Origin of the sequence: Streptosporangium pseudovulgare, from assembly GCF_014648055.1 — a bacterium.
GTDB lineage: Bacteria > Actinomycetota > Actinomycetes > Streptosporangiales > Streptosporangiaceae > Streptosporangium > Streptosporangium pseudovulgare.
Map to the genome: position 1 here is coordinate 213715 of NZ_BMQJ01000011.1, position 56201 is coordinate 269915.

A 56201-nucleotide genomic window follows, 5' to 3' on the forward strand; every position below is an offset into this window, starting at 1 on the left:
GTACTGGAGGAACGGACCAGGATCGCCCGGGAACTGCACGACGTCGTCGCCCACCACATGTCGGTGATCGCCATCCAGGCCGAAGCCGTGCCGCTGAAGGCCGCCGGGGACTCCCGGGTGCTGGAGGAGGGACTCGCGGAGATCCGCGCGCTGTCACTGGCGACCATGACCGAGATGCGCCGCGTGCTGGGGGTGCTGCGCGACGGCGGCGAACGCGCCGACACCGCGCCGCAGCCGGGCCTCGGCCGGCTGGAGGAGCTGGTCGCCACCGCGCGGTCCGCCGGGCTCACCGTGACGCTCCGGCTGGGCGGCGACCTGCTGGGACTGCCCGAGGCGGTGAGCCTCTCGGCATACCGGATCGTCCAGGAGGCGCTGAGCAACGCCATGCGCCACGCGCCCGGCTCGGCCGTCTCGGTGCGGATCACCCGCTCCGGCGACGAGCTGCGCGTCCACGTGGCGAACGGCCCCGGCGTCGGCGGCCGCGAGCGCCCGCCGGGCAACGCCGGGCACGGCCTGCTCGGCATGCGGGAACGGGTCTCCATGCTCGGCGGGAAGCTGTGGGCGGGGCCGGTCGGGAAGGGCTTCGCGGTCACCGCCATACTTCCGATCGTGGAAGACGCGGAGGGCGGCGCATGACGATCCGGGTGCTCATCGCCGACGACCAGGGCATGGTGCGGACCGGCTTCACCGTGTTCCTCAGCTCCCAGCCGGACATCGAGGTCGTCGGCGAGGCCGCCGACGGGCGCGAGGCCATGGTCCGGACGGCCGAGCTGCGGCCGGACGTCGTGCTGATGGACGTGCGGATGCCGGTCATGGACGGCCTGGCCGCCACCCGGGCCATCCTGGACGCGGACGGCCCGAAGCCGAAGGTGCTGATCCTGACCACCTTCGACCTCGACGACTACGTGTACGAGGCGCTGCGGGCCGGGGCGAGCGGGTTCCTGCTCAAGGACGCCTCCGCCCAGCAGCTCGCCGAGGCGGTCCGGGTCGTCGCCTCCGGTGACGCGCTGCTCGCGCCGTCGGTGACCCGGCGGCTGATCTCGGAGTTCGCCCGCGTCGGGCCGCGTCGCCCGCGCGCCCGGCCGGCCGACATCACCGAGCGCGAGACAGAGGTCCTCACCCTGATCGCCCAGGGCCGCTCCAACCAGGAGATCGCCGAACAGCTCGTGGTGTCGGAGCAGACCGTCAAGACCCACGTGGGCCGCATCCTGGCCAAACTGGACCTGCGCGACCGCGCCCAGGCGATCGTCTACGCCTACGAGACGGGCCTGGTCCGCCCCGGCGGCTGATCCGTGGCTCCACCGCGCGACCGGATGCGGTCTACCCCACCGGGGCCTCGTACGGCGAGCGGCGCCCGAGGCGCCGCCGCGCGGCCGGGCCCGGTACGACCCCCTCCCCCCACGGGGTGACCCGGCGGGTGAGCACGCCGGGGTGACGCGGGCGACAGGCCCCGGTTCATAGCGTCCTGTCCGATCCCCCCGATCGGACCGGAGGTCCCATGCTCTACCGCGCGTTCACCGTCGTCACCGTCGCCGCCCTGGCCTACGCGGCCGTTCCAGCCGCCCACGGCGACCGGATCATCCGCGTCTATGGCGATCTGCGCGCGGCCGAGCGCGTCGTGGTCGTCGTGCCCGGCTCCGACACCACGGCCGCCAACTTCGACGGCGGCCGGGCCGACCCGTACAGCACGCCGGCGTTCGGAGCCCGGACCGTGCTGGCCGAGGCGCGGGCGCTGGACCCCGGGGCACGGCTGGCGGCGGTCGCCTGGCTCGGGTACGACAGCCCGGCCACCACCAGTGTCGGCGCGCTGACCGACCGGGCCGCCCGGCGAGGTGCGGTGGAGCTGCGGCGCTACCTCGATGCGACGCTCCGCGGCAAGCGGGTCAGCCTGCTGTGCCACAGCTACGGCTCGGTGGTGTGCGCCGGAGCGGTCCCGGGGTCGGGGGTGGAGAGCCTCGCCGTCTTCGGCAGCCCGGGGCTCGGCGTCTCGTCCGCGGCGGAGCTGGGCGTCCCGCTGTGGGCGGGCAGCGGGCGGAGCGACTGGGTGCGGAAGGTGCCGAAGGTACGGCTGGGCCCGCTGGGCTTCGGGCCGGACCCGGCGGCGCCGGGCTTCGGGGGCAACGTGTTCGCCACCGGCGACGTGGGACACAGCGGTTACCTGCACCCGGGCACCGAGTCGCTGCGCAACCTCACCCTGATCGCCCTCGGCCGGACCGGCGAGGTGTCCCGTGGCTGACCGCACCGTACCGGCACGGCGGCCCGCGCCCGCCCCCGGCGCCCTCGCCGCCTTCACAGGCTTCACAGGCTTCACAGGCTTCACAGCCCGCATCGAGGCCGCCACCCCGGCCGGCCGGGACCGCGGGGTGGACGCGCTGCGGGCGCTGGCCGTCGCCGGAGTGGTCACCGGCCACTGGCTGATCACGGCGTGGGCGCCCCGCCCCGGCGGGACCGTGCGCGTCTCCAGCCCGCTCACCTACATGCCCTGGCTGACGCCCGCCTCCTGGGTGCTGCAGACGCTGGCGGTGTTCTTCTTCGTGGGCGGGTACGCGGCGGCGCGGAGCCTGCGGTCGGCCGCCGGATACCGGGTGTGGGTGCGGGCCAGGATGCGACGGCTGCTGCGTCCGGTGGGCCTGCCCGCCCTGGTGTGGGCGGGCGTCGCCGCCGGACTGGCGGTGGGCGGCATGCCGGTCGGGCCGATCCGGTCGCTGGTGCAGCCCGCGGCCGGGCCGGTGTGGTTCCTGGCGGTCTTCGCCGCCCTCACCGCGGCCACTCCCCTGCTGCGGGCCGCGCCGCTCGCCGTGGCCGGCTCGGCCGCCGCGGTCGTGCTCGCGGCGGACGCGGTCCGGTTCGGGCTCGGCGGGCCGTCCTGGCCGGGGTGGGTGAACGTGGTGGCCGGATGGCTGGTGCCGTACGCGCTGGGCGTCGCCTGGGCGGGCGGGGCGCTCACCTCGCGCCGGGTGGCGGCGGGCATGCTGGCGGCGGGCGCGGCCGGGACCGCGGCGCTGGTCACCTGGTTCGGGTATCCGGCGAGCATGGTCGGCGTCACCGGGGCGAAGGTGTCCAACCTCAGCCCGCCCACGCTCGCCGTGGTCTGCTTCGGGGTCGCGCAGGTGGGGCTGGCGCTGCTGGTGCGTGAGCCGCTGGCCCGGCTGATGCGGCGGCCCCGGCTGTGGGCGGCGGTCGCGCTGGTGAACCTGTCGGCGATGACCGTCTTCCTGTGGCACCAGACCGTTCTCGCCGCGGCGGCGCTGGCCGCGCTGCGCCTCGGCGGGCTTCCCGGTCTGGTGGAGGCGCCCACCGGCCCGGCCTGGCTGGCGCACCGGCTGGCCTGGCTGCCGGTGCTCGCCGCGCTGCTGACCCTCGTCGTGCCGGCCGTCCGCGCGGCCGGACGGCTCCGCGGCGGGCGCACCGCCGGGGGTGACGGGCGTATCGCCGTGGAGGACGGCGGGGAGGCGGACACCCGCGATGGGCGACCCGCGGAGGACGGCGGGGAGGCGGGCACCCGCGGCGGGCGACCCGTGGAGGACGGCCGGGCGCCGGGCGGCTCCGCGGTGGACCTCCCGGGCCCGGGGGAACCGGCGAGCGGAAGGTCGCTGCGAGTTTGACGGGTTTGGTGGGTTTTGTGAGGCTGGGGAACGATGTCAGCGTAAACCCCCTTCCCCGCGGAGTGATATTGAGCGAGGCACCGTTCTCCGAAGTGCTCAGGAACGCCACCCGGGACGACCACACCGCGGCCGAGAACCAGGACTACCTCGTCGCGCTGCTGGCCGGCCGGCTCAGCCCGGAGGGCTACGGCGCGATGGTCGCCCAGAACCACTTCGTCTACACCGCGCTCGACCGCGTCTCCCGGACCCTGGCGGACGACCCGGTGGCCGCGCCGTTCGTCCTGCCCGAGTTGTACCGGGGGGAGGCGCTGGAGCGCGACCTGGAGACGGTCTACGGCCCCGGCTGGCGGTCCGCGATCGAGCCGTCGGCGCCGACCCTGGCCCTGGTGGCCCGCATCGAACACGTCGCCGCCTGGCCGGGCGGCTACGTCGCCCACCACTACACCCGCTACCTGGGCGACCTGTCGGGCGGGCAGTTCATCCGGCGGGAGCTGCGGCGGATCTACGGCTACGGGCCGGACGGCGGCGCCGACTCCTACCGTTTCGACGCGGTCGGCAGCGTCCCCCGCTTCAGGCGGGAGTACCGCGCCCGGCTGGACGCCCTGCCCGCGGATGAGGACGAGCGGCGGCGGATCGTCCAGGAGGCCAGGCTCGCCTTCCGGCTCACCACCGAGGTGCTGGCCGACCTCGGCCGCACCGTCCGCGCCGAACCGGCCGCCTGATCCGCGAGCGCAGGTCACCACAGGCCGGCCCGAGCAGCGCCACGACGACCACCAGCGCCGCGAGCCAGCCGTGGTGCACCTCCTCCCAGTCGTCCTCCCGGGGGTACGGCCACGGCCAGTACGGGCCCCGGGCGACCAGGCTCACCGAGACGACCGCGAGCAGACCGCCCATCCCGGCGAGACCGGCCACCCTCCCCGGGTGCAGCCGGGCGGCCACCGACGCCGACAGCAGACCGACCGCGACGCACACCGCCGCCTCCACCGCCATCCCTGGCACTCGCAGCTCATCCCCCGCGCGCAGCCTGGCCACGGCGATCGCGCAGGCGGCCGCCCAGGTCAGCCCGGCGCCCAGGGCGCCCAGGGCGCAGCGCAGCCCCTGACGCACCCGGCGGGGCACCGGGGTGGCGCCGGTGTCGGCGTCCATCGCGTCGGACACGGTGAACGCGGCCGCCGCGCCCAGCAGCACCGCCGTCATCCGCAGCAGGGTGAGCGCCGTCCCCCACCCCAGGGCCGCGCCGGCGTCGACCGCGGAGATCATCAGCAGGGCCAGTGCGGCGGCGACCGCGAGGGGGGTCCAGTGGGTCGCCCTGAGCACCGGCCGCAACAGGCGGATCACGAGCACGGCGTCCCCCTGACCGGCTCGGGGGCGAAGTGCGGGCGCAGTCCCAGCAGCGGCAGCGCCCGCTCGATCGTGGTGCCCGATTTGAGCAATGTGTCTCAATGTGCCCAGATCCGTTCCCTGGCTCCGGGGGTGGCCAGCAGTTCGCGGGCGTAGCCCAGCTCGGCCGCGCCGGCCCGGCTCCACACCATGAACGTCCCGATGAACCGCTCGTCGTGGTCGTCGGCCATCCACCAGCTGTCGGAGTACTGCCGGACGACCGGCAGCCGGCCGCGCGCCGCCGGGGGCAGCGCCTCGACGACGGGCTCCACGGCCGAGGCCCACAGCGGGACCCAGGAGACGTACCGCGGGAACGCGCAGTACGTGACGGCGCCCCGCTTCTCGCACCTGCGGGAGTCCGGCCCGAGGTAGCGGTCGCGGACCCGCGCCGGGACGAGCCGCGCGGTGAACTCCATGCCCCTCGTCAGGGGCGGGTTCATCTCCTCCCCTCCCGGGGCGGCGGCGGTCGCGGCGGCCCCCGTGGGCACCGCCACCGCCACCGCGGTCACCGCCGCCGCCAGGCGCGCCGGTCTGATCCCGTGCCGCAGCAGGGCCGCGGCGGCGAAGAGGGCGACCGCCGCGACCAGGTACAGCACGTGCGGGCCGGACGGCCGGGCCGGCCAGTCGGGGCCGTGGAACAGCACCACCGGCAGGAACCAGCCGCCGTAGCCGCTCTGGTTGCCGTTCAGCCAGGTGAACACTCCCAGCAGGAAGGCCGCCGCGGGCACCGCGACCGGCCAGGGCGCCCACCTGCCGAGCGCCGCGCCCAGCCCCGCGGCGAACGGCACCGCCAGCACCCCCGCCAGCGCCTCGTACGGGTCGAACGTCCCGGCCACCGGCCCCATGGCCAGCCGCGCCACCAGATAGAGGGCCATCGTCAGCGCGGCGATCCCGGTGCCCGCCGCCACGGCCGCGACCACCGCGGCCACGGTCCGCTCCGGCGCCCGGCCCGGCAGCGGGCCGAGCGTCTCCGGCATGCCCTCGCGGGTGTCCCGGGAGGCGGCGAGGTGGGCGGCCAACATGGCGGCGGCGGCGAGCAGCAGCATGGCGCCCGACATGCTCACCGGGTCGACGGTCAGGTCCGGCAGCCACTCCCGGACCGCGTACAGCCGCAGGACCAGGCACAGGGCCGCCGCGCCCCACAGCAGCGGGCCGCGCAGCAGCCGGCGCGTCTCGAAGGCCACCAGCGCCCGCAGGCGGGCGGAGGACGTCACGCCGCCACCCCCGCCGCGTCGCCGAGGAGGAGCAGGTAGCCGTCCTCGATGGCCGGCACGGCGGGGACGGCGCCGGCCGGCCGCTCCCCCAGCGTCCGGTAGCGGCCGTCGGCGGTCCGCCAGAACAGCCGCGACGCCGCCGGGGGGTGATCCGACAGCCACACCTGCCCCGACGCGGCCGTGGCGAGACCCGCCGGGGTCCCCTCGAACACGACGCGTCCCCCGCGCATCACGACGACCCGCTCGCACAGGGCGGCGACGGCCGCCATGAGTTCGGCGTCGTCGCTGTCCGGGCCGACCGGGGGCGGTTCGCGGCGCCCGAACCTGAAGAGATCCACATTCCGGTCTATCGCGGGATCCGCCGGCTCCGGTTCCGTCTCGGGGGAAATACCGGGCCGGCTTCCGTGCGGGCGGGAAATGTCGGTGACGGCGGCTAATTTCCGATCATCCCGATCCCGAGGAGACCGCCGATGTATCGCCAGGGTGACATCCTGATCGTTCCCGTCGCCGAGGAGGCCGTGCCGCCTTCGGCCAGGACCGCGCCGTCCGCGCCGCGCGACGCCCGGGGCCGCCTGGTCCTGGCCCTGGGCGAGGCCACCGGCCACGCCCACGCGGTGGTGGGCCCGGGCACGCTCGTCCGCGGTCTGCACCCGATGGACCCCGACCACCTGCACCTGCCCGACGGCGGGCGCGTCGTCCACGAGGAGCATGCCGCGATCCCCCTGCCCAGGGGGTGGTACCGCGTGCAGCGCCAGCGCGAGTACATCCCCGGCGCCTTCCGCGTCGTCGCCGACTGAGGAGTCCCCGAGCATGACCGTCACCACCGAACTCGCCGACGTCCTGGCCGCCGCCGCGCAGCGCTGGGAGGAGGTCGCCTTCCGCGCCGGGCCCGCCGACCGCCCCGAGGCGGAGGCCGGCGTACGGCTGGCCTACCGGGCCGCCGGGCTGGCCGAACCCGGGGAGATCGTCTGGGCCGACTCCCCCCTCGCCGGCGCCCGGGCCGCCGCCCTGCTCGACACCGGCCGGTCCGTGCGCGACGCGGTGCGGACCGGCCCGTGGCAGCGCGCCAGGGCGGAGGCGTACGCCGCCCTGGGCCCGGCGGGCTGGGCGCTGGCCTGGGCCCTCACCGGGGGGCGGCTCTGGGACCCGGTGAACGGGATCGTGACCCGGATCCGCCAGGGCGTCGCCGCCGCGGAGGAGTCGCAGACCGCCGCCGCCGCGCTGCGCGCCTCGACCCTGGACGCCGTGCTGGGCCAGCACGACGCGCCGTGGCTGGCGCTGTTCGACGCCCTGGACCGGCCGGAGACGGAGGGGCTCGCCCGGGTCGCGCGGTCGGCGGGCTGGTGGTGGCCGTTCGAGCGGGTGGCCGTCGTGTGCGAGCGCCCCGCCGAGCTGCACCGCGACGGGATGTCGCGCCTGCACCGCGCCGGCGGTCCGGCGCTGTCGTTCCCCGACGGTTTCGCCGTGCACGCCTGGGGCGGCATGCCGGTCCCCGCAGGCTTCTCCGCCACCATGGCGGCGCTGACCGTGCAGCGGATCGACGCCGAGGAGAACGCCGAGCTGCGCCGGGTCATGCTGGAGCACTTCGGCTACGACCGCTACCTCGCCGAGTCCGGCGCCGTCCCCGTGCACCGCGACGAGGCGGGCGTGCTGTGGCGGATCACCCTACCGGACGACGAGCCGGTGACGATGGTCGAGGTGGTCAACTCCACCGCCGAACCCGACGGGACCTTCCGTAAATACTGGCTGCGGGTCCCGCCGTCCACCCGCACCGCCCGCGAGGGTGTGGCCTGGACCTTCGGCATGACCGAGACCGACTACCGGCCGGTCAGGGAGACCTGAGCCCGGCGGCGCCGACCCCGCCGGGCGGGCGCGCGGCGCGGAGGCCCGGTCACGCGCGCCCGGTCACGCGCGCCCGTCCGGGCCGGTGCGCCGGCGGGGCCCCGATCCGGCCTCCGGTCTCAGCGGGCCCGGCCGTGGAAGGCGGGGACACGCTCCAGGATCCCCCCGGCGAAGACGTCGTAGAGGCCGGTGGGCTCCAGGTGCACGTAGCCGATGTGGCAGTCGCACAGGGCGGCCGGGCACGGCCGGGCGCGCGGCCGGAACGTCCCGTCGTAGAGGTTGCCGAGGACCTCCGGGACGAAGTGGCAGCGCCGTACGGTGCCCTCGCCGTCCACCGAGATCACGGTGTCCCCCGTACGGCACGGCCGCCCGGCGCTGCGGTGCGGCGTGCGGCTGTAGGAGAAGAGCGGGTCGAGCCGCGTCCACTCGGCCGCCTCGGCGTCGGTGTAGGAGTGACCCTCGGCGGCGTTGACCCACAGGTAGACCTCGGCGGGCAGGTCGTCACGGAGCCGGCGGGCGTGGTCCAGGTGCTCGGGCAGCCCCACGACGCCGACGCTGAAACGGACGCCCATCCCGGTCAGGTCGCGGCACCGGCCGAGGAACCGCTCGTAGTCGACCTGCCCGGGGTGGTAGGTGACCCACAGGGCGAGGGTGCCGAGATCGGCCTCGCCCAGCCAGCCGGTGCGGCAGCTGAGGTTGGTCTGGATGGCGACCCGCCGGACGTGCGGCAGATGGCTGAGCCCGACCATCGCCCGCCGGTACCACGACCGGACGAGCCCCTCGCCCCAGGGAGTGAACAGCACCGAGACGGGGTGGTCGCGCTCCGCCGCCCACCGGGTGAACCGCTCCAGCGCCGCCCGGTCGCGGCGCAGCCGGGCGGGGTCGTCGCGGCGCTTGGCGAACGGGCAGTAGGGGCAGTCGTAGTCGCAGCTGGACAGGGGCCCCCGGTAGAGGACGGTCAGGTGGCCGGCGTCGCGGCCGGGCGCGGCGTCGTCCTGCGCCGCGGCGCCGCGGTCACACGTGCCGTGCGCGGCCTGGTCGTGCGCGGCACGGTCGCGCACCGTGAGGACGGGCAGCTCGCGGGGTCGTTCTCGCTCGTTCACCGCGCCTCGTATCCCGCCATCAGCTCCCGGACCGCGCCGGAGAACAGCGCCGGGCCGATCGCGTCGGAGTGCGCCAGCCCTTCCGCGGTGAGCCGCGGCCACCCGGCGTCCGTCTCCAGCCACCCCCGGGCGGCGAGGCGGTCGAACTCGGCGCCGAAGTCGGCCGTCGCCTCGGTGCCGAAACGCTCCCGGTAGGCGGCCGGGTCGAGCCCCTCGGCCTGGAGCAGCGACTGGATGAGATGGCGGCGGCGGCGCTCGTCGTCCCCCAGGCGGAACCCCACGTTGGCGGCGGTGAAGTCGCCGGGCGCCAGCCGTACGTAGTCGTCGATGATGGCGCGCACCTGGCGGGTGCCGACCGCGTACTCGTGGGAGTAATGCAGGGCGGAGGTGTAGGAGCGGGCGCCGCAGCCGAGCCCGACCATGCCGTCGCTCTGGCAGCAGTAGCCGGTCGTGTGGGCGGGGGCCGCCGTGCGGGCGGGGTCCGGCAACCGGAACATCCGCATGGACACCTGCTCGTACCCCGCGGCGAGCAGGTGGTCGCGTCCCCGCCGGTAGAGGCCCAGCCGGTGGTCGTCCCAGTCGCGCGCGCGGCGGCCGAGGCCGGTGAGCGGCCGGACGTACAGCGGGTAGAGGTAGATCTCCTCGGGTTTCCAGGCGAGCGCCGCGTCCAGCGAGTGACGCCACGACCGGGCGTCCTGCCCGTCGATGCCGTAGATGAGGTCGAGGTTGAGCGTCTCGAACCCGGCCTCCCTGATCCGGCCGAGCGCCGCCTCGACCTCCGCGCGCCGCTGCGGCCGGACCGCCGCGCGGGCCTCGGCGTCGACGAAGCTCTGCACGCCGATCGAGATCCGGGTGGTGCCCCGCTCGGCCAGGACCGCCAGGCGGTCGGCGGTCGCGGTCGCCGGTGAGGTCTCCACCGACAGCGGCACGGTCCGCAGGTCGACGCCCATGGTCCGCTCGGTCAGGTCGAACAGCCGGGTGAGTTCGGCCGCGCTCAGGTAGGTGGGGGTGCCGCCGCCGACGGCCGCGACCGCGAACACCGGCCCGCCCGGGGCGCCGCCGGAGGCACCGGGGGTGCCGGGGACGCCGGAGACGCCGGAGACGCCGGGGGCGCTGCCGGAAGCGCCGTCCAGGGCGGCGTCCAGGGCATCCCGTACGGCGCCGGCCTGGCGCTCCAGGGCGTCCAGGTAGGCGGCGACGAGCTCGTCCGGCGCGCCGGTCCGGGTGAACAGGTTGCAGAACCCGCAGCGCATCTCGCAGAACGGGATGTGCAGGTAGAGGGAGAGGCTGTCCATCGGCTCGCCCTCCCACACCCGCCGCAGCGGCGGGCGCGGGTCCAGCGGCCGGTAGGCCGTCTTGTGCGGGTAGGCGTAGACGTATCCCTGGTAGGGGCTCGCAGCCGTCACCATTCTCCCTGTTTCATTGTGAATTCCCCGTAGGGGACGGTCCAGACGACCTCGTGGCCGATCCGGTGCCCGACGTATCCGTCGTCGCCGTAGGCGGTGCCGTGGTCGGAACAGACGATCGCGAAGCCGGGCCTTCTGGCGCTCATCAGGGCGAACAGCCTGCCGATGTGCCGATCGACGTACTCCAGCGCGGCGGCGTGGCTGCGCAGGTCGTCGCCGTGCTCACGGGTCGCCCCCGGCAGGTGGAACCAGTTCGGCTGGTGCAGCGCCGAGACGTTGACGAACAGGAACACCAGTCCCCGGGCGCCCCGTACCGCCCGCTCGGCGCACTCGACCTGCGCCTCGAAGGAGGTCGGCGAGGTCACCCCGAACTCCGGATCCCAGTGGCTCTCGGCGAACAGTCCCGGAAGCGCGGATCCGAGCGGGGTGAGCTTGTTGAAGAAGCCCACCCCTCCCACGCAGACCGTGTGGTATCCAGCCCGGGCCAGTCCGCCGGGCAGGTCCGCCGCGTCGAACACCCAGGTGCCCTCGGCCGTCGTCTCGCTGCCGGGGAACGCCGCCGCGAACAGCCGGGGGTGCGGCCCCGGCGCGACCGGGGTGGGCAGGAAACCGGCCAGGATCGCGGCGTGCGCGGCATAGGTGAAGCTGCCGGGGCTGTGCCGGCGTTCCCATCGCCCGCCGGGCAGCGCCCGGGCCAGGGTGGGCAGCCTCCCCGCCCTGATCAGCTCGTCGGCCACGTCGTAGCGGAGCGTGTCGAGCGTCACCAGCAGCAGGTCGTGGCTGCCCACGATCGCGTTCATGTCCCGGGTCGCGCCCGCCGCGCCGCCCCGGCCGCCTCTCGTCCCGCCGCTCACCGTGTCACCGCCACGTGGGAGACGGCCGCGTGACCCGCGGGCGGATGACCCGCGGGCGGGTGACCGGTGGACGGGTAACCGGTGGACGGCCGGCCCGCAGGCGCGCCGGCGGGCGGATGGGCGGGCACGTGGCGGGCGAGGACCGCCCGGACCTGGGCCGCGTAGGTGTCGAGCCCCTCGGCCGCGCCTCCCGGCAGGCCCGTCAGCCCGGGCAGCAGGTCGCCGAAGGCGTTGACCTCCGCCACGGCGACGCCGCGCCAGTCGGCGCCCACCATCACGTCCACCCCGGCGCACAGGCTGCCGGGAAAGCACGCCGCGGCCCGCGCGCAGGCGTCCAGGACCCGTTCCCAGCCCCGCGGGCCGAGCCGCGCCCGGACCGCGCCGAGGTCGCCGCGCACGCCGCCGAGGTGCAGGTTCGTCATGGGGGCGCGGGCGGCGCGGGCGACCGCGTGGGTGGGCGTGCCGCCGACGGTGACCACCCGCAGATCGATCACCCGGCCGCCGAAGCCCGCCTTGGGGAACCACCGCTCCACGTGGAGACCGTCGGCGGCCAGCAGGTCGACGATCGCCGCCACCTCGTCCTCGTCCCCGTAGGAGCGCACCCGGAGCGAGTTGTGCAGCTCCACCGCGGCCCGCCCGCCCCCGCGCGTCTCGCCCCCGGCCCGCCCGTCTCCGTGCGGCCCGCCCCCGGCCCGCTCACCCTCGTACGGCCCGGCCCCGGCCGCTCCGCCCCGGATCAGCTCCGCCGAGGTGACGGCCTTGATCCTGGATCCGGCGACCTGCAGGGCGACGACCCCGGAGGCCGACGAGCCGTGGGCCGGCTTGACGAACACCCTCCGCCAGCCGGCCCGGTCCATCCGCTCGCGCAGTTCGGCGTAGCCGCCGACCGGCCCGGGCAGAGCGGGCGGCACCGGCACCCCGGCCGCCGCCAGCCTCGCGTGGCACCGTCGTTTGTCGAACATCACCGCGATCTCGTCGACGTCGGCGAGCAGCACCGCGCCCGGGGTGCGGGCGACGGCCCGGCGGATCCGCTCCAGCCCGGCTGTCAGGGCCGCGTGCCAGGCGGCTCCCCCGCCGGCCCGGGTCGGCCGTCCGGGGCCGCGCAGCAGCGCGTCGGCCTCGGCGTCCTGGCCGGGCGACTCGATCCGCACGAGCGACCCCGGCTCGATCCGGATCTCCTCGTCCCGCAGCACGCGGGTCCAGGGGACGACCGCGGGTGCGGGCAGGCCGTACCGGGCGCAGGCGGCGGCGAACAGGGTCACCCTGCGGTCGCCGGGCGTCCCGACGACGGCCGTCCGGACCGGCGTGTGATCACCGCGTTCGGTCACCTGGGGTCCTTACGGAATCGGGGTCGAAGTCGAAGTCGGAGCCGGAGCCGAGACCGCGACCGGGATCGGGGTCGGAGCCGGGAGGGAGCGGTGGGGACGGTCACTCGGCCACCGCGACGTAACGCCAGTCGTCGTCGGGATCCTCCTGCTCCGACAGGTCGACCTCGACGCCGGCGCCGGCGAAGGCCGCCCGGACCCGCTCGGTCATCTCGTCGCTCAGGTAGTGGTGGTGCAGGTCGAGGCGTGCGAGGTGGGTCAGCGGCTGGCCGGACAGCAGCGCCTCGGCCCCGGCGTCGGTCAGCGTGCCCATCGACAGGGCCAGCGACGTGAGCCGGGCCACCACCGGCGCCGACGCCACCGCCGCGGCGATCTCGTCCTGGATCTCACTGTCCTGCAGGCCCAGGTGGCGCAGGGCGGGCAGCCGCTCACCGGACAGGATCGGCGCCAGGTCCGCCACGGTGGCGTCTCCGCCGTACTCCGAGACGCCCAGCCACAGCTCCAGGTGTTCCAGGGCGGGCAGGTCGGATCCCGCGACGCCGCGCACGACCTGGGCGGGCAGCCCGCCCGTCTCGAACCGGAGCACCCTGAGGTTGCCGTGGCGGACCGGGTTCAGCGTGAGCCCGGTGCCCCCGCGCACCTCCAGCCGCTCCAGCAGCGGGAACGCCTCCAGCAGCGGGGTGACGTCGCTCTGCTGGATCCAGGAGATCTCGCACTCCTCCGACGGCATCGCGCCGAGGAACAGGGAACGCAGGGCCGGGAGGCGGCCGGCGTTGCGGGCGAGCAGCTCGACGACCCGCGAGCTGTCCGTGTCGTAGGCCTCCTGCCAGCCGCCGATGATGAGCGCCTTGACCGCGGCGGTGTCCGTCTTCTCCAGAAACGTGGTGAACCGCTGCTCGTAGCCCTCACTCGAGTCGTAAACGCTCTCCCCGATCCGCCACGCCGCCTGGTCGGCGGCGGGCGTCCGGTCGCCGGAGTCCGGGACCACGATCGGCAGGCCGGCGTAGGTGCCGTCGTAGAGACCGTCGACGCGGTCGGTGAACTCGGTGTGGTCCATCGGGGGCTCCCGTCAGCTGGAATGCGGCAGAAGACGTCCTACCAGAGATCACCGACACCCCGGGAACCGCGGTCCCCGCCGGCGGGGAGTCCCGGCGCCCTCCCCCACCCAGAAGCGGATCTCCCCGAAGGCATCCGGTGACCGGCGGCGATCCTCCGGCGACATCCGGTGATCGGCGACGGACCTCCGGCGACATCCGGTGACCGGTGGCGGGCCTCCGTTTCCGGCCGCGCGGGCGGCGAACCGCAAACGCCGGCGGCGAGCCGGAACAACCGCGGAACCCCGGTGATTGTGACAATCATGGACAACGGTCATCTCCGGCTCCGTTCGGCCACCGGCCGGTGGGTGCTCACCGCCACCGTGCTCGGCTCCGGCATCGCGCTGCTGGACGGAACGGTCGTGAACGTGGCGCTCCCCGCACTCGGCCGCGACCTGGACGCCGACATGGCGGGCCTGCAGTGGACCGTCAACGCCTACACCCTCACCCTGGCCGGCCTGATCCTGCTGGGCGGCTCGCTGGGCGACCGGTACGGCAGGCGCCGGGTCTTCCTGACCGGCGTGGTGTGGTTCGCGCTCGCCTCGGCCGCGTGCGGCCTGGCGCCCGGGGTGGAGGCGCTGGCCGCGGCCCGCGCGCTGCAGGGTGTCGGCGGCGCCCTGCTGACCCCCGGGTCGCTGGCGATCATCCAGTCGTCCTTCGCCCCCGAGGACCGGCCCCGCGCGATCGGCGCCTGGTCGGGGCTGGGCGGGGTCGCGGCGGCCGTCGGGCCGCTGCTGGGCGGCTGGCTGGTGGAGACGGCCGGCTGGCGCTGGGTGTTCCTGATCAATCTGCCGCTGGCCGCGCTCGTGGTGGCGGTGACCGTACGGCACGTGCCCGAGAGCCGGGACGCCGGGGCCACCGGGCGGTTCGACGTGCTCGGCGCGGCGCTGGCCGCGCTGGCGCTGGCCGGGATCACCTACGGCCTGATCGGCCTGTCGGCGCCCTGGGTCGTGGCGGGCGCGGCGCTGGGCGCGGCGTTCGCCTGGCTGGAGGTCAGGCGCTCACCGGACGCCCTCGTGCCGATCGGGGTGTTCGCCTCGCCGGTCTTCGTCGCGGTCAACGCCGTCACGCTGGTCATGTACGCCGCGATGGGCGTGGTGTTCTTCCTGCTCGTCGTCCAACTCCAGGTCTCGGCCGGCTTCTCGCCGATGGCCGCCGGATCGGCGATGATCCCGATCACCGTGCTGATGCTGCTGCTGTCGCCGGCGGCGGGCGAGCTGGCCAGGCGGATCGGCCCGCGCGTCCCGATGGCGGGCGGCATCCTGCTGTGCGCCGCCGCGCTGGTGCCGATGTCGTGGATCGGCCCCGGCTCCTCCTACGTGACGGGCGTGCTGCTGCCGGTGTCGCTGTTCGGCCTGGGCCTGTCGGCGGCGGTGGCTCCGCTCACCGCCACCGTGCTGGCCAGCGCCGCCGACCGCTACGCGGGTGTGGCCAGCGGCGTCAACAACGCCCTGGCCAGGACCGGCGGACTGCTGGCGGTCGCCGCGATCCCGCCCCTGGTGGGCCTGACCGGCGACGCCCTGCGGGACCCCACGGCCTTCACCGCCGGGTTCCGCGTGACGATGCTGGTCGGCGCGGTGATGATGGCCGCCGCCGCGGTGGCCGCCTTCTGGACCATCCGCCGCAACGTTCTCGCCGGGGAGGACACGGCGCCGCTCAGCGGCGCACCAGCCGGGCCAGGCCCGGATAGTCGGTGACGATCCCGTCGACGTCGAAGGACAGGTCCGCGGTGAAGCCCTCGCTCTCGTAGCGCACCAGACCGGGTTCCAGGTGGGTGTAGCGCTGGGCGTGGCGCAGCACCCGCAGGTGGGGCACCTCCACCAGGGCCATGACGAGGTCCATCCGCCCCTCGCACTCGTTGAGGCCGTGGCGCAGCACCGGCATCGTGTTGGTCAGCGGCGACAGCCCCAGGTCGCAGTCGAGCGCGCCGTTGAGGGCCTGGACGTTCCCGCCCGGCGACGGCCCGGCCAGGTGCCCCACCTCCTTGGTCTCGCACGACCAGGCGCCGTGCTCGGAGCGGCGCAGGTCGAGCGCCCGGTGCCAGCCCGCGCCGTGGACCCGTACCGACAGCATCTCGGTCATGTAACCGGGGAAGGTCCGCAGGGTGTACTCCAGCCGGTAGGGCAGCGGATCCGCGCCGATCGCCACCCCGACCGCCACCAGTTCGGATGCGAGGTCCACCTCCGCGTACTCGGCGCCCTCGTCCTTCAGCCACACGAGTGCCCGCATCGTTCGCTCCCCCCTCCGTCCGGCGTCCCGCCCCCGGGGAAAACCGGCCGACGGCACCGACCTACCCCCGTGGCCTCCCCCGGAACCGCGGGTCCGCGGGGTGACCGCCCCGTGTCCCGCGGCCCGCCCCCGAGCCGGTCCGGGCCCGCCGGGACACCGGGCCGCCGGGACAGAAGGCACCAGAAGGCGCCAGAAGGTGTCAGAAGGTGAACGCCTGCCGGCGGACGCTGTTGTCGAAGTTGGACACCAGCAGCTCCGGCTCGCCGACCGTGCGGATCATCGGCAGCCGGGTGAACAGCTCGCGGAACATCGTCCGGATCTCCAGGCGGGCGAGGTTGGCCCCCAGGCAGAAGTGCGGGCCCGGCCCGCCGAACCCGACGTGCGGCTTGGTGTCGCGGGTGATGTCGAACCGGTCGGGGTCGGGGAAGACCGCCTCGTCGCGGTTGGCCGAGCCGTAGAAGAGCACGACCTTGTCCCCGCGCCTCAGGCGCAGGCCGCGCAGGTCGTGGTCCTGGGTGACGGTGCGGCGGAACTGCATGATGGGCGAGACGTGGCGGACCATCTCCTCGACCGCCCCGCCGATGCGCCCCTCGAAGTCCTCAAGCAGCGCGCTGCGCTGGTCGGGGTGGTCGGTGAGCAGCTTCATGCCGTGCGCCATGGTGTTGCGGGCCGTCTCGTTGCCCGCGACGAGCAGCAGCGCGAAGAACGACCCCAGCTCGCGGTCGGTGAGCCTCTCCCCGTCCACGTTGGCGGTGACCAGCGCCGAGATCAGGTCGCCGCGCGGCTCCCTGGCACGTTCCCGGCCGAGGCGGATCACCAGGCGCTGCAGGGCGAGGAGCGCGACGGTGTTCTGCGTGGCCATCCGCACGGTGTGCGGCAGGCTGGGCCGTATCCCGCTGTAGGCGGTGGAGATGTCCACCTGCCGGTGCACCGCGGCCCGCACGTCGTCGGGGATGCCCATCATGTCGCAGATGACGTGGATGGGCAGCCGGGCGGCGACCTGGGTGACGAAGTCGCGCGGCCCCTCGGCCAGCACGTCGTCGACGATCCGGGCGCAGGCGGCCTCGATGCCGCCCTGCAGCCCGGCGAGCATCTTGGGGCTGAACGCGCGTGAGACGATGCGGCGCAGCCGGGCGTGCCGGGGGTCGTCCATGTTGACCATGGACTCGCCGAACACGTGCTTGACCCAGCCGGGCGGTTCGGGGCTGGTCACGCCCGGCTCGCTGGAGAACACCCTGGCGTTGCGGCTGGCCTCCACCACGTCGGCGTGCCGGACCAGCGCGTAGAAGCCCTTGCCGGAGCGGAGCAGCGGCACCCGCTTCTCCGCGAAGAACACCGGCCGGTCCAGGGCGCGCAACCGGGCGAACGCCTCGTGACGTTCCTTGGGCGGGCGGCGCCAGAAGTCAAGATCAGCCAGGTCGATGCGCATGACCTCAATCCTGACACGGCCTTTACCCAAGCCGATCGCCCCTGACCAGGTCTTTACCTTACCGAACTGTGATATAGCGCAACCCGTATCCGCGTCGACCACGGGGACTTCATCTTCTTGTGAGCCGGATGCCCGGATCCCCGCGGGCCATTCGTCTCCGCGCCCCCGGCGGGCGCGGCGGCCCGCCCCGGCACCGGGGCGGGCGTCCGCCCGGCGGCGACCCTGGCCGTCGCCGCCGGGGACGCGCTCCTCGGCTACGCCCTCACCGGACCTTCGACTTCGCGGTGACGCGGCTGCGGATCGTCTTGGCGAGCGCGCCGAGCGAGACGTGCCGGTCGGAGGTGACGGCCGCGCCGAACCTCGCCACGGCGGTGCCGCGGCGGCGGACCACCCAGCCCCGGATCTTGACGGTCGTCGAGTCCCCCTTGTCGAGCGAGGTGACCAGGCACCGTACGGTGCGTCCCTTGGTGGAGCACTTGACGCTGCGCGGCTTGGCGATCACCTTCACCGCCCGGAAGGCGCGGGAGAAGTCGCCGGTGAGCGCCAGGTAGTGCTGTCCCTTGGCGCTCTTGTTGCGGACCTTGACGGTGTAGGTGAGATAGCCGCCCCGGTGGGTGTACTTGGGGAAGTACACGTCGTAGCGGAAGTTCCTCGGGGGAGCGGCGGCGGTCCGGGCGGCCGCGGCGGTGGCGGCCCGGGCCGCCGCGGGGGGTGCCGCCGCCGCGGCGGCCGGCGAGGCGGGGACAAGAAGGGTGCCGCCCGCCGCCGCGGCGAGAGCCGCGGCGGCGAGCCTCTTGGGGAGGTAGCTCATAAGCCGCATCATCCATCAAAACCATCGGGATTCCCCGGGCTGTCCGGAACGAATTCGACGCGGCCGTCCGCCCGGGGCCGTACGGCCGCGAGGAGGCAGCCCGCGCGGAAGGACCGTACGGGCCCGCGGTGTCAGGCGGGCGCCGGGACGCCGAGGTACGGCGCGAGGTGGGCGTTGAGCGCGCCGCAGCCGAGATACTTCTCCACGGTGTGGACGTCGAACCGGTCCAGGTTCACCAGGGCCTCCTGGTCCACCCCGGTGAAGCAGGCGCGCAGGCTCGGGGGGATCGCCGCGATGTCGTCCTTGTCGGCGATGTTGACCCAGCGACGGACCCCCGGCGGCCGGGCGCCCCAGCCGTTGACCGGCGCGGGCAGCAACCGCTCGAAGATCACGCCGCGCATGCCGAGCGGGCTGCCGAGGGTGATCAGCAGCTCCACCTCCAGGCCCGGGTCGGACCACAGCGTCTCGTAGGCCACCACGCTGCCGAGCGAGTGCGCGATCACCGCCTTCGGCCGGTTGCGCCTGATCACCTCGGCCACCGCCGACCGCACCTTCGCCCGCACCCCGCCGTCCGCGGCGAGGTAGGCGGCGACCTCCGGGCAGAAGAACCCGGCGAAACCGGCCGCGTCGGCCCGCATGCGCTCCAGCAGCCAGCGGGTCATCCGGTTCAGCGCCCCGGTCAGCCCCTCCCCCACCGCGTCGAGCTGCCTGGCCCAGGCGACGAAGACCTCCTGCGTCCCGGCGTCCATGCGCTCCACGGCCCGCGGCGCCTCGTTCCCGTGCCCGCCCAGCAGGTGGGCGTAGTAGGCGATCTCGGCGAGGTAGCGCTCCCCGCCGTACGGCCGGCCGCCGGTCAGCCCGGCGTGCAGGTAGCGGTCCCACTTGCCGCGCATCACGGTGGCGGCGCCCGCGACGGAGCTCCCGGCGTCGCGGTAGTAGTGGTACTTGCCTATCCCGTGCACACCGACGATCTTCTCCACGTGCCCCGTCCCTCGCTCGGCCGATCCGCGCTCGCCCCCGGTCGCCCGGGCGTCGGCGCCGGCGGCCGTCCGCGTCCCGCCCGGGGAGCTCCGCACCGTCGGCGCCCGGCGACCGGCCGGGCCGCATGTCACTGTGGCGGAAGCCGGGACGCGCCACAAGAGCGTCTCCCGCCGGCCGGGGCAGTACAGGGCATAAATCGCTTGATCGACGGGTTTGACCGCTGGTTATCCTGGAACCCTTCTCCCGGAAGACCCCCACCGCCATCCGCACCAGTGACGAGGAGCCAGTCGCCATGCCCGGTCCGCTTCAGATCAGCGGCTCGGTCATCGTGCCCGAGACCGAGCTCCGCTGGCGCTTCTCCCGCTCCTCGGGCCCGGGCGGCCAGGGGGTCAACACCACCGACAGCCGGGTCGAGCTCGGCTTCGACCTCGCCGCCACCGACGCCTTCCCCCCGGCCCTCAAGGACCGGGCCCTTTCACGCCTCGGCCCCCGCCTGGTGAACGGCGTCATCACCGTCACCGCCTCGGAGTTCCGCTCCCAGCTGCGCAACCGGGAGGCCGCCGGGATGCGCCTGGCCCAGCTCCTGCGCGAGGCGATCGCCCCGCCCGCCAGGAAGCGCCGCCCCACCAAGCCCAGCCGGGGCGCCGTCGAACGCCGCATCGCCGACAAGAAGCGGCGCTCGGAGCTCAAGCGCCTGCGCCGCGACGGCCCCTGAGCCGGGACGGGCCCCGGCCGCGACGGGCTCCCGGCCGCGACGCGACCACGCGAGCGTGCCCGCGCGAGGCGCGGCCGGACGACCGATTCCCGCGCGGAACGCACCGGAGAACTGCCTATACATGACGGATTCCGGGCATCCGCCCACCCCCTACCGTGGTGACCCGTACAAGGGAGAGCGGGACGCGAGCACCCGCCGGCCCCGCCGCCGTCACCACGGGAGGACACCGTGACCGCCTACGCCGTCGCACACCTGCACCGGACCGAGATCGGCCCCGAGATCACCGAGTACCTCGAGAGGATCCAGGACACCCTGGACCCCCACTCCGGCCGCTTCGTCATCCACGGCGCCCCCGCCGAGGTCCTGGAGGGCACCTGGCCCGGCGCCCTGATCGTCATCTCCTTCCCCGGCATGGCCGAGGCCCGCGCCTGGTACGACTCCCCCGCCTACCGGGCGATCCTGCCCCTGCGCACCCGCAACGCCGACGGCGACACCATCCTCATCGACGGGGTGCCCGACGACCACCTCGCCACCGACGTCCTCAAGGGCTGACCCGGAAGGCACGGTCCGTCCCGTCCGGCCCGGCCGCCGGCGCACGGCCCGCTCACGGAGCGGGCCGGCGGTCCTCCATCTCCCACAGGTGGTCCAGGACGTGCCAGGCGATCCGGCGGGCGGCGTAGCGGGCCGGCCAGCCGCCCGGCACCACGGGCCCGTCCCCGGACGGCTCGGCCAGCACCGCGGCGATGTCCGCCCGCAGCGCCGCCAGGCCCGCCGCGTCGCGGAACGGCCGGTGCCGTACCCCGATCTTCCGCGCGTAGGAGCGCTCGGCCTCGATCACGTGGGCCACCATCTTGTCGCGGTCCCGGCCGCCGCCCCGCGGGCCCTTGCGCAGTTCCTCCGGGGAGGCCGCGGCCGCCTCGTCGAACAGCTCCCACGCCGCCCGGACCAGCGCGGCGGCCCGCGCCGCCTCGTCCGCCTCCACCGGCTTGCCGTCCAGCTCCGGAATCGCCTCGATCGCCCCGAAGTCGGTCGTCGTGCCGCCCCGGACCCGCTCCACGACCACCGGGTCACCCGGCTCGAACACCAGCCCGGCGCGCTCGGCGACCGGCCGGTAGCGCGGCGCGTAGTCCGCCAGCGCCTCCAGCGCCGACTCCTCCGACCGGCCGATGCGGCACCAACCGGGCCACCCGATCGCGCAGGCGAAGACCTTCTTCGGGCCGATCTCCAGATAAACGTCCGTCATACCGCCCCAGCGTGCCACCGGAACCTGACAGCACCCGTCAGGTACGGCGGGCCCGTCACACCCCCGAGTCGATCATGTCGACCAGGTCCGCCACCGAGTTGACCACCTGGGACGGGCGGAACGGGTAGCGGTCCACCTGGTCGCCGCCCATGACGCCGGTGAGCACCAGGATCGTGTGCAGCCCCGCCTCCATGCCCGAGACGATGTCGGTGTCCATCCGGTCGCCGATCATCGCGGTGCTCTCGCTGTGCCCGTCGATGGCCCGCAGCGCGCTGCGCATCATCATCGGGTTGGGCTTGCCGATGAAGTACGGCGAGACGCCCGTCGCCTTGGTGATCATCGCCGCGACCGCGCCGGTGGCCGGCAGCGACCCCTCGGTGGACGGGCCCACCGGGTCGGGGTTGGTGGCGATGAACCGGGCGCCGCCCTCGATCAGCCGGACGGCCCGGGTGACCTGCGTGAAGCTGTAGGTGCGGGTCTCACCGAGCACCACGTAGTCGGGGTCGATGTCGGTCAGCACGTACCCCGCCTCGTGCAGGGCGGTGGTCAGCCCGGCCTCCCCTATCACGTAGGCGGAGCCGCCGGGGCGCTGCAGGTTGAGGAACTGGGCGGTGGCGAGCGCCGACGTCCAGATCGCCTCCGGCGGAATGTCCAGCCCCGCCGCGCGCAGCCGTACGGCCAGGTCCCGCTGCGTGTAGATGGAGTTGTTGGTCAGGACCATGAACCGCTTGCCGGACTCGCGCAGGCGCCGGATGAACTCGTCGGCGCCGGGCACGGGGTGCCCCTCGTGGACGAGCACCCCGTCCATGTCCGACAGCCAGCACTCGATCGGCTTGCGCATCTCCACCGTTCCCCCATCTTCCATGGCATCGGGATCAAACAGTCCGTCGGGACAAGGATGGCAGGAGGGCTGCGAGCGGCGCGCGGGAGGTCGGGACGCGGGGGAACCGGGACGTGAAAGGCCGGGAGGCCGGGAGGTCAGGGCGCGAGGGCCTCCAGCGCCGCCTCGGCGCGGCGCATCGACTCCACCGGGTCGGCGTCCGGCGAGCCGATCTCCGGGTCGAAGTTGAGGTCGTGGAAGACGTCGGTGACGCCCTTGGCCTCCAGCCGGTCCACGTCCCGGCGGATCTCCTCGAACGAGCCGGTCATCGGCGTCCGGCCGGGGCCGTCCGACGGCCGGACCCGGGTGACGCACCGCGTGACGAACCGCAGTCCCCCCGGGTCGCGTCCGGCCTCCCGAGCCGCCTCCTTTACGATGTAGATTTTTTGATCGATGCCGTCGAGGTCCTCCCGGCTCGCGCTGATCCAGCCGTCCGCCAGCCGCCCCGCGCGGCGCAGAGCGGGCTCCGCGCCCCCGCCCAGCAGGATCGGCGGCGGGGTGAGCGGCTTCGGGTCCTGGTGCACCGGCGGCAGCCGGTAGAACTCCCCCCGGTGCTCGACGACGTCCTCCGCCCAGAGCCGGCGCAGCAGGTGGACGAACTCCTCCCCCCGCCGGCCGCGCAGCTCGAACGGCACTCCGGAGGCGACGAACTCCTCCCGCAGCCACCCCAGCCCGAGTCCCACGTCCAGCCGCCCGCCCGACACCGCCTGCAGGGTGGCGAGCTGCTTGGCCGTCAGCGCGGGCGAGGCGAACGGCATGTTCAGCACCGCCACCCCCAGCCTGATGCGGGAGGTCACCCCGGCGAGATAGGCGAGCGTGACCACCGGGTCGTGCACGCTGCGGTACACCGGGCCCATCGGGTGCCCCTGCGGGTACAGCAGCCGCTGGAAGGTCCACACCTCGTGGTAGCCGAGTTCCTCGGCTCTGCGGGCGACCCGCGTCATGTTGCCCGGCGTCGCCCAGGACCCCGACACCGGCACCGCGAATCCGATCCTCATGCACCGCACTGTATGCCGCGCGGCGCGCCGGGCCCGGACTCCGGCACGGCGCGCCCCGGACTCCGGCACGGCGCGCTCCCGGCGCCGGTACGGCGGACCCTCCCGGCACCCGTACGGCGGGACCGGGACCGGCGCGACGGAGCCGGGACCGGGACCGGGACCGGGGCCGCACGCCGGGCTCCCCGGCGGCGGTACGGCGGGACCGGCGATCGGTGGTTCACTTGGCGGGTGAGCGACAGCGACGATCTCATCGACGACCTCCGGCGGCTGGCCGAGCGGCACGGCGACGGCCCCGCCGAGGTCGTCCCGACCCGGCCGGACGTGGTGATCGTCCGGGCCGGGTCCATCGTGGTCAAGGCTCACGGCCCCGGCTCGCCGCGGGAGCCGCTGGAGCTGCGGGTGCGGGCCGCGGCGCATCCGGCGCTGCGCGGGATCGTGCTCGGGCCGGTGACCGAGGAGGTCACCGCCGTGCGCGGCAGGCTCGTCACCGTGTGGCCCGCGGGCACCCCGGTGGACCCGGGCGACCCGGACGCGGCCCCGTGGGCGGCGGCGGCGCGGCTGCTGGCCCGGCTGCACGCCGTACCGGCGCGGGCGCTGCCCCCGCTGCCCCCGGCGGGCGGCCCGGCCCGGGTCGCGGCGACGGTCGCCCGGCTGGAGGGCCGCTCCCCCGCCGCGGACCTGGTGCGCCGCACCCTGGCCTGCCTGCCCCTGCCCGGTTCGCCCGTCTCCCCGGACTCACCGGGTTCCCCGGACGGCTTCGCCGCCCCCGCCGCGGGGCTGCCCGGCCCCCGCGTCCCCCTCGACTCCGCCGGCGCTCCCGGATCCCCCGGCTCTCCCGGCGCCTCCGGTCTCCCGGGCGTGCCCGTCACGCCCGGTGCGACGGGCGCCGCCGCGGGTTCGCTCGCCCACGGCGACTGGCACATGGGCCAGCTCGTCAGCGTCGGGGGCGAGTGGATCCTCATCGACATCGACGACCTGGGGACCGGCGACCCGGCCTGGGACCTGGCGCGGCCCGCGGCGTGGTTCGCGGCCGGGCTGCTGGAGCCGTCCGTCTGGCACGGCTTCCTCGCCGCCTACCGGGCGGCCGGCGGGCGCGCCGCCGGAGCCGAGGGCGACGACCCGTGGCCGCGGCTCGACCTGCCCGCCCAGGCGATGACCGTGCAGCTCGCGGCGGCCTCGATCGACAAGGCCGAGCGGGCCGGCCGGCCGCTGGACGAGGTCGAGCACGCCCTCCTCGACACGTGCGAGAAGATTGCCCGGGCCAGAAACGCCTGCCACGGCGCACCCGCGCAGTAGGTTATGGGTACTTCAAGGAAACGCGAACAACAAGGAGATCGGCCACATGCAGTGCCCGAAGTGCCGGGGCCTGATGCGCACCTACGAGCGCAACGGCGTCCACATCGACCAGTGCGAGAGCTGTCGAGGGATCTTCCTTGACTACGGCGAGCTGGAGACCCTCACCCGCATCGAGAGCCAGTGGTCCCAGCAGCACCACTCCGCGCCGCCGCCTCCCCCGCCGGCGCACGGCGCCCCGGGCTGGGGTGCGCCGCACCACGGTCACTACGGCCACCACCGCCAGCGCAGCTGGGTGGGCATGCTCTTCTCGACCTGACCGGCCGCCGCGCCCGCCCTCCCCGCCCCGGCGAAGGCGGGCGCGGCCCGCCCGCCCGGGGCGGGCCGCCGTCAGGTCGGGCCGCCGTCAGGTCGGGCTGCCGTCAGGTCGGGCTGCCGTCAGGTCGGGAAGTCGTCAGGTCGGGAAGTCGCCCGGCTTGACCCGCCGGGAGCGGGCGTTGCCCCCGATGACGGGGTTCAGGGTGAGGGTCCAGTTCTTCCAGCTGATCTGGGTCGCGGTGTAGGTCGTCCGGAACCGCAGCGCCTTCTCGAACCGCTCGAAGGCGCACGACCGGGTGAAGGTCCCGGCCCGGGAGTCCCAGTCGTCGCCGAGGGTGTAGTAGACCTTGTAGCTGCCGTCCCGCACGCCGCGGACCTTGAACTTCGACTTCTTGCGCACGTAGACGGTGACGACCTTCTTCTTCCCCCGCACCAGGACGACGACGGCGTCCTGGCGGTTGCCGTTGCGCAGCTCCAGGTAGCCGCGCCCGGTACGGCTCTCGGACCGGATGTAGCGGCCGTTGGGCAGGCGGCGGGTGCGCTGCGCGGCCGCCTTGACCGGCACGACGTCGGCGGGGTATCCGGTCAGCGAGCTCGCGGCCTCACGCACCGCGGGCAGCTCGTCCTCGCGCTCCATCCTGGTCAGCACGGCCGGGCCGGTGCAGACCTCCTGGTTCTGCGCCTCCTGGCGCGCGGTGTCGAAGGCGGCGGCGAACCGGCGCAGCGCCGTCAGGTAGGCGTCGTGCGCGGTCCCGACCTCGGTGGGCGGTGTCAGCTCCGCCAGCCGGGTCACCGCGTCGTTCACCGTGGTCGAGGCCCGCTCCAGCCGCCCGTCGAGGCTCTTCGGCCCGTCGGCCGCGGCGAGTTTCCGCAACGCGTCGCGCACTGGGCCGCGCGCCTTCTCCAGTTCGCTCCGGTACGCCTCGGCGGTCAGGACGGCGGGGGCCGGCGTGCCGGAGGAGGAGGTCGTCCCGCCGGCCCCCGCGCCGGTCGCGGGCCGGTCTGCGGCGGGCTCGCGGTCGCCTGCCGTGCAGGCGCACAGGGTCAGGGCGGTGATCACGACGCAGGAAAGCAGCCGGGGGGTGGTCACCTGTCCCACTATCGCCTGATAGATCATCGCACGTCAATGGCGGATCCCCAGCCCGCCACCGCTATATCTACCAATACAGATAAATAGCGCTCAGTAAGATGAATTTTCCTTCAAAGTGAATAAATGCGCTATTTATGGATGCCCGGCAACAGCCGCCGGACGGTCAGCCCCGCCGCCATGCCGGTGACCGCCCCGGCGAGCACGTCGCCCGGGTAGTGGACGCCGGTGTAGACGCGGGAGAAGCAGACCCCCGCGGCCAGCGCGCCGATCGGGACCGCGACCGCCGGGGGCGCCTCCAGCGCCACGGCCGTGGCGAACGCGGCGGCGGAGGCGGAGTGGCCGGACGGGAACGAGGCCGACACCGGCCTGCGGATCAGCCGCTCCAGCGGCAGCCCCTCGGCCGAGGGGCGGGTGCGGCCGAAGATCTGCTTGCCCACCAGGTTCACCAGCGGGCTGGCCAGGCTGATCGCGAGCAGGCCGCGCGTCGCGGCGCGGCGCAGCGGCCGGCGGCCGGTGGCCGCCAGCGCCCCGGCCAGCCCGGCCCACAGCAGCGAGTTGTCGGCGGCGCGGGACAGCGCGGGCACGAAACGCTCCAGGCCGGGCAGATGCGCCCCCGCCACCGCGGCGAAGAGCCTCCGGTCCAGCCTGCTCAGCCATGACCTCACCCGCATGCGCACCACCTTCCCGTACGGCCTCTCGCCTTCCCGCGCGGCCGGCCGACCCTCTCACCGTCTTCCCGCACGGCTTCCCGCACGGCAGCCCTTTCCACGCGGCCGACCGGCCGTCTCACCGTCTTCCCGCACGCCCGCCCTTTCCACGCGGCCGGCCGTCCTCTCCGCCCGGCCGTCCGCGGAACGGACGACCGGAACGGACGACCGGACGCGTGCTTCCGTGTCGCCGCCCCACCCGCCGGGGCGTACCGCGTCCGTCTCCCGCCCGTCCGTCAGCCGACGGTGATCCGGAAGACGGCGTCGCCCGAGGCGCGCCTGCTCGCGTCGTCCGGGGGCGTCCGGCCGTTCTGGCAGCGGCGGCAGTTGGAGATCGTGACGGTGGTCGTGCCCGGGTGCTTGGCGTTGAAGATGAAGTAGCGGGCCGGGCCCGCGGCGCCGGAGGCGGGGCTGGGTTCCTCGCTGATGAAGGAGGCCACCGCGACGTCGGGCAGATCGCCCATCTCCCAGTCGTCGCCGGCCCGCTCGTCGTCGTCCACCGCCAGCGCGAACCGCGCGCCCGGGGTGACCCGGACCTCCACGGTCCTGCCGACGCTCCCGTGGAAGACCGTGCCGACGTCCTTGACGGCGCTTCCGGAGCCGCAGCCCCCGGCCAGCGTCACCAGCAGCAGGGCGACCAGCCCCGTTCGGTACATCACCCGGCTCAGCGTAGCGAGCCGCACCGGCACCGCCCCGGAGGGCACCGCCGTACGGCCCGGCGGCGTCCGGGGCCCGGAACCACCGGCGGGGCGGTCAGGCGCCGGCGAGGCGGGAGCGGTAGACGCGCCGGGCGCGCTCGTAGAGGGCCAGGTGGTCGTCGAGCTGCCCGGGACGGTCGAAGACCCCGAGGTCGCGGACCATCGCCTCCAGTCCGTCCAGCCAGTCCAGGCACCAGCGGACGTCCTCGGGCCTGGCCACGTGGCGGCCGGCCACGTCGAGGTAGACCGGGCTGGTGTGGGCGTGGACGCCCTCACCGGTCAGTGACCGCTCGTGCGGGCCGCCGACGGCCACCGCGACGACGTAGGTGGGGTCGCCGGCGATCAGTTCCGCGGTCAGCTCGCCGGGCGGCCCCTCGGCCAGGACGCCGTCGGCGGTGCGGATCTCCAGCCGCTCCACCTCGGGGCCGATCGAGCGCACGACGATCGGGACCCGGTCGCCGGGCGAGAGGTCCAGGGTTTCGCCGGGTCCCCGGCCGCCGGCCGACAGCTCCAGCCAGGGGCCGGTGGTGCCGAAGGTGCGGCCCCGCCGTACGGCCTCGGCGAACGAGGCGGCGGTGAGCGGTCCGTCCACCCGGGCGTAGACGCGGGCCCAGCCCGGCGGGTTGGACTGGTTGCCGCGCCGGGCGAAGGAGATCATCGCGTCGGTGCCCGCGGTGACCGCGAGCCGGTTGCCCGCGCCGATCAGCCGCCGGTAGATCGCGGCGGGCCCGGTGATCGTGGTCTGGCTGAGCACGTCGAGGCTGTCGACCAGGCCGAGCGCGGCGTCGGCGACGATCTCCCGCGCCGTGCAGTTGCGGCCCGAGGCCAGGCCCACCTCGGGGCCGTCGGCGTCGGTGGCCGCGGCGTGGAAGGGGTGGCTGTAGCCGAGGAGCGCCCCGAGGCCGCGGAGTTCCTCGCAGCCGGTGGCGTTGGGCGGCCAGTCGGCGGTGCCGGCGAAGCCGGTGTGGAACCGTCCGGGCGGGGCCGAGACGCCGAAGGCGTACAGGTGGCCGAGCAGGTCGTTGCGGTACTCGACGCCGAGCCTGGCCAGGTGGGTGGCGTCCGACCACGGCAGGTCCCGCCCCGCCCAGTGCGCCAGCGCCTCGGCGTCGTAGACGCGCGGGGAGGAGACGTTCCCGGCGACCAGGTTGAGCACGTGCAGGTCCTCGCCGTGCTGGATGGCGGCGGCGTGCTCGGGCAGGCCGACGGTGTCGCCGGCCCAGTTGAGGTGGACGTGCATGTCGCCGCCGTACCAGCCGCGTGCCGCGGCGTCGTAGAGGCGCTCCGGGGTCAGCTCGACCAGGGTCTCCTCGCCGGCCGCCGGGGTGACCTCCACCTGGGCGGCGCCGTACTCCATGCCCCGGGTCACCCGCACGGTCAGCCGTTCGGCGGGGACGTCCAGCACGACGTCGTCGCCGTGGAAGTAGGGCAGCACGTGGTAGTCGCGGCGGGCGGGGACGCCCTCGGGGTACCAGCCCTGCTCGTGCTCGCCGTGGACGCTCCACCGGCAGGGGAACCCGGCGCGCAGCCGCAGGCGGGCGGTGGCGGCCGGGCGGGTCAGCGCCGAGAGGTCCACGCGGCGGCCGTCGGCGACGACCTCGCTCGCGCTGGTGATCCCGACCAGCCGGGCGCCGCGCGGGGCGATCTCGTGGGTCTCGCCGTCCACCGTGACGGTGGTCCTCCCGTCGCGGGCGGAGTCGAGCAGCAGGGTCGTGCGCAGCGGCCGGTCGTCCAGTACGGCCTGCGGAAGCGCCTCCAGGGTGTGGCCGCCGGGGGTGAGGCGGAGCGCGGCGAGGTTGTCACGGACCCGCCCGTCCAGGACGTTGCGCACGATCTCGTCCATGTCGAGCTGGACCAGGCGGGTGCGCCGCTCCTGGGGGGACAGGTCCGGGTGGCGGGCGGCGACCATGGCGTGGCAGACGTCCCAGAAGGTGTCGGTGCCCATGAGGTAGGCGTCGGTCGCCATGGACTTGACGTAGAAGATGGGGTTCTCACCCCAGGTGACGCCGTGCTCGGCCAGCAGCCGGCGGTACTCCTCGGTGGCCCGGGCGACGGCGGGCGGCAGGAGCGGGTCGTGGCACATGGTTCCTCCCCGTGACGAGGCGCCTGACGATCGCCGTCATCGTGGCACCCGGACACGGACCGCTATGGACTCGTCACGCCCGTCGGGAGGATTTATCACTACTTAGTGGGAGAAAAGCCAACCCACTGTGGCTGATCTTTCCCCGGTTCCGGCGGCCCTCCCGGAGCGGACGCCGGAGGACGCCGCGGCCGGAGGGCGCACGATCGGGCCGCGTGACCGGGCCGCGTGATCGGAGGGCGCACGATCGGGCCGCGTGACCGGGCCGTGTGACCGGACGGCACGGCCGGGGGCCGCCGCCGGGAGGCACGGGGCCGCGCGGTAGGTCGTGCCACGCGGCCGGGACGGGAATCGGGACCGGAGCCATGCGGCGTCACGCGGCCGGGGAGGGGCCGCGCCGCCGGGAGCCCGGCTCAGCGGCTGCTCGGCGCCGGGCCCAGGCGCATCCGCATCGCGTGCTCCACCAACGTGATCAGGACCTCCTTGCCGGACTCGCGGCGGCGGGCGTCGCACATCACGACCGGGATGTCCTCGTGGAGGGTCAGGCCGAGCCGTACCTCGTCGAGGTCGTAGCGGCGGGCGCCGTCGAAGCAGTTGACCGCGACGATGAAGGGCGTCTCGCGCCGCTCGAAGTAGTCGAGGGAGGGGAAGCAGTCGGCCAGCCTGCGGGTGTCGGCGAGCACGACCGCGCCCAGCGCGCCGAGGGCGAGCTCGTCCCACAGGAACCAGAACCGCTCCTGGCCGGGCGTGCCGAACAGGTACAGCCGGTAGTCGTCGCCGATGGTGATGCGGCCGAAGTCCATCGCGACCGTGGTGGTCTTCTTGCCCTCCACCCCCGACAGGTCGTCGATCCCGATGCCCTGGTGGGTCAGGGTCTCCTCGGTTCGCAGCGGCTCGATCTCGGACACCGACCCGACCAGGGTCGTCTTGCCGGCTCCGAAACCGCCGGCGACCAGGATCTTGATCGCCTTGGGCAGCGTGACGCGCCCCGCGTCGCGATCAGAGCGCACGGAGTCCATCCAGCACCGCCTTGTAGAGCTTCTCGTCGTGCATGTCCGTCTCCGAGTGAGGTTCTTGCGTGGCGATGAGTCCCTGGTCGAGCAGGTCGCTGAGCAGGACGCGGACCGTGCCCGCCGGGAGGTTGATGTGCGCGGCGATCTCTGCCACCGACTGCGGCCGGCGGCAGAAGCGCACGATGGCCTGGCACTCCGGATCGAGACCGCCCGCCCCCGCGTGGGCGGGGCCCACGGCCACCGCCAGGGTGATCAGGTCGAACCGGCCTCGGGTGGGCTCGGTTCTGCCGCGGGTGAGGACGTAGGGCCGGACGATCGCTCCGGCCGCCTCCCCCACCCACTGCGTGTCGGGATGCTCGTCGGAGGCGGGCATCACGGACCGTCGTTCCCGGCGAGGTCCGAGCGCGCCGGTGAGGTGAGGTACTGGCCGACCCGGGTGACGAGCATGGCCATCTCGTAGGCCACCAGGCCGACGTCGGCCTGGTGGGCGCAGAGCACCGCCAGGCAGGCTCCCTGCCCGGCCGCGGTCACGATCAGGTACGCCGACCGCATCTCGATGATGGTCTGGCGCACCGCGCCGCCCTCGACGCGGTCGCTGACCCCCCGGCCCAGGCTCTGGATCGCCGACCCCACCGCGGCCAGGTGTTCGGCGTCGGCCCGGTCGAACCCCCGTGAGGCGGCCAGCAGCAGGCCGTCGGTGGAGAAGACGATGCCGTGCTCGGCCTCCTCCACCCTCGCGACCAGGTCGTCCAGCAACCAGGCCAGGTCGGTGAAAGATCCTGTTCCCTGCACCACTCGTTGTCCTCTTTCTGCTTAATTCTGCTGAAAGGGCCTTAGATCGCCCGCCGCGGCGGCCCCCGACGCCGGCGCGGATCGGAGTCGTCACGGAATCGTCATCGGTCGTGTTCCCGGAACGGGCCGTCCGCCGGGTCGTCCTCGTCGGAGAGCAGCTGCGCGGCCTCGGACCGGCCCCGGCGTGTGCCGGCCTGGAAGGAGGCCATGGCCGCGCGGATCGCGTCCGGCGAGGGCTCGCCGTCGCCGCCGGGCCCGGCCGGTTCCTCGGGCTCGGCGGGCCACGGGCGCTCCTCCTGGAGGGGGGCCGCGAGGTTGGTCTGCGGGACGCGGCGCGGCAGACCGCCGGGCGTGTGGCTGGTGTCGGGCGGCGGCAGGACCGGCGGCGCCGCGGGCGCGGCGGCGGCGGCCGTACGGTGTGCCGCCACCGGTTCGCCGTCCCCGCCGTCCCCGTCGCGTTCGCCGGTGACCGGGGCGGTACGGGCGGCCCCGGAGACCTCGGCGGTCCGGCGCGCGGACTCCCAGGTCCGGCTCTCCCGGAAGGCGGCGCCCGGCCCGGAGGACACGGCCGCCGGGGACGGCTCCGCGGGGAGTCCCGCCCGCGGGGCGGCGGAGAAGACCGCCTCGGGGACCCGTACGGAGCTCTCCACCGTGACGCCGGCGGGGATCCCGGGATCCCCGGACCTGTCCCGCCCGCCGTCTCCGTCTTCCTCGCCCTCGCTCACCAGCTCCTGGGGGATGAGGACGACGACCGTCGTGCCGCCGTACGGCGAGACCTTGAACGCCACCCGGATCTCGTGCCGCTCGGCCAGCCTGCTGACCACGTACAGTCCCAGGCGGGCGTTGCCGGCGAGCTTGAGCTCTGGGGGGTTGGCGATCCGCTCGTTGGCGGCGGCGATGTCCTCCGGGCTCATGCCCAGGCCCCGGTCCTCGATCTCCAGGGCGTAGCCGTGGGCCACGACGCCCCCGCTGACCTGAACGGTCGTGTAGGGCGGGGAGAAGGACGCGGCGTTCTCGACGAGCTCGGCCACCAGGTGGATGACGTCACCGACCGCGCGTCCCTCCAGGTTCGCGTCTCCCAGGGGCAGCACGTCCACCCGGGTGTAGTCCTCGATCTCGGCCAGCGCGCCGCGGACCACGTCGATCATCGGGACCGAGTCGCGCCAGGCGCGGCCGGGCGAGGCGCCGGCCAGCACCAGGAGGTTCTCGGCGTAGCGCCGCATGCGGGTCGCCAGGTGGTCGAGCCGGAACAGGTCCCGCAGCTCCTGCGGGTCGTCCTCCCGCCGTTCCATGACGTCCAGCACGCTGAGCTGGCGGTGGACGAGCGACTGGGTGCGGCGGGCGAGGTTGCGCAGGATGTCGGCGATGTCACGGCGGAGCTGGGCCTGCTCGGCGGCGACCTTGATGGCGGTGCGCTGCACGGCGTTGAACGCCTGGCCGACCTGGCCGATCTGGTCGCTGCCGAACTCCAGCTCGGGGGCCTCGGCCGCGACGTCGACCTCCTGGCCGTGGCCGATCCGCTCGACCACCGACGGCAGCCGCTCGTCGGCGAGTTCCCGGGCCGCGTCGCGCAGCTTCTCCAGCTGCCGGATCAGGGCGCGGGCGGTGGTGATGGCCAGCACGATCGAGGCGATGACGGCGATCAGGCCGAGTCCGCCGGCCAGCGCCAGCCGGACGATGACGCCGGTGGCGACCGGCCCGGACCGCTCGACCACGCCGGCGCCGGAGGCGAGCACGACCTCGGCCAGCCGGGAGTGCGCCGGCTGGGCGACCGCGCTCCACTGCTGGGCGTCGACCAGCCCGGCGGGCACCGCCTGGTCGTTGCCGATCAGCAGGGTCTCCAGGGAGCGCAGCCGGGTGAACTGCTGTCCTTCCGACAGCCGCCGGTAGGCGTCCTGGTCGGAGTCGGGCAGCTCGTCCATCGACTGGGAGATCAGAAGCTGCCGGTTGCCGACGAGCTGGGTGAGCTGGACGCGCTCGGCGCCGGTGAACCGCCCCGCCGTCAGGGCGCCCGCCACCAGGGCGTCCTCCTGGGCCAGGAGGTCACGGGCCCGGTTCATCCTGATCAGCGCCCGGGTGTCCCCGGCGATCTCCTCGTCGTCCAGCGTCGCCATGGAGTCGTAGACGCGGAAGACGGCGTCGACGATGCCGGTGAACATGGCGGCCGCGCGGGCGCGGTCCATCTGCCCGTTGTCGATCGCCCCGCGCGCGGCGGCCAGGTCGTCGAGCAGCCGGCGGGTCTCGTCGAGGTGCCTGCCGAGCGCGTCGCCGCCCAGCAGTTCCACGGCGCGGCCGGCGGTGAGTGTGCGGAAGCTCGCGGCGGCCTCGTCGGTGCGCCCGCGCTGGGTGGTCAGCGCCTGCTGCCGCTGGCGCGGCCCGCCGGGCCTGCCGAGCGTGACGGCGGTGAGGCGGCGCTCTGCCTGCAGGGCGACGATGAGCTGCTCGCCGGGGTCGGCCACCTCGGTGCTGAGCGTGGCCACGCCCAGCATGTTGAGGCCGTCACGGACGGTCACCCACGCGGTGAACGCCCAGAGCGCGACAAGTGACACCAGCAGCGCCGTCACCTTGGTCCGCAGGCGTGGGTCACGCACGCGCATAGCATCAACCCCGGAAAAAGCAGAGAAATGGCCGTTTCGTCGCGGACCGGTCAGCACATATGAGTCGCCGTCGCCGCTTTGCAGGGATAAGTGGTACATCCCCAATGCACCCGGCAAACCCTAGCAATATCCCCAAATACCCTCAAGGCGAGGCGTGAGCAATAATGCCCCTCTGTCCTTTTCGGGGGGTTCACTGGTGGTTTTTCCGGTGCTCACTCCGGCATGGCGCCCATCTCCCTTCCGGAGAGGTGAAGGGCTCCCAGGACGGCCGCCTGAACGATGGCCACCGGCAGGTAGAGGTCCTTGTCGACCCACAGCGGCGGCGGCCGGTGGTCCCGGGCCGCCAGCAGCGCCTCGCGGCCGCGCCGTACCGCGTCCCGCTCCCGCCGTACCTCGTCCCGCCCCCGGCCGCGGGCGGCGCCGGTCAGCATCAGGGTCTGCAGCGCGTAGGCGGTCTCCTCGGCGGTGCCCTCCCAGCGGCCCCAGGAGCCGTCCGGGCGCTGGGTGGCGAGCACCCACTCCGCGGCCCGGCCGACCGCCTCCCGCGACTCCGGGCCGCCGAACTCGGTCAGGGCGATCGCGCAGCAGGCCGTGGCGTAGTACGGCGAGACGTGCCAGCGGTCCGTCCACTTCCCCTCGCCGTCCTGCCGGCCGCGCAGCCAGGAGACGAGCTTGGCGACGACGGCCGCGTGCCGGGGCTCGCCGCCGCGGCGGCGCACGTACTCGCCGAAGGCGTCGAGCACGTGGGCGTTGGTCGTCGGGGACATCCCCTCCTCGCCGCGCCAGGTGCAGAAGTGGGTCTCCAGCTCGAACGGCCACAGCCCCTCCGGCTCGCGCGGCTCGCCGAGCAGCGCCAGGGCGTGCAGCGCCACGGAGGTGGTGTCGGCGTCGGCCGGCAGCCCCGGCCCGGTGGCGACCCCGTCCGGTCCCAGCCCCTCGCGCAGGCTCGCCGCCAGCTCCGGCGGCGCCTCCACGGGAAGGCCGGCGCGCAGCAGCCAGCTCAGCGTCCAGCCGCGCTCGAACACGGTGATGGGGAGGGCGCACGGCACCGGCCCGCCGGAGACCGACACCACCTCCTCCAGGTACCGCCGCACCGGGGCCGCCGCGCCGGGCGGGCGCGCGCCGTCCCCGGAGGCGTCCCCCTCCGGCCCGGCGTGCCGCGGGGCCGCGGCCAGCCAGGCGGCGCTCGCCGCGGGCGACGCGCCGACGGCCGCCATGCCGGCGGTCATCGGCGTGGGGACGATGACCGGCGAGGCCGCCCCCTCCGGTCCCGCCGACTCCAGCGCGTGGACCAGCTTCTGCGGGACGGCCGCGCCGGAGGCCATCCACCGCCTGACCGCCGCCAGCTTGGCGCCGTCCGCGCCGGGGAACGGCCCCGGCACCGGGCCGAGACGACCGGCGGTGTCCGGATCCTCCGCGTCGAGGTGGCCGCCGATCAGGGCGAGCAGGTGGGGCACGATGAGCTCGATCGCCGGCATGTCCGGCAGCGGCTCCTCCCGGCCCCGGACCGCTCCGGCCCGCACCAGCTCCAGCCCCCGGGCGGCGGCCTTGGCCAGCAGGTCGCGGTCGGCCGGGGAGGACTCCCGCCGGCGCTCGGCCAGCAGCGCCTCGACCGCGCTGAGGGTGGGGACGAGGCCGTGGTGGCCAGGAGGGCCCCAGCCGCCGTCCCCCCGCTGGGTGGCGATCAGGAAGTCGATCCGCCCGGCGTGCCCCGACAGCCACGGCGCCAGGCTCACCACCCGGCCGGTCTCGTACGGCGAGGCCGACACCTGCCCCCAGGGCGCGGCCAGCAGCCCGGCCACCAGCTCCCGCGCCGCGGCGGGCAGGTCGCCCGGGGCCGGAAGCCGGCCGGGCGCCTCCGGGGCGGGCCGGGCGGTGGCGCTCACACTGCTCACGGCGCTCACGGCGTTCACAGCGTCCCCCAGTAGTCGCCGACCCGGTAGAACCCGGCGCAGAAGTCCATCTGGCGCTCCATGTAGCGGGTCAGCTCCGGGTGGGCGTCCAGCGCGGCCAGCAGCTCCCTGGCGCGGGCGGCGAGTTCGGCGGCCCGCCGCTCGATCCCGGCGTGGCCGCCGGGATCGAGCGGGATCGCGTTGAGGTCGCCCCAGGCGACGTCCCGCTCGTAGGTGCCGAGGTCGTTGAGGAGGCGGATGACCCGTTGCACGGCCCGGCTCGCCTCGCGCAGCGGCTCGACGTCGGAGACCGCCGCGCCGTCGGCGACGTGGATCCAGTGGGCGGCGAGGACGAAGGAGAACCCGAGGTTGTCGGCGTTGGCGAGGTACTCCTCCACCGTGGGCCGGGCCTTCTCGCTCTTCCAGCGCCACTCGGTGAGCATGCCGTCCAGCATCCGCCGCAGCTCGTCGCGCCAGACCGGCCCGAGCGCGCCGTACGCGGGCGAGGCGGACAGCTCGTCGCGGATGTCGGCCAGCATGCGGGTCAGGTCGTCGCCGGGAGAGGGCGGGGCGCCCGCGGCCACGTCGGCGCAGCGCCGGGCGATGTCCTCGACCTCCTCCCGGGAGGAGGCGACGTAGTCGACGAGCCAGTCCAGGCCGAAGGCCCACAGGGTGACCTTGTTGGCCATCCGCAGCCGGTCGGCGCCGAGCCACGGCCCGCTGAAGGCCATCGCCAGGGAGAGCGTGCTGTACAGGGCGGCGTCGAACGGCTTGGCGGAGAACAGCCCCGGATAGGCCGCCGCCCACTCGCGCATGTCCCGCTGGGCGCGTCCGGCTCCGGCGCAGACCGCCCCGCACTCCGCGGCCGGCGGCCAGGCGTCCCGGGCGGGCGCGGCCGTCATCGCGCGGCCCCGACCCTGTCGTGCCCGGCGAAGGCCACCTTCAGCATGACCTTCTGCTTGGGGCGCAGCGAGGCCGCCCAGCCCATGGGGTACGGCCCCGGGGTGGGCACCGACACGCGGTACCGGCTGAGGATGGAGGCGACCACGAGCGGCGCCTCGACGTAGAACAGGTGCTCGCCCAGGCACTTGTGCGGCCCGCCCCCGAAGGGGAAGTAGGAGTACCTGTGCCTGCGCTCCCCCTCGGCCGGCGCGAACCGCTCGGGGTCGAACTCGTCCGGGCGCTCCCAGAACCCGTCCAGCCGCTGCGTGGCGTAGGGGCAGATGAACACCGTCGAGCCGCGCCGGATCCGCACGCCCCCGATCTCCGCGTCCTCCATGACCTGGCGCGGCAGCAGCCAGCCCGCCGGGTACATCCGCAGGGTCTCCAGCAGCACCATCCGGGTGTAGGCGAGCCGCGGGAGGTGCTCGGGCCGGGCCGGGCCGTCACCGACCACCTCGTCGATCTCGGCCTGGAGCCGGGCCGCGACCCGCGGGTGCTCCTTCAGCAGCAGCCACAGCCAGGTGATGACCATCGCGGTGGTCTCCGAGGAGGCGGCGTAGACGCTGACCAGGGCGTCGCGGATCTGCTTGGCGGTGAGCGGGTCGCCGTTGTCGTCGGTGGAGCGGCAGAGCATCGAGATGACGTCGGTGCTGTCGTCGGGGTGGTCCATGGCCCGGCGCACGATCGGGTACACGACGTCGTCGATCCGCTGGACGGCCTTCTCCAGGGCCCGGTCGCGGGGCACCCGGACCGTGTAGGGCATGAACGGCATGAGGAACCGGTAGACGAGGGAGTTGGCGACCGTGTCGAAGGCGGGGATGATGTCCTCCCCGTCCTTGCGGTCCAGCTTGTCGCCGAACAGCACCCGGTTGACGATGTAGGTGAGGATGGTGGACATCTCGGTGGCGGCGTCGAAGCTCCGCCCGGTCCGGGCGTGGTCGTCCCACTCCTCGATGCGCGCGGCGACGCGCCGGGAGACCTCCTCGGCGATCGTGGCGATGTACCGGGTGGTGAACATCGGCTGCAGGATCTTCCGGCTGATGCTCCACTGCTCGCCGTCGCCCATGATGCTGTGCCCGAAGAGCCGCTCCAGGGGCCGCCAGAACATCCCCATCCGCTGGTAGTTCGTCCACTCCAGGCGCATCACCTGCTGGACGTGGTCGGGGTGGGAGACCAGGTAGGGGCGGAACGGTCCCAGTCCCAGCCGGACGACCTCCCCGCCGGACTCCCGGGCGAAGCCCGCCAGGGCGACCGCGGGACCCCGGAGCAGGGCCGGGAGGGCCCGACGCATCGGAACCGACCTCGCCCGCCGGGCGGATAAGAGGGCCACATCTGTCGGCATCGCCAAGGTCTCCCCACCGGCGCCCCGAATCCGCGCAGCACGAAATCGCCCACGGCGGTGCGGGCCGTACGGGATCCGAAGGCGGGATCCGGCCACCTCGCCACGGCCGGTTCCCGCGCGGAGAAAACAGGTCAGGACCTGCCGGAGGACAGTCCTCGCGCGACCTTCCCGCGCACCGTCATGCGCTTTCCGTCCTTGCGGTATTCACTGGGCGCACTATTACGACATTTGCAACTCTTGGCGCGAAACATTACATGATCCACCACTCGTGATCAAGTGATGGTAAAATCATAAAGTGCATCAGGGTCGCCAACTTCGGTCATTGGGCCCGAATTAACAAGACAGAAACCCCTGGATGTCAACTTTCGCCTTGACATCCAGCCACGGCGGATGGTCACCTGAGGCCCGGCCGATCCGGCGCCGCCGGGCATGACAGGCCGGCCGTCGCGGCGGGCCTCCGGCTCGCGAACCCCGGCTCACCGGCCCGGCTCGCGGGACCCGCTCACTCGCGGAAGGCCGCCAGGATCCGGTCGGCGGCCAGGGACGGCGTCAGCGTCCCGGCCCGCACGTCCCGCTCGACCTCGGCGGTGATCTCGGCGACCCGCGGGTGCTCGCGCAGCGCCGCCAGCAGCCGGTCCGTCACCAGCGACCAGGTCCAGCGGACCTGCTGGCGGCGGCGGCGCTCCTCCAGCTCGCCCGAGGCGGCCAGCGCGTCCTGGTGGGCGACGACGCGCGCCCACAGCTCGTCCAGACCGGCGCCCGACATCCCGCTGCAGGTCAGCACCGGCACCGTACGCTCCGAGCGCAGCAGCCGCAGCGCCCCGGCCAGCTCCCGGGCCGCCTTGCGGGCGTCGGCCTCCCCCGGGCCGTCGGCCTTGTTGACGGCGATCACGTCGGCGAGCTCCAGCACGCCCTTCTTGATGCCCTGGAGCTGGTCGCCCGTCCGGGCCAGGGCCAGCAGCAGGAAGGTGTCGGCCATGTCGGCGACGGCGGTCTCGGACTGGCCCACGCCGACGGTCTCCACCAGTACGACGTCGTACCCGGCGGCCTCCACCACGACCATCGCCTCCCGGGTCGCCCGGGCGACGCCGCCCAGGGTGCCGGAGGTGGGCGAGGGCCGGATGAAGGCGTCCGGGTCGGCGGCCAGACGCGCCATCCTCGTCTTGTCACCGAGGATGCTGCCGCCGGTCCTGGTCGACGACGGATCGACGGCGAGCACCGCCACCCGGTGCCCCTGACGGGTCAGCCGCACACCGAGGGCGTCGATGAACGTCGACTTGCCCACCCCCGGCACGCCGGTTATGCCGACCCGGCGCGCCCGGCCGGCCAGCGGGGCCAGCTCGACCAGCAGCCGCTGCGCCAGCTCCCGGTGGTCGGGCCGGGAGGACTCCACCAGGGTGATCGCCCGTGCGATCCACGCCCGGGAGCCCTCCTTCACCCCCGTGACGTAGTCGTCAAGCGTCCGCGCCATGACCCAGCCGGGTGAGCAGGTCGGCGAGCAGCCCGCGGGCGGCGTCGGCGATCACGGTGCCGGGCGGGAAGATCGCCGACGCCCCGGCGGCGCGCAGCGCGTCGAAGTCGCCCGGCGGGATCACCCCGCCGACCACGATCATGACGTCCTCGGCGCCGAGTCCGGCCAGCGCGGCGCGCAGCGCGGGCACCAGCGTCAGGTGCCCGGCCGCCAGCGAGGAGACCCCGACCACGTGCACGTCGGCCTCGACCGCCTGGCGGGCGACCTCCTCGGGCGTCTGGAACAGCGGGCCGACGTCCACGTCGAACCCGAGGTCGGCGAAGGCCGTGGCGATCACCTTCTGGCCCCGGTCGTGACCGTCCTGCCCCATCTTGGCCACCAGGATCCGGGGGCGGCGTCCCTCCAGCCGCTCGAATTCGGCGCACATGTCGCGGACCTCGTCCACGCCGGAACCCACCTCCTCGCGGTACACCCCGGAGATCGTGCGGATCTGGCCCGCGTGCCGGCCGAAGACCTTCTCCAGCGCCTCGGAGATCTCCCCGACGGTGGCCTTGGCGCGGGCCGCCTCCACCGACAGCGCGAGCAGGTTCGCGTCGCCCGCCGCGCCCTTCGTCAGCGCGGCCAGCGCCTCCTCCACCGCCCGCGGGTCGCGCTCGGCGCGCAGCCGGCGGAGCTTGTCGAGCTGCCGGGCCCGCACCGCGGTGTTGTCCACCTTGAGCACCTCGATGGGCTCGTCGGCGTCGGGCCGGTACTTGTTGACGCCGATGACCGGCTGCGCCCCGGTGTCGATGCGCGCCTGGGTGCGGGTGGCGGCCTCCTCGATGCGGAGCTTGGGCAGCCCGGCGTCGATCGCCCTGGCCATGCCCCCGGCCGCCTCCACCTCCTCGATGTGCCCCCACGCCTTCCGCGCCAGCTCGTGGGTGAGCCGCTCCACGTAGTAGGAACCACCCCACGGGTCGATCACCCGGCAGGTGCCCGACTCCTGCTGCAGCAGCAGCTGGGTGTTGCGGGCGATCCGCGCCGAGAAGTCGCCCGGCAGCGCCAGCGCCTCGTCCAGCGCGTTGGTGTGCAGCGACTGGGTGTGCCCCTGGGTGGCGGCCATCGCCTCCACGCAGGTGCGCACCACGTTGTTGAAGACGTCCTGGGCGGTCAGCGACCAGCCGGAGGTCTGCGAGTGCGTCCGCAGCGACAGCGACTTGGGGTTCTCCGCCCCGAACCCCGACACCAGCCTCGCCCACAGCAGCCGGGCGGCCCGCAGCTTGGCGACCTCCATGAAGAAGTTCATGCCGATGCACCAGAAGAACGACAGGCGCGGCGCGAACGCGTCGACGTCCAGGCCCGCCCCGACCCCGGCCCGCAGGTACTCCAGGCCGTCGGCGAGGGTGTAGGCCAGCTCCAGGTCGCAGGTGGCCCCGGCCTCCTGGATGTGGTAGCCGGAGATCGAGATCGAGTTGAACTTCGGCATCCGCTCGCTGGTGTAGGCGAAGATGTCGGAGATGATCCGCATCGACGGCCCCGGCGGGTAGATGTAGGTGTTGCGGACCATGAACTCCTTGAGGATGTCGTTCTGGATGGTCCCGGCGAGCTGCTCGGGCGCCACCCCCTGCTCCTCGGCGGCCACGATGTACAGCGCGAGCACCGGCAGCACCGCGCCGTTCATGGTCATCGACACGCTCATCTTCTCCAGCGGGATGCCGTCGAAGAGCTGCCGCATGTCGTAGATGGAGTCGATCGCCACCCCGGCCATGCCGACGTCGCCGGCCACCCGGGGGTGGTCGGAGTCGTAACCCCGGTGGGTGGCCAGGTCGAAGGCGACCGACAGGCCCTTCTGCCCGGCGGCGAGGTTGCGCCGGTAGAAGGCGTTGGACTCCTCGGCGGTCGAGAAGCCGGCGTACTGCCGGATCGTCCACGGCTGGGTGGCGTACATCGTCGGGTACGGCCCGCGCAGGTACGGCGCCACGCCCGGATAGGTCGCCGGGAAGTCCAGCCCGTCCAGGTCGGCGGCGGTGTAGAGGGGCTTCACGGCGATCCCCTCGGGGGTCTCCCACACCGGCCCGCCCGGGCCGTCCCCGGCGGCCCGCCGTACGGCCGGCCCGGCGGAGCTCGTCCCGCCGTCCAGCGGGACCGCGGAGAAGTCGGGAATCATCGGGTCACCCCCAGGTCGTCGAAGGTCGTGCGGAGCACGCCGAGCGCGTCGCACCCGGCGTACAGGAGGGCGTCCACGCCCGGGTACTCCCCCCGCCCCGCCAGCCATATCCGCCTGGCCCCGGCCGCGCGCAACGCGGCGGCCACCGGGCCGGCGTGCTCGCCGTACAGGCGGTCGGCGGAGCACAGGCAGGCGACCCGCGCGCCGGAGGCGGTGAACGCGGCGGCGATCTCCTCCGGGTCGGTCAGCGGGCCGCCCGACACGGTGGCGATCCCGCCGGCCTGGAACAGGTTGGCCGCGAACGACGTCCTGGCGTTGTGCGCCGCGACCGGCCCGATGGTCGCCAGGAACACGTGGGGACGGACCGGCTGGGCGTCGGCCAGGTCGCGCAGCCGCTCGAACTCCCCGGCGTAGTGGACGCCGGGAACCGGGCGCGGGCGCGGGGGGCGCCGCAGCGGGCGCTCGGCCAGGTCGGGGAACTCGCTCACCCCGGTGATCGGGTCGCGGCGGTGCGCGACGGCCTCCGAACGCCGCTCCCGGGTGGCGGCCAGCCGCCGGGCGACGAGGTCGTCCCCGGCCCGGGACCCCGCGCCGCCGGCGCCCTCGATCTCCCGGAACCACTCCCAGGCCCGCTCGGCCAGGTCGCGGGTGAGGCGCTCGACGTAGTAGGAGCCGCCGGCCGGGTCGGTCACCCGGGCCACGTGGGACTCCTCCAGCAGCAGGGAGTGGGTGTTGCGCGCGATGCGGCGGGCGAAGGCGTCCGGCAGGCCCAGCCGGGCGTCGAACGGCTGCACGGTCACCGCGTCGGCCCCGCCGGTGCCGGCCGCGAAGCAGGCGAGCGTGGTGCGCAGCATGTTCACCCACGGGTCGCGGGCGGTCATCATGGCCGAGGAGGTCACCGCGTGCTGCCACTGCCCGGCGTTCCGCGTCACCCCGCACACCTCGGCGACGCGGGCCCACAGCAGGCGCGCGGCGCGGAGCTTGGCGATGGTGAGGAACTGGTCGGCGGTGGCGGCGTAGCGGAACTCCAGCTGCCCGAATGCCTCCTCCTCGCTCAGCCCGGCGCCGGTCAGCACCCGCAGCGCCGCGACGCCCGCGGCCAGGGAGCAGCCCAGCTCCTCGGCGTCGCCGCCGCCGGCGTCGTGGTGCTGCGTGGCGTCCACGACGGCCGCGCGCAGCCCGGGGAAGCCCGTGGCGCAGCGCCGGGCCAGGTCCGCGGCGGTCTCCGGGTCGCGCAGCGGGTCCGCGCCCAGGGTGCCGGTCAGGAAACCCGCCGCCGGCCCGCCGTCACCGCTCCCGGGCGCGGGCTCGCCGGAACCGCTCCCGGGAGGCGCCTCCGGCCGGGTCTGCCGCTCGCGGGCGGCCTGCCCGGCGGCCAGCGCGAACAGGGTCTCGGCCGCCTCGCGGGTGCGCTCCCCCGCGTCCAGCGCGACCGAGATCAGCTCCAGGTGGACCCGCTCCAGGACGCGGGGCAGGTCCTCGGGCCCGACGGCGAGCCACAGCGAGGTGACGCCGTTCTCCAGGTCGGCGAGCACCGCCTCGGGGTCGGCCGCCTCGTGGCGCTGCCGTATCTCCCAGCTCCCGCCCCCGGACCGGGAGCCGCGGACGTACGGGGCCGCGCCCGGCAGGCCCGGGTCGCCCGGCAGGTCGGAGGCGTCGTAGATCGGGGCGATGGTGACGCCGTCGTGGGTCGTGAAGGCCAGCGCCTCCTCGGGCGAGGCCGCCTCGACGCCCGACCTGCGCAGGACCCCGAGCGCCAGCTCCCGCCACCGCTCCCGCGTGGCCGGGGGGAAGCCGGCGGTCCATCGAAGTTCCTCAGGCGGCACCGTCATGCCTGGGATGGTAAGCCCCGCGGCCCGGTGACGGCCTCCCGGGGTCCCCGCCCGGGTGTGTCCCGGCCGCCGGGCGGCGGATTTCCCGCGGCCTCTCCCCGGGTGGCCGGGGTCCGGGTTCCGAGCCCGGCCGGGGCCCGGGGGACTCCGATCCGGGGCGCGAGGGTTCAGGACGCGAGGGTCCGGGGCACAGGGATCCGGGCGCGTCAGGTGACGGGCTCCTCCCAGGCGGCGTTCCAGGTGGCGCGGTCGACGGCGCCGGTGGCGGGCAGGCCCTTCTCGTCCTGGAACTTGCGGCAGACCCGCTGGGACTCCTCGCCGTACAGGCCGTCGGCGTCGAGGTCCCAGCCGCGCTCGCGCATCTGCCGCTGCCAGACGCGGACGTCCTCGCCCTCCATGACCGGCGGGTATTTGAGGACCCGGCCGGGGAAGACCGGGTGCGGCTCCGGCGGGGCGGGGGTGGCGCCGGGGCGGGGCGCGCCGCGCTTCACCCACGCGTACAGCGGCTCGCCGGGGCAGTCGGTGGCGTACCCGTCGCGGTGGCCCTTGATCTCCCGGCCCGCGCCGCCCTCGGCGCGCAGGTACTCGACCGCGTCGAGGACGGCGTGCAGGATGCCGTCGGTGGGCTTGGTGAGCCCGGTCGAGCCGACCAGGCCCAGCACCGCGTAGTGGCCGCTGTTGAGGCCGGGGCCGTTGGCCGCGGGCAGGTGGTGCAGCCCCCTGCCCTCGAACACCTTCCGGTGCGGACAAGCCACCACGCTGTATCCGATGTCCAGCCAGCCGTTGCCGTCCATGTGCTGGTTCTGGATGGACCGGACCAGGGCGACGCACTTGGCGTGGTCGTCGACGATGGCGGGGTCGACGCGCCCGCCGGTGTAGTGGACCTTCACACCCCTGGTGGAGGAGATCCGCGAGTACGAGCCGCGGGGGGCGCGGGCGCCCCATGCGCGGCGGGTCACGATGTCGGCCACAGGTGTCTCCAGGGGGAACGCGAACTGCTCGATGTACCGCGCGACCGACGTTATCCGTAGTGTCCCGCGAGGCGGGGCGGGTTTCGCAAATACCACCAGTCGCATCTTTGTCACATGCGGGGCCGATGACGGTTTCCGCCCCGAACATGGACGTACCACTTCCACCGCTGAAGGCGCCGAAACCCCCGGCCTTCCGCGGTACCGGGCCGGACCGCTCCCGCACGGGCCCGCCGCCGGCGGAAGATCGCAGGTCAGGGGTGAGAGGCGCGGGCCGCGACGGCCCGCCGAGACCGAGCCGAATGGCCCGGATCACGCCGCCTCGCCGACGCCGGGCGGACGGCGCGGACCACGGTGTCCCGCCGGGGCCGGAGCCGGACGGACCGGGCCGCGGCATCTCCCCCGGCCGGGACGGACCGCCCCCGCTACGGCGTCTCGCCCCGGTCGGGGCGGATGACCCGGCGTTCGGTGACGATGGCGGTGATCAGGTCGCGCGGCGTCACGTCGAAGGCCGGGTTCAGCACGGCCGCGCCCTCCGGCGCCAGCCGTACCCCGCGCACGCCGAGCACCTCCTCCGGGTCGCGGTCCTCGATCTCGATGCGGTCCCCGGAGGGGGTCGCGAGGTCCACGGTGGACTCCGGGGCGACGACGACGAACGGCACCCCGGCGCGGCGGGCGCCCAGGGCCAGCGCGTAGGAGCCGATCTTGTTGGCGGTGTCGCCGTTGGCGGCGATCCGGTCGGCGCCGATCAGCACGGCGTCGGCCTCGCCCCTGGCCAGCAGGAACGGTCCCGCCGAGTCGACGACCAGCCGGTACGGCGCGCCCATCCGGCCCAGCTCCCAGGCGGTGAGCCGGGCGCCCTGCAGCAGCGGCCGGGTCTCCAGGGCCAGCACCCCGGCCAGCCGTCCCCGCTCGTGCAGGGTCTGCACGACGCCGAGCGCGGTGCCGCGCTCCACCGCGGCCAGGCCGCCGGTGTTGCAGACGGTCATGATCCGCGGCCGGTCGCGGCCGGTCAGCTCGCACACCAGGTCCGCGCCCCGCTCCCCCATGGCACGGCAGGCCGCGATGTCGGCGTCGCGGATCTCCAGCGCGCGGCCGAGCACCGCCTCGAACCCCTCGTCGAGGTGCTTCAGCGCCTCGTCCACGCCCCAGGCGAGGTTGACCGCGGTCGGCCGGGCGGCCCGCAGCCGGGCCGCGGCGGCCGCCGGGTCCGGTTCGGTGGCCGCCGCGAGCGCGACGCCGAGCGCCCCGGCGACGCCGAGCGCGGGCGCCCCCCGCACGGCCAGCCGCCGGATGGCGTCGATGAGGCCGTCCACCGTCCCGATCCGGATGACGGCGCACTCGCCGGGCAGCAGGGTCTGGTCCACGAGCTCGACGGCGTCGCCGGCCCAGTCGATCGTCCGCATGTCCGGCAATCTACGCCTGCTCCCCGGGGAGTCCGCCACCCCTGTTCCGGCCCGGCGGCCACGGCCGTACGGGGACGCGGAGGACAGACCTGTGCGCTACCGGCGTCAGGGGAACCTGTCCTTCCGGACAGGCCGGACCGGCACGCACCGCGCTTCCGTGACGACCGTCCGCCCAGGTCGGACGGGCAGACCCGGTACGGCGCGCGCGAAGGCGCCCGCTCCGGGCGCCCCCGATGTCCCCGCGGCCCGGCGAACAAGACGAGACCACGGGACGTCATAGGGAGGCATGAGACGATCCAACGGCGCCGGGAGCCTCCCGGCTTTCTCGATGATGGTGGCGGGCGTGCTGATGGCCTCGGTCGCGTGCGGTTCGGTGACGCCCGCCCAGCGGAGCATCCCCCCGGCGGGGAACGCGGCCGGGGACGCACGGCCCGCGGACGCCGCGCCGATCGCGACCGGAAGCGCCGTGACGGCGATGACCGGGGACACCGCGCCGGCCACGGCGGGGGAAGCGCGGACCGCGGGCGCCGTCCCGGCGGCCGGTGCCGCCGCGCTCTCCGGCGCGGCGGCTCCCGGGCGCTGCCGGACCGGCGCGCTCTCGGCCCGGGTCGGCCGGGTGGACGCGGGCGCGGGCCAGCGGTACGCGCCGCTGGTGCTCACCAACAGGTCCACCCGGACCTGCTGGGTGTACGGCTTCCCGGGCCTGGTCACGCTCGACCGCAACGGCGACGCGCTACGCACCAGGCCGCGGCGGGAGAACGTCCGGCCGCAACGGGTGACCCTGCGGCCCGGCGCCTCGGCCCACTTCAGGATGCACTGGACCGAGGTGCCGAGCGGGCGTGAGACCACCTGCCCGGCCTCCGCGCGGCTGATGGTCATCCCGCCGGACGAGACCGCCTACCTGACGACCCCCTTCTCCGCGCGGGTCTGCGGCGACGGACGCATCGACCTCACCCCGGCGGCCCCGGGGGCGCGCCTCTGACCCTCACCCGCGTCAGCCGGCCGGGGCGTCGCCGTAGGCGGCCAGGAGCGCGGGGAGCGTTCCGGTGGCCGCGGCGATGGCGGCGGTGTTCTGGTACTCGCGCCATCGCACGACCTTCCCGTCGCGCACGGTGAGCACCGCGACGAAGGACGCGGCGCCGCGAAGGCCGGTGGTGGTCACCGTCCCGGCCAGCTCGTACTCCACGACGATGGTCCCCGGGTCATCCGTACGGTGGATCATGACGTCGCGGACCTCCTCGAACCGCACGGGCAGCGCGGCCCGGCCCCGTTCGGCGAGGTCGGTGAACTCCCGGCGTCCCTCGACGCGGCGGGGGCGGCCGGGCGGGGCGAACGGGGTCTCGACGACGGCGTCCTCGGCGAGCAGCTCCCCGAAGCCGGCGCCACCCTCCAGCCACCGCTTCTGCGCGGCCTCGAAGACCTCGACGGGACCGGGCACGCCGGTCGTCCCGGCCGTGTTCCCGGGGGTGTTCTCGGACATGGCGGGCCCCTTCCACGGTGAGCGAATAAGATGAGTTTCAACTCACCTTGATAATCGTGAGTGGAGACTCACTTTGTCAACGTCCGGAAAGGAAGGCCGCTCCGATGACCCCGCCGAAGTCACGGCCGAAAGACCCCGACGAGCCCGGCGCCGCGGCGGAAGAGCCCGCCGGGGGCCCGGCGGAGACCCCGCCGGACGCCGCCGGGAGAACGGACGGCGGAAGGACGGAAGGCGGGAGGACGAGCGGCCGGGGAACGGGCGGTCCGGGGACGGGCGACCTGAAGGCGGGCGGCCGGGGGATGCGCGCCGACGCCCGACGCAACCGGGCCCGCATCCTCGCCGCCGCCGGGGAGGTCTTCGCCGAGAAAGGCCCGGCCGCCTCGACCGAGGAGGTCGCGGCCAGGGCCGGGGTCGCGGTCGGCACGGTCTTCAAGCACTTCCCCACCAAGCGGGACCTGCTGCAGGCCATCATGAAGGACCTGCTCGCCGGACTGACGCGGGAGGTCGAGGACCTCGCGACCGGCGACGACCCCGCCGCGGCGCTGTTCGGCTTCATGGAGCGCATGGTGGAGCAGGCCGCGCACAAGCGGACCGTCGTCGGCCTGCTGGCCGAGGCGGACGCCGGGATCCAGGTCGCAGACGCCCTGCTGCTCCTGCGGGAGGGGATCGAGACGCTCCTCACCCGGGCCCAGCAGGCCGGCGCCGTGCGCGAGGACGCGTGCGCCGACGAGGTGATCGCCCTGCTCACCGGCCTGTGCCAGGGCGCGCTGCACGCCAGATGGAGCCCCGGGCTGCGCCGCCGCACCCTCGCCATCGTCACCGACGGCCTCCGGACCCGCCCGGGCGTCGGCGCGGAACCGGCCGAGGCGCGTCCCTCCTCCGGCTGACCGGCCACGGAGCGTCGCGATCGTCCTCGCGCGGCGCCCGTTCCGTTCCAGAGGCATGAGGGCCCGGCGCCACTCCGCTCCGAGGGCGTGAGGCCGCGACACCGCCGGGGACACCTCCCGGCCATGCGACGGCCGGGATCGGGCCGGGGCTTCATCCACCGCCACGTTTCGCGAAAGACCGTCACGTAAAGTGCTGTTCACGTTACATTAAGCGACGTGCCGTCTCCCACCCATGACTCTCTCATCGAACTCTTCCGCGACCGCCCCCAGCTGGCCGTGGAGGTCCTACGCGACCTTCTCGGGCAGGACCTGCCCGCCACACCGCTGGCCCGCGCGGAGAACTTCACCTTCAACACCCGCCCCTCCGACGACATCGAGCCCGACCTCGTCGTCGTCCTGGGACCACCGCCCAGCCCCGCGCACGTCATCATCGTCGAGATCCAGAAAGACAGGTCCAAAGACCCCCGCCAGCTGGCCCGCTATGCCGCCCAGGCCTGGCTGATGCTCAAGTGCGACGCCACGGTCCTGGTCGTCTGCCCCGACGCCCGCACCGCCGAGCACTACGCCCGGCCGATCGACTCGGGCCTGACCGGCTACCGGCCGCACCCCCGGGTGCTCGGACCCGGCGGCATCCCGGCCATCACCGACCCCCAGCAGGCCGCCGCCCACCCGGAGCTCGCGGCCCTGGCGGTCATGGCCCACGGCCGCGACCGCAAGGTCGTCCAAGCCTTCGCCGCGGCGCTCACCGAACTACCCCATGACTACGCTGCGAAGTACTATGAACACGCTTACGACATGTCCGTGCCCGAGGTGCGGCGTCTCCTGGAGGAGATCATGAAGTCCACCGACTGGCCCGTCCACAGCCCCTTCGCCCGCGAGCACTACGGCCGCGGCAAAGCGGAAGGCAAGGCGGAAGGAAAGGCGGAAGGAAAGGCAGAAGGCAGAGCGGAAGAGGCCGCCAAGCTGATCCTGCTGATACTGGACGCCCGCGGCCTCGACGTGCCGGACGACGTCCGCGCCCGGATCGCCTCCTGCACCGACCTCACCCTCCTGGAGACCTGGGCGACACACGCGGCGACCGTCCAGACCGCGCACGACCTGTTCGACGAAGCGAGCGAACAGGACCGCTGACGAATATCCGCCCGCGAGCAGAGCAGGGGTCCGATAGACGGCGTTCCGGCTCCGGCTCCGGCTCCGGCTCCGGCTCCGGCTCCGGCGGCATCGAAACCTCTCTCCGGCGGGGATGCCAGGAAGTTCGCGAGCCGAGCCGTCATGCGCCACCGGTGCGGTCGCCGTACCGGCGGCGCTTCCACGCCCGGCCGGTCGCCGGTGCGGCGTGCCAGAATGCACCATGGCACTGCCGACGCTGACCGTGGTGAGCGGGCCTCCGGGGTCCGGCAAGACGACCCTGGCCCACCGGCTCGCCCGGGAGCTCGGCCATCCGGCGATCATCCGTGACGAGATCAAGCAGGGCATGACAGATGCCGCCGGTGACCGTGGCCCCGATGCGGGCGCCGCGCTCAACCTGCCGGTCCTGAAGGTGTTCTTCGACGTCCTCGGCCTGCTCACGCGGGCCGGGGTCAGCGTGGTCGCCGAGGCCGCGTTCCAGGACCGGGTGTGGCGGCCGAACCTCCAGCCGCTCACCGGCCTCGCGCGGATCCGCGTCATCCGCTGCGTCGTCGACGCCGCGCTCGCGGGCGAGCGCATCGCCCGGCGCGCCGCCCATGACGCCCACCGGGCCGCCCACGCCGACCATGACCTGCTGAAGGCGATCGCGGCGGGCGAGCACGACCTGGCCGCCTTCGGCTGGATCAGCATGGACCTGCCGGCGCTGACCGTGGACACCACCGGCGACTACGATCCGCCCCTGCCCGACATCGTCACCTTCGCCGCGGCACGCGCCGCCTCGTGAGCCGGGGATCTCCACGTGACCCTCCCGGCCCCGGGCGCGTCGGCCCCGGGCGCGTCGGCCCCGGGCGGAAACCCCGCTCACTCCACGCTCCGCTCCGCTCCGGAACGGCACGGTTCCCGTGATCGCCCCGTCCCGTTCCGCACCGGTACGGTTTCCCCGTGACGGAACGACGCGCGATCCTCAGTGGCTCCACCTTCGAGGAGGAGATCGGCTACGCCCGGGCCGTGGTGGACGGGGACCTGGTCCACGTGTCGGGCACCACCGGGTTCGACTACGCGACCATGACGATCTCCGACGACGTGGTCGAGCAGGCCGAGCAGTGCCTGCGCAACATCGGCTCGGCGCTGGCCGAGGCGGGCTGCTCGTTCGCCGACGTCGTGCGGGTGCGGTACCTGCTGCCCGACCGCGAGGACTTCGAGCCCTGCTGGCCGGTGCTGCGCCGGCACTTCGGAGAGATCCGCCCGGCCGCGACGATGCTGGTGTGCGGCCTCTCCGACCCGCGCATGAGGATCGAGATCGAGGTCGACGCGCGCCGCCCCCGGACGCGGGACACCGCCTCCCCGGCCTGACCGCCGGACACGGCCTGACCACCGGGGCGCGATCCGCGGCTTGACCGCCGGGCCGCGGTTCAACCGCCGCGCGTGCCTCGGCCCCCGGTCCGGCCGTGCCCGGATCGGGGTGTCGTTCGCGGGCCGGGCGGGTTAGCGTCCTACATCGTGACCGAGGCGGGCGGACGGATGATCGGCGGGCGCTACCGGCTGATCGAGGTGGTCGGCGCCGGAGGCATGGGCCGGGTGTGGCGGGGCCGCGACGAACTGCTGGACCGCGAGGTCGCGATCAAGGAACTGATCCTCCCCCCGCACGAGGACCCGGCCCGGCGGCGGGCGCTGGAACGGCGGGCACTGCGTGAGGCGCGGGCGGCGGCCCGGCTCAGCCATCCCGGGATCGTCACCGTGCACGACGTCGTCACCCACGACGGCGTCCCGGTGATCGTGATGGAGTTCCTCGACGGCCCCTCGCTGTCGGCGGAGATCAGGCGGCTGGGTCGGCTGGACCCGGCCCGGACGGCGCGGATCGGCCTGGCGATGGCCGAGGCGCTGGCGGAGGCGCACGCGGCCGGGATCGTGCACCGCGACCTGAAGCCGGCCAACGTGCTGTTCTCCGGGGACCGGGTGGTGATCACCGACTTCGGCATCGCACACCTGGCCGGGGAGACCGCTCTGACCACCTCCGGGGCGTTGCTGGGCACCCCGGCGTTCATGGCTCCCGAGCAGGCCGGTGACCGGCCGGTCACCGCGGCGGCCGACCTGTGGTCGCTGGGGGCGACGCTGTACGCCGCGGCCGAGGGCCGCCCGCCGTACACCGGGGCGACCGTGCTGGCGGTGCTGGCGGCCCTGATCACCGCCGAGCCCGCCCCGCCCGAGCACGCCGGGCCGCTGCTGGCGCCGGTCCTGACGAGTCTGCTGCGCAAGGACCCCGTGCGGCGCCCGGACGCCCGGCAGGCGGTGCGGTCGCTGGCCGCGGTGGTGGACGCCGCGTCCACCACCATGGCGCCGCCTCCGGCCCGGACGCCGATCCCGGCGCGAACGGCGGGTACGGCTTCACCGGCGGTTCCGTCCCCGGCGGAAGCCGGGAGGGAAGCGAAGGCGGCGTCGCCGACGGGCACGGAGCGGGCGGAGGAGTCTCCGGCCCCGGCGTCGCCGGAGGAAGCGGCTGCCCGAGCCCAGGCGGAGGTCCGTACGGGAGCGGCCGCGTCGCCGGATCCGGTGCGGCCGGGAGCGGCCCCGCCCCCGGATCCGGCACGGGCCGCCGAGGCGGGCCCGTCCCGGCGCCGGGTCCTGCTGCTGGGCGGGGTCGGCGTCCTGGCCGCCGCCGTTCCGGGCGCCATGCTCCTCCTCGACCCGGGGACCGGAGCCGACCCGGGAACCGGAGCCTCCCTTGGAACCGGCACCCCCGCGGACCGGCATGGCTCCGGGGCGTGGCGTCCGGCCGCCGTGCTGACCGGTCACACCGGACACGTCTACGCCGTGGCCTTCGACCCCGGCGGGCGGACGCTGGCCACCGGCGGCGGTGACGGCACGCTGCGGCTGTGGGACGTGGCGAGCCTCAGGAGCGTGTCCGCCCTCACCCATGCCGGCCCCGTCTCCGCAGTGGCGTTCAGCCCCGACGGCAGGTTGCTGGCCGTGGGCGGCGACGACGTTCCGGTGCGCCTCTGGGACGCGGCGAGCCACGCGCCCGTCGCCTCCCTGGGCGGCATGGGCCCCGGCGCGGCACTCGCGTTCAGCCCCGATGGGAGGATCCTGGCGGGGGGCGGTGACCGGGCCGTGCAGTTGTGGGACGTGACCGCCCGCCGGATCGTCGCCGCGCTGCCGCACGCCGGCTTCGTGACCGCGGTGGCATTCAGCCCGGACGGGCGCGTCCTGGCCACCGTCGGCGGCGAGGAAACGGTCCGGCTGTGGGACATCGCGAGCCGGAAGACCCTCGCGACCCTGGCCGAACGCACCCGAGGCGTCTCCACCGTGGCGTTCGGCCCGGACGGGGGCCTCCTGGCCGGGGGCGGCGACGACGAGACGGTCCGGCTGTGGGACATGGCGAGCCGGAAGGCCGTCGCCGTGCTCACCGGCCACCGCAACTACGTCTCCCGGGTGGCGTTCAGCCCGGACGGGCGGACGCTGGCCAGCGGCGGCGGCGACCGTACGGTGCGGTTGTGGGACGTGGCCGGCCGGAAAGCCGCGGCCGTCCTCACCGGTCACACCGAGGCCGTCTACGCGGTGGCGTTCGCCCCGGACGGCCGGCTGCTGGCCTCCGGCGGCGGCGACCGTACGGCGCGGCTGTGGCGGACCGGCTGACCGCCGGTCCGCACCCGCCTTTCCTCCGCGGGGCCGGCACCTTCAGGTTCTCCCGGCCCGGCCCGCTCGGATCGGGCCGGACCTCCCGGACCGGGCCGGACCTCCCGGACCGGGCCGGCCTCACCGGGCGGCCGGCTCCGGGGGCTTGCGCCAGACGATCGAGTATCGCCACAGGAGGCGGCGGCGGTAGCGCGCGCCCGGAAGCGTCTCCCGCGCGATGCGGCGCATCCCGGCGTAGGTCTCCGGCGGCGGCCAGACCGTGGGGGCCGAGTGCTCCCAGTAGGTCCGCCTCAGCTTGTACAGCCGGGCGCCGGCGGCCGCGGCGAGCTCCCAGGGGAGATCCGCGGGGAGCCGGGAGCGGGCGAGCCCGACGACGACGAGCGTCCCGCCGGGGCGGAGGAGGTCGTTCATCCGCCGGAGCGCCGGGACGGCGTCCATGTGGTGGAGTGTGGCGACCGAGACGACCGCGTCGAAGGAGGCGGGTTCGAAGGGGTGGGTGCGGAAGTCACCGAGGACGTACTCGACGCCCGAGCCGTCGTCCTGCCGCCGGGCGAGGTCGATGCTGGGCTCGTCGAGGTCGACGGCGGTGACGTGCGCGGCGACCCGGCGCAGTTCGCGTGACAGGACGCCCTCGCCGCAGCCCACGTCGAGGACCCGGCCGCACCCGCCCGGCAGGGCCGTCAGGATCACCGGGTGGTAGTGGATGTTGTGGTTCCACCGCGACACCTGACGTCCGCCTCCCCCGATGGCTTCCGAGCCCCGGGCCGGTCCGCCGGTCCGGGGGCGTCCACCGTATCGATCACCACGCGGGCCGTACAGACGCGGCATCGCTCTTGGAACGGGGCCGCGGCCGGTGCATCATCGAGACCCCGCCCGTGACCGAAGGAGAGACGCCCGTGTCCCAGCGCGCCGACCTGCACGACCTGCACGAGGAGCTCGTACGGCTCCGCCACGACCTGCACCGCGAGCCGGAGATCGGCCTCGACCTGCCGCGCACCCAGGAGAAGGTGCTGGGCTTCCTCGACGGCCTTCCGCTGGAGATCGGCACGGGCCGGGCGCTGAGCTCGGTGACCGCCGTGCTGCGCGGGGCGCTGCCGGGTCCGACGGTGCTGCTGCGGGGCGACATGGACGCGCTGCCGGTGACCGAGCGCACCGGCCTGCCGTACGGCTCGGCCGTCGAGGGGGCGATGCACGCCTGCGGGCACGACCTGCACACCGCGATGCTGGCCGGGGCGGCACACCTGCTGTCGGCGCGCCGGGACCGGCTGGCCGGCTCGGTGGTGTTCATGTTCCAGCCGGGCGAGGAGGGGGACGGCGGGGCGAGGATCATGCTCGACGAGGGGGTGCTGGAACTGTCGGGTGAGCTGCCCGTCGCCGCGTACGGGATGCACGTGATCAGCGCGGAGATCCCGCACGGGCTGTTCGTCTCCAGGCCGGGGACGGCCATGGCTGCGGCGGACAAGCTGAAGGTCACGGTGCGCGGCCGGGGCGGGCACAGCTCGGCGCCGCACCGGGCCAAGGACCCGATCCCGGCGGCGTGCGAGATGGTGACCGCGCTGCAGACGATGGTGACGCGGGGCTTCGACGTCTTCGATCCGGTGGTGGTGACGGTGGGCAGCTTCCACGCGGGCACCGCCGACAACGTCATCCCCGACGAGGCCCGGTTCGAGGTGACCCTGCGGTCGTTCTCGGCCGAGGCGCACGCGCGGGTGCGGGAGGCGGCGCCGGCGCTGGTGCGCGGCATCGCGGCGGCCCACGGCCTGGAGGTGGACGCCGACTACGTGGTGAACTACCCGGTCACCGTGAACGACCCGGCCGAGGCCCGGCACGCGGAGGCGACGGTCCGCGAGCTCCTCGGCGAGCACCGGCACCTTCCCATGCCCCGTCCGCTGGCCGGGTCGGAGGACTTCTCCTTCGTCGGGCAGCGGGTGCCGTCGGCGTTCGTCTTCCTGGGCGCCTGTCCCCGGGACGCCGACCCGGGCCGGATGCCCTACAACCACTCGCCCGAGGCGGTCTACGACGACGGCGTGCTGGCGGACGGGGCCGCGGTCTACGCCGAGCTGGCCGAGCGGCGGCTCTCGGCCGCCGTGTCCGCCTGACGACTCCGTCGCCGGTGTGCCCTCCCGGCCGCCTGACGGCTCCGGCCGGCCCGCCCACCGGGTCCACGCGACCGGCTCGCCGTACCCGTCCGGCCGGTTCAGCCGGTTCAGCCGGTACGGCCCGCTCGGCCGTCACTCCGTGACGGGGCCGGCGGCCTCCCGGAGCGCGGCGAGCAGGTTCCGCACCCGCTCGCGGGTCTCGTCGGGCCCGCCGGAGGTCAGCGCGGATCCCATCCCGCAGGCGACGGCCCCGGCGGCGATCCACTCCGGCGCGGTGCCCGCGGTGACGCCGCCGGTGGGCACCAGCGGCGCCTGGGGCAGGGCCGCCCGCACGTCGCGCAGCCAGCCCGGCCCGAACGCGGAGGCGGGGAAGAGCTTGACCGCGTCGGCGCCCAGCTCCAGGGCCCGCACGATCTCGGTCGGGGACGCCACACCCGGGATGACGGGCACGCCGTACCGGTGGCCGGTGCGGATCACCTCGGGGTGCAGGCTCGGCGAGACCAGGAAGCGGGCCCCGGCCTCGACGGCGGCGCGCGCGGCCGCCTCGTCGAGGATCGTGCCGGCGCCGACCAGCGCGTCCGGCGGGGCCTGCGCGGTCGTCTCGCGGATCGCGCGCAGCGCGTCCGGCGTGGTCAGCGCCACCTCCAGGGTGCGCAGGCCCGCGTCCAGCATGCCGCGCGCCACGGCGGTCGCCTCGGCCGCGCCGGCGGATCTGACGATGCCGATCACCCGTTGCGCGACGGCCCGGCGCGTGATCTCCCAGCGGTACATCCCGGTCTTCTCCTCGTCTCTTTCCGTATCGTTCTCGTGGCAGTCCGTAGCCGCTCGTGGGCATCGGATCGGCGGCGCGCGGTCCGGCCGCCGATCCGCCGTGTGATCCGGCCGCCGGGTCAGCGGTGCACGGTCTCGCCGCCGTCGGCGAACGCGGCCAGCGCGCGGTCGCGCTGGGACGCCGACGGCAGCCCTTCGATGTCGGTGACCGACTGGATCGTCAGGGCGGCGACCGTGGCGCCCTCCGCCAGCGCCCGCTCCGGGCCGAGCCCGCGCAGCGTGGCGGACAGGAACCCGGCCGCGAACGCGTCCCCCGCCCCCACCGGGTCCACCACGGGCACGTCGAAGGCGGGCCGGTTCCAGGAGCCCTCGGCGGTCACGGCCGTCGCGGACCGGTCGGGGTTCTTCACGACCACGGTGCCGACGCCGTCCGCGCGGAGGTCGGCGACGGCCTCGGCGGCGCGCCGGCCGGTCAAGAGCTCCAGCTCTTCGGCACCGGCCAGCAGG

At 74.7% G+C, this 56201-nt stretch carries 54 protein-coding genes (2 of these 54 only partly in view); 19 read left to right on the forward strand and 35 right to left on the reverse strand.

Features of this window, described 5'->3' with window-relative positions; all coding sequences use genetic code 11:
* From IEZ10_RS22290 to IEZ10_RS22310, 5 genes are all read left to right on the forward strand, one after another.
* A protein-coding gene (locus IEZ10_RS22290) for a sensor histidine kinase (RefSeq protein ID WP_189248433.1) crosses the window boundary here: on the forward strand, positions 1-636 show its final stretch. It extends 672 nt beyond the left edge of the window; 636 of the gene's 1308 nt are visible here — the last part of the coding sequence; the start codon falls outside the window, past its left edge; it ends in the stop codon at positions 634-636.
* Positions 633-1289, forward strand: a complete 657-nt coding sequence (locus IEZ10_RS22295; protein ID WP_189248434.1) for a response regulator — start codon at positions 633-635, stop codon at positions 1287-1289. Before IEZ10_RS22290 ends, IEZ10_RS22295 begins: the two co-directional genes overlap by 4 nt.
* Positions 1290-1498: 209 nt before the next feature.
* A complete protein-coding gene (locus tag IEZ10_RS22300) occupies positions 1499-2236 on the forward strand; it encodes an alpha/beta hydrolase (RefSeq protein WP_189248435.1) in 738 nt (245 codons plus the stop codon).
* The gene (locus IEZ10_RS22305) at positions 2229-3605 is read left to right on the forward strand and encodes an acyltransferase family protein (RefSeq protein WP_229811514.1); all 1377 of its coding nucleotides are present in this window, start codon (positions 2229-2231) and stop codon (positions 3603-3605) included. The genes IEZ10_RS22300 and IEZ10_RS22305 overlap by 8 nt, the downstream gene beginning before the upstream one ends.
* A 68-nt stretch (positions 3606-3673) precedes the next feature.
* Complete coding sequence (locus tag IEZ10_RS22310; protein WP_189248436.1) at positions 3674-4327, forward strand: biliverdin-producing heme oxygenase; 654 nt, start codon at positions 3674-3676, stop codon at positions 4325-4327.
* Here the strand turns inward: IEZ10_RS22310 and IEZ10_RS22315 are convergent.
* The 3 genes from IEZ10_RS22315 to IEZ10_RS22325 all read right to left on the reverse strand — a co-directional run bounded on the left by IEZ10_RS22315 (position 4269) and on the right by IEZ10_RS22325 (position 6537).
* A complete protein-coding gene (locus IEZ10_RS22315; protein WP_189248437.1) occupies positions 4269-4949 on the reverse strand; it encodes a hypothetical protein in 681 nt (226 codons plus the stop codon). The genes IEZ10_RS22310 and IEZ10_RS22315 overlap by 59 nt on opposite strands.
* A gap of 95 nt (positions 4950-5044) precedes the next feature.
* Positions 5045-6199 (reverse strand): hypothetical protein, encoded by a 1155-nt coding sequence (locus IEZ10_RS22320; RefSeq protein WP_189248438.1) that lies wholly within the window; start codon positions 6197-6199, stop codon positions 5045-5047.
* On the reverse strand, positions 6196-6537 hold the full coding sequence (locus IEZ10_RS22325; protein WP_189248439.1) for a hypothetical protein: 342 nt from the start codon (positions 6535-6537) through the stop codon (positions 6196-6198). Before IEZ10_RS22325 ends, IEZ10_RS22320 begins: the two co-directional genes overlap by 4 nt.
* 132 nt (positions 6538-6669) lie before the next feature.
* Here IEZ10_RS22325 and IEZ10_RS22330 point away from each other — a divergent pair, with 132 nt between their 5' ends.
* Together IEZ10_RS22330 and IEZ10_RS22335 are read left to right on the forward strand one after the other, a co-directional pair.
* A complete protein-coding gene (locus IEZ10_RS22330) occupies positions 6670-6996 on the forward strand; it encodes a DUF8820 family protein (protein WP_189248440.1) in 327 nt (108 codons plus the stop codon).
* 13 nt (positions 6997-7009) lie between these two features.
* Positions 7010-8041, forward strand: coding sequence for a DUF6745 domain-containing protein (locus IEZ10_RS22335; protein ID WP_229811515.1), 1032 nt, complete (start codon positions 7010-7012; stop codon positions 8039-8041).
* Positions 8042-8160: 119 nt separating this feature from the next.
* Here the strand turns inward: IEZ10_RS22335 and IEZ10_RS22340 are convergent, their stop codons facing one another.
* The 5 genes from IEZ10_RS22340 to IEZ10_RS22360 all read right to left on the reverse strand — a co-directional run bounded on the left by IEZ10_RS22340 (position 8161) and on the right by IEZ10_RS22360 (position 13786).
* Positions 8161-9003, reverse strand: coding sequence for an STM4011 family radical SAM protein (locus IEZ10_RS22340; RefSeq protein WP_189248531.1), 843 nt, complete (start codon positions 9001-9003; stop codon positions 8161-8163).
* A gap of 137 nt (positions 9004-9140) precedes the next feature.
* Complete coding sequence (locus IEZ10_RS22345; protein ID WP_189248441.1) at positions 9141-10553, reverse strand: STM4012 family radical SAM protein; 1413 nt, start codon at positions 10551-10553, stop codon at positions 9141-9143.
* Positions 10547-11350 (reverse strand): STM4013/SEN3800 family hydrolase, encoded by an 804-nt coding sequence (locus IEZ10_RS22350; RefSeq protein ID WP_189248442.1) that lies wholly within the window; start codon positions 11348-11350, stop codon positions 10547-10549. Before IEZ10_RS22350 ends, IEZ10_RS22345 begins: the two co-directional genes overlap by 7 nt.
* Before the next feature lie 50 nt (positions 11351-11400).
* A complete protein-coding gene (locus IEZ10_RS22355) occupies positions 11401-12732 on the reverse strand; it encodes an STM4014 family protein (RefSeq protein WP_189248443.1) in 1332 nt (443 codons plus the stop codon).
* Positions 12733-12832: 100 nt separating this feature from the next.
* Positions 12833-13786 (reverse strand): STM4015 family protein, encoded by a 954-nt coding sequence (locus IEZ10_RS22360; RefSeq protein WP_189248444.1) that lies wholly within the window; start codon positions 13784-13786, stop codon positions 12833-12835.
* A 300-nt stretch (positions 13787-14086) separates the two neighbouring features.
* Here IEZ10_RS22360 and IEZ10_RS22365 point away from each other — a divergent pair, with 300 nt between their 5' ends.
* Complete coding sequence (locus tag IEZ10_RS22365) at positions 14087-15520, forward strand: MFS transporter (protein ID WP_189248445.1); 1434 nt, start codon at positions 14087-14089, stop codon at positions 15518-15520.
* Here IEZ10_RS22365 and IEZ10_RS22370 read toward each other — a convergent pair.
* The 4 genes from IEZ10_RS22370 to IEZ10_RS22385 form a co-directional block, all read right to left on the reverse strand.
* Positions 15480-16052: a putative glycolipid-binding domain-containing protein gene (locus IEZ10_RS22370; protein ID WP_189248446.1), complete on the reverse strand. Its 573-nt coding sequence runs from the start codon at positions 16050-16052 to the stop codon at positions 15480-15482. The two genes, IEZ10_RS22365 and IEZ10_RS22370, sit on opposite strands and share 41 nt — an antisense overlap.
* Positions 16053-16251: 199 nt before the next feature.
* Positions 16252-17481, reverse strand: coding sequence for a cytochrome P450 (locus tag IEZ10_RS22375; protein WP_189248447.1), 1230 nt, complete (start codon positions 17479-17481; stop codon positions 16252-16254).
* Between the two features lie 262 nt (positions 17482-17743).
* Entirely contained in the window at positions 17744-18292 is a 549-nt protein-coding gene (locus tag IEZ10_RS22380; protein WP_189248448.1) for a hypothetical protein, read from the reverse strand.
* Between the two features lie 131 nt (positions 18293-18423).
* Entirely contained in the window at positions 18424-19272 is an 849-nt protein-coding gene (locus IEZ10_RS22385) for a hypothetical protein (RefSeq protein ID WP_189248449.1), read from the reverse strand.
* A gap of 293 nt (positions 19273-19565) precedes the next feature.
* On the opposite strand from IEZ10_RS22385, the gene arfB reads away from it, so the two are divergent.
* Both arfB and IEZ10_RS22395 read left to right on the forward strand, forming a co-directional pair.
* A complete protein-coding gene (arfB, locus tag IEZ10_RS22390; protein ID WP_189248450.1) occupies positions 19566-19988 on the forward strand; it encodes an alternative ribosome rescue aminoacyl-tRNA hydrolase ArfB in 423 nt (140 codons plus the stop codon).
* Positions 19989-20216: 228 nt separating this feature from the next.
* A complete protein-coding gene (locus IEZ10_RS22395; RefSeq protein WP_189248451.1) occupies positions 20217-20540 on the forward strand; it encodes a DUF1330 domain-containing protein in 324 nt (107 codons plus the stop codon).
* A 52-nt stretch (positions 20541-20592) separates the two neighbouring features.
* On the opposite strand, the gene IEZ10_RS22400 is transcribed toward IEZ10_RS22395, so the two are convergent.
* The 3 genes from IEZ10_RS22400 to IEZ10_RS22410 form a co-directional block, all read right to left on the reverse strand.
* Positions 20593-21231 (reverse strand): hypothetical protein, encoded by a 639-nt coding sequence (locus tag IEZ10_RS22400; RefSeq protein ID WP_189248452.1) that lies wholly within the window; start codon positions 21229-21231, stop codon positions 20593-20595.
* Between the two features lie 55 nt (positions 21232-21286).
* Positions 21287-22096 (reverse strand): HAD-IIA family hydrolase, encoded by an 810-nt coding sequence (locus IEZ10_RS22405; RefSeq protein WP_229811517.1) that lies wholly within the window; start codon positions 22094-22096, stop codon positions 21287-21289.
* Between the two features lie 113 nt (positions 22097-22209).
* Positions 22210-23109, reverse strand: coding sequence for a TIGR03619 family F420-dependent LLM class oxidoreductase (locus IEZ10_RS22410; RefSeq protein WP_189248453.1), 900 nt, complete (start codon positions 23107-23109; stop codon positions 22210-22212).
* A 228-nt stretch (positions 23110-23337) separates the two neighbouring features.
* Between IEZ10_RS22410 and IEZ10_RS22415 the strand changes: the two genes are divergently transcribed.
* Both IEZ10_RS22415 and IEZ10_RS22420 read left to right on the forward strand, forming a co-directional pair.
* A complete protein-coding gene (locus IEZ10_RS22415) occupies positions 23338-24405 on the forward strand; it encodes a phosphotransferase (RefSeq protein WP_189248454.1) in 1068 nt (355 codons plus the stop codon).
* A 46-nt stretch (positions 24406-24451) separates the two neighbouring features.
* The gene (locus IEZ10_RS22420; protein WP_189248455.1) at positions 24452-24721 is read left to right on the forward strand and encodes a TFIIB-type zinc ribbon-containing protein; all 270 of its coding nucleotides are present in this window, start codon (positions 24452-24454) and stop codon (positions 24719-24721) included.
* A 135-nt stretch (positions 24722-24856) separates the two neighbouring features.
* On the opposite strand, the gene IEZ10_RS22425 is transcribed toward IEZ10_RS22420, so the two are convergent.
* The 16 genes from IEZ10_RS22425 to mtnA all read right to left on the reverse strand — a co-directional run bounded on the left by IEZ10_RS22425 (position 24857) and on the right by mtnA (position 45696).
* Positions 24857-25810, reverse strand: a complete 954-nt coding sequence (locus IEZ10_RS22425) for a hypothetical protein (protein ID WP_189248456.1) — start codon at positions 25808-25810, stop codon at positions 24857-24859.
* Between the two features lie 128 nt (positions 25811-25938).
* Complete coding sequence (locus IEZ10_RS22430; RefSeq protein WP_189248457.1) at positions 25939-26481, reverse strand: phosphatase PAP2 family protein; 543 nt, start codon at positions 26479-26481, stop codon at positions 25939-25941.
* Positions 26482-26753: 272 nt separating this feature from the next.
* A complete protein-coding gene (locus tag IEZ10_RS22435; protein ID WP_229811537.1) occupies positions 26754-27173 on the reverse strand; it encodes a hypothetical protein in 420 nt (139 codons plus the stop codon).
* 97 nt (positions 27174-27270) lie between these two features.
* Positions 27271-29298, reverse strand: coding sequence for a CehA/McbA family metallohydrolase (locus IEZ10_RS22440; RefSeq protein WP_189248458.1), 2028 nt, complete (start codon positions 29296-29298; stop codon positions 27271-27273).
* A 410-nt stretch (positions 29299-29708) separates the two neighbouring features.
* The gene (locus tag IEZ10_RS22445) at positions 29709-30314 is read right to left on the reverse strand and encodes a GTP-binding protein (protein ID WP_189248459.1); all 606 of its coding nucleotides are present in this window, start codon (positions 30312-30314) and stop codon (positions 29709-29711) included.
* Positions 30295-30681: a DUF742 domain-containing protein gene (locus IEZ10_RS22450; RefSeq protein ID WP_189248460.1), complete on the reverse strand. Its 387-nt coding sequence runs from the start codon at positions 30679-30681 to the stop codon at positions 30295-30297. Before IEZ10_RS22450 ends, IEZ10_RS22445 begins: the two co-directional genes overlap by 20 nt.
* On the reverse strand, positions 30681-31103 hold the full coding sequence (locus IEZ10_RS22455) for a roadblock/LC7 domain-containing protein (protein ID WP_189248461.1): 423 nt from the start codon (positions 31101-31103) through the stop codon (positions 30681-30683). Before IEZ10_RS22455 ends, IEZ10_RS22450 begins: the two co-directional genes overlap by 1 nt.
* 98 nt (positions 31104-31201) lie before the next feature.
* Positions 31202-33697: a sensor histidine kinase gene (locus IEZ10_RS22460; RefSeq protein ID WP_189248462.1), complete on the reverse strand. Its 2496-nt coding sequence runs from the start codon at positions 33695-33697 to the stop codon at positions 31202-31204.
* A 212-nt stretch (positions 33698-33909) separates the two neighbouring features.
* Entirely contained in the window at positions 33910-35592 is a 1683-nt protein-coding gene (locus IEZ10_RS22465; protein WP_229811518.1) for a prenyltransferase/squalene oxidase repeat-containing protein, read from the reverse strand.
* A 14-nt stretch (positions 35593-35606) separates the two neighbouring features.
* A complete protein-coding gene (locus IEZ10_RS22470; protein ID WP_189248463.1) occupies positions 35607-36491 on the reverse strand; it encodes a terpene synthase family protein in 885 nt (294 codons plus the stop codon).
* Positions 36488-37822: a cytochrome P450 gene (locus IEZ10_RS22475; RefSeq protein ID WP_189248464.1), complete on the reverse strand. Its 1335-nt coding sequence runs from the start codon at positions 37820-37822 to the stop codon at positions 36488-36490. The genes IEZ10_RS22470 and IEZ10_RS22475 overlap by 4 nt, the downstream gene beginning before the upstream one ends.
* A gap of 553 nt (positions 37823-38375) precedes the next feature.
* The gene (gene meaB, locus IEZ10_RS22480) at positions 38376-39344 is read right to left on the reverse strand and encodes a methylmalonyl Co-A mutase-associated GTPase MeaB (protein ID WP_189248465.1); all 969 of its coding nucleotides are present in this window, start codon (positions 39342-39344) and stop codon (positions 38376-38378) included.
* Positions 39328-41490: a methylmalonyl-CoA mutase gene (gene scpA / locus IEZ10_RS22485; protein WP_189248466.1), complete on the reverse strand. Its 2163-nt coding sequence runs from the start codon at positions 41488-41490 to the stop codon at positions 39328-39330. Before scpA ends, meaB begins: the two co-directional genes overlap by 17 nt.
* The gene (locus IEZ10_RS22490; RefSeq protein ID WP_189248467.1) at positions 41487-43322 is read right to left on the reverse strand and encodes a methylmalonyl-CoA mutase family protein; all 1836 of its coding nucleotides are present in this window, start codon (positions 43320-43322) and stop codon (positions 41487-41489) included. The genes scpA and IEZ10_RS22490 overlap by 4 nt, the downstream gene beginning before the upstream one ends.
* Before the next feature lie 206 nt (positions 43323-43528).
* Positions 43529-44293: a peptidoglycan recognition protein family protein gene (locus IEZ10_RS22495; RefSeq protein ID WP_229811519.1), complete on the reverse strand. Its 765-nt coding sequence runs from the start codon at positions 44291-44293 to the stop codon at positions 43529-43531.
* Between the two features lie 422 nt (positions 44294-44715).
* Positions 44716-45696, reverse strand: a complete 981-nt coding sequence (gene mtnA, locus IEZ10_RS22500; protein ID WP_189248469.1) for an S-methyl-5-thioribose-1-phosphate isomerase — start codon at positions 45694-45696, stop codon at positions 44716-44718.
* A gap of 286 nt (positions 45697-45982) precedes the next feature.
* Here mtnA and IEZ10_RS22505 point away from each other — a divergent pair, with 286 nt between their 5' ends.
* Positions 45983-46678, forward strand: coding sequence for a DUF4232 domain-containing protein (locus IEZ10_RS22505; RefSeq protein ID WP_189248470.1), 696 nt, complete (start codon positions 45983-45985; stop codon positions 46676-46678).
* A gap of 12 nt (positions 46679-46690) precedes the next feature.
* On the opposite strand, the gene IEZ10_RS22510 is transcribed toward IEZ10_RS22505, so the two are convergent.
* Positions 46691-47176, reverse strand: a complete 486-nt coding sequence (locus IEZ10_RS22510; RefSeq protein ID WP_189248471.1) for a nuclear transport factor 2 family protein — start codon at positions 47174-47176, stop codon at positions 46691-46693.
* Between the two features lie 299 nt (positions 47177-47475).
* Here IEZ10_RS22510 and IEZ10_RS22515 point away from each other — a divergent pair, with 299 nt between their 5' ends.
* From IEZ10_RS22515 to IEZ10_RS40010, 5 genes are all read left to right on the forward strand, one after another.
* Positions 47476-48063: a TetR/AcrR family transcriptional regulator gene (locus IEZ10_RS22515; protein ID WP_189248472.1), complete on the forward strand. Its 588-nt coding sequence runs from the start codon at positions 47476-47478 to the stop codon at positions 48061-48063.
* Positions 48064-48279: 216 nt separating this feature from the next.
* Positions 48280-49194: an RpnC/YadD family protein gene (locus tag IEZ10_RS22520; RefSeq protein ID WP_229811520.1), complete on the forward strand. Its 915-nt coding sequence runs from the start codon at positions 48280-48282 to the stop codon at positions 49192-49194.
* Between the two features lie 220 nt (positions 49195-49414).
* Positions 49415-49975: a P-loop nucleotide/nucleoside kinase family protein gene (locus IEZ10_RS22525; protein ID WP_189248473.1), complete on the forward strand. Its 561-nt coding sequence runs from the start codon at positions 49415-49417 to the stop codon at positions 49973-49975.
* A gap of 158 nt (positions 49976-50133) precedes the next feature.
* Positions 50134-50544 (forward strand): RidA family protein, encoded by a 411-nt coding sequence (locus tag IEZ10_RS22530; protein WP_189248474.1) that lies wholly within the window; start codon positions 50134-50136, stop codon positions 50542-50544.
* 147 nt (positions 50545-50691) lie between these two features.
* Complete coding sequence (locus IEZ10_RS40010; RefSeq protein ID WP_189248475.1) at positions 50692-52824, forward strand: WD40 repeat domain-containing serine/threonine protein kinase; 2133 nt, start codon at positions 50692-50694, stop codon at positions 52822-52824.
* A gap of 120 nt (positions 52825-52944) precedes the next feature.
* Here IEZ10_RS40010 and IEZ10_RS22540 read toward each other — a convergent pair whose 3' ends face one another.
* Entirely contained in the window at positions 52945-53550 is a 606-nt protein-coding gene (locus IEZ10_RS22540; RefSeq protein ID WP_229811521.1) for a class I SAM-dependent methyltransferase, read from the reverse strand.
* A 170-nt stretch (positions 53551-53720) separates the two neighbouring features.
* Between IEZ10_RS22540 and IEZ10_RS22545 the strand changes: the two genes are divergently transcribed.
* Positions 53721-54923, forward strand: coding sequence for a M20 metallopeptidase family protein (locus IEZ10_RS22545; protein ID WP_189248477.1), 1203 nt, complete (start codon positions 53721-53723; stop codon positions 54921-54923).
* A gap of 132 nt (positions 54924-55055) precedes the next feature.
* Here IEZ10_RS22545 and IEZ10_RS22550 read toward each other — a convergent pair whose 3' ends face one another.
* Positions 55056-55694: a bifunctional 4-hydroxy-2-oxoglutarate aldolase/2-dehydro-3-deoxy-phosphogluconate aldolase gene (locus IEZ10_RS22550; protein WP_189248478.1), complete on the reverse strand. Its 639-nt coding sequence runs from the start codon at positions 55692-55694 to the stop codon at positions 55056-55058.
* A 119-nt stretch (positions 55695-55813) separates the two neighbouring features.
* On the reverse strand, positions 55814-56201 hold the end of the coding sequence (locus tag IEZ10_RS22555; protein WP_268246350.1) for a sugar kinase. 569 nt of this gene lie beyond the right edge of the window; 388 of the gene's 957 nt are visible here — the last part of the coding sequence; its start codon lies beyond the right edge, outside the window; the stop codon is at positions 55814-55816.

Coding starts and splice junctions, on each gene's coding strand:
- IEZ10_RS22405 (WP_229811517.1), bottom strand. CDS start 22,096: ATGGAAGATGGGGGAACGGTGGAGATGCGCAAGCCGATCGAGTGCTGG.
- arfB (WP_189248450.1), top strand. CDS start 19,566: ATGCCCGGTCCGCTTCAGATCAGCGGCTCGGTCATCGTGCCCGAGACC.
- IEZ10_RS22360 (WP_189248444.1), bottom strand. CDS start 13,786: ATGGACCACACCGAGTTCACCGACCGCGTCGACGGTCTCTACGACGGC.
- IEZ10_RS22370 (WP_189248446.1), bottom strand. CDS start 16,052: ATGCGGGCACTCGTGTGGCTGAAGGACGAGGGCGCCGAGTACGCGGAG.
- IEZ10_RS22460 (WP_189248462.1), bottom strand. CDS start 33,697: ATGCGCGTGCGTGACCCACGCCTGCGGACCAAGGTGACGGCGCTGCTG.
- IEZ10_RS22300 (WP_189248435.1), top strand. CDS start 1,499: ATGCTCTACCGCGCGTTCACCGTCGTCACCGTCGCCGCCCTGGCCTAC.
- IEZ10_RS22515 (WP_189248472.1), top strand. CDS start 47,476: ATGCGCGCCGACGCCCGACGCAACCGGGCCCGCATCCTCGCCGCCGCC.
- IEZ10_RS22475 (WP_189248464.1), bottom strand. CDS start 37,822: ATGCGTCGGGCCCTCCCGGCCCTGCTCCGGGGTCCCGCGGTCGCCCTG.
- IEZ10_RS22430 (WP_189248457.1), bottom strand. CDS start 26,481: ATGCGGGTGAGGTCATGGCTGAGCAGGCTGGACCGGAGGCTCTTCGCC.
- IEZ10_RS22345 (WP_189248441.1), bottom strand. CDS start 10,553: ATGGTGACGGCTGCGAGCCCCTACCAGGGATACGTCTACGCCTACCCG.
- mtnA (WP_189248469.1), bottom strand. CDS start 45,696: ATGCGGACGATCGACTGGGCCGGCGACGCCGTCGAGCTCGTGGACCAG.
- IEZ10_RS22410 (WP_189248453.1), bottom strand. CDS start 23,109: ATGAGGATCGGATTCGCGGTGCCGGTGTCGGGGTCCTGGGCGACGCCG.
- IEZ10_RS22420 (WP_189248455.1), top strand. CDS start 24,452: ATGCAGTGCCCGAAGTGCCGGGGCCTGATGCGCACCTACGAGCGCAAC.
- IEZ10_RS22295 (WP_189248434.1), top strand. CDS start 633: ATGACGATCCGGGTGCTCATCGCCGACGACCAGGGCATGGTGCGGACC.
- IEZ10_RS22470 (WP_189248463.1), bottom strand. CDS start 36,491: ATGACGGCCGCGCCCGCCCGGGACGCCTGGCCGCCGGCCGCGGAGTGC.
- meaB (WP_189248465.1), bottom strand. CDS start 39,344: ATGGCGCGGACGCTTGACGACTACGTCACGGGGGTGAAGGAGGGCTCC.
- IEZ10_RS22330 (WP_189248440.1), top strand. CDS start 6,670: ATGTATCGCCAGGGTGACATCCTGATCGTTCCCGTCGCCGAGGAGGCC.
- IEZ10_RS22400 (WP_189248452.1), bottom strand. CDS start 21,231: ATGACGGACGTTTATCTGGAGATCGGCCCGAAGAAGGTCTTCGCCTGC.
- IEZ10_RS22350 (WP_189248442.1), bottom strand. CDS start 11,350: ATGAACGCGATCGTGGGCAGCCACGACCTGCTGCTGGTGACGCTCGAC.
- scpA (WP_189248466.1), bottom strand. CDS start 41,490: ATGATTCCCGACTTCTCCGCGGTCCCGCTGGACGGCGGGACGAGCTCC.
- IEZ10_RS22450 (WP_189248460.1), bottom strand. CDS start 30,681: ATGCCCGCCTCCGACGAGCATCCCGACACGCAGTGGGTGGGGGAGGCG.
- IEZ10_RS22435 (WP_229811537.1), bottom strand. CDS start 27,173: ATGTACCGAACGGGGCTGGTCGCCCTGCTGCTGGTGACGCTGGCCGGG.
- IEZ10_RS22375 (WP_189248447.1), bottom strand. CDS start 17,481: ATGCGCATCGACCTGGCTGATCTTGACTTCTGGCGCCGCCCGCCCAAG.
- IEZ10_RS22380 (WP_189248448.1), bottom strand. CDS start 18,292: ATGAGCTACCTCCCCAAGAGGCTCGCCGCCGCGGCTCTCGCCGCGGCG.
- IEZ10_RS22505 (WP_189248470.1), top strand. CDS start 45,983: ATGAGACGATCCAACGGCGCCGGGAGCCTCCCGGCTTTCTCGATGATG.
- IEZ10_RS22550 (WP_189248478.1), bottom strand. CDS start 55,694: ATGTACCGCTGGGAGATCACGCGCCGGGCCGTCGCGCAACGGGTGATC.
- IEZ10_RS22445 (WP_189248459.1), bottom strand. CDS start 30,314: ATGGACTCCGTGCGCTCTGATCGCGACGCGGGGCGCGTCACGCTGCCC.
- IEZ10_RS22335 (WP_229811515.1), top strand. CDS start 7,010: ATGACCGTCACCACCGAACTCGCCGACGTCCTGGCCGCCGCCGCGCAG.
- IEZ10_RS22490 (WP_189248467.1), bottom strand. CDS start 43,322: ATGACGGTGCCGCCTGAGGAACTTCGATGGACCGCCGGCTTCCCCCCG.
- IEZ10_RS22510 (WP_189248471.1), bottom strand. CDS start 47,176: ATGTCCGAGAACACCCCCGGGAACACGGCCGGGACGACCGGCGTGCCC.
- IEZ10_RS22525 (WP_189248473.1), top strand. CDS start 49,415: ATGGCACTGCCGACGCTGACCGTGGTGAGCGGGCCTCCGGGGTCCGGC.
- IEZ10_RS22440 (WP_189248458.1), bottom strand. CDS start 29,298: ATGTGCCACGACCCGCTCCTGCCGCCCGCCGTCGCCCGGGCCACCGAG.
- IEZ10_RS22365 (WP_189248445.1), top strand. CDS start 14,087: ATGGACAACGGTCATCTCCGGCTCCGTTCGGCCACCGGCCGGTGGGTG.